Origin of the sequence: Streptomyces sp. NPDC006339 (genome assembly GCF_040612775.1) — a bacterium.
Classification (GTDB): Bacteria; Actinomycetota; Actinomycetes; order Streptomycetales; family Streptomycetaceae; genus Streptomyces.
The window spans coordinates 1-54,220 of the sequence record NZ_JBEXQW010000008.1 but is presented as its reverse complement, the minus strand read 5'-3'; the positions used below and the strand labels follow the sequence as shown (position 1 = coordinate 54,220).

Here is a 54,220-nt window from a genome sequence, read left to right as displayed (position 1 = left end):
CACCGCCGACACCCGGCTGACCCGGCTGGCCGGGCTGCATGCCGTAGGGCTGCGGGGTCTGCGGCCGCGGCGCGCCGAGGAGCGGGCCCTGCAGGGCCGGGACCAGCGGGCCGGCGATCGCGGCGGCGGCCAGGATCAGGGCGGCGATGAGGCCGAGGATCAGGCCGGCGCCGGCGTTGCCGGACTCGAAGACCCACATGAGCAGGGTCCAGGCGGAGGCGACGGTGAACGCCGTGCCCACCTGCCCGAGGTCCAGGCCGGCCACCTTGCGCTGCTGCGGCAGGGCGCGCGAGACGACCACGAGGGCGGCTCCGGCGATGCCCAGGAAGAACGAGCCCCAGCCGAGCGGAGACGCCTCCCACGAGTACGGGGATTCGTACGAGTCGCAGAGGTTGCCCGGAGCGTCACAGCCGGAGATGCCGAGGAACGAGGCGATGAACAGCACCACCGCTGCACCGATCAGCACGCCATCGCCTCGGGTGAGGGAGCGGATATTCACGTAAGAAGTCCTTCGTCGGGTCGTCTCGTCGGGGTGGCGCGAAGCACGGGGGCGGCCCCATCGTACGGAGGGAATCTATCGTTCGCCCGATCGCTCCTCGGTCCTACCCCTCCAGGTAGGCCCCGATGCCGTCCGCGATCCCCTGCGCCGCCTTCTGGCGCCACGCGGGATCGGTCAGGAGCGCGGCGTCCTTCGGATCACGCATATTGCCGCATTCGAGGAAGACCTTGGGCACGGTCGAGAGATTGAGTCCACCGAGATCGTCGCGGACGTCCAATCCGGTACCGCCGCCGAGGTAGTTGGCGGGCGGTGCGCCGGTCGCCCGGGTGAACGCGGCGGCCAGCTTCTCGCCGAGGGTACGGGACGGCGCCACGATCTTCGCGGTGTCGGCGCCGCCGCCGCGCACCCGTGCGGGCAGGATCACATGGAACCCCCGGTTCCCCACCGCCGAGCCGTCCGCGTGAACGGAGACGACGGCGTCGGCCCCGGCGGCATTGCCGATCCGGGCGCGCTCGTCGACGCAGGGCCCGTAGGGGCGTTCGGCGTCGTGGACGAGGACCACCTTCGCGCCCCGCTGCTCCAGGAGCTCGCGCAGGCGGTGCGCGACGTCGAGGGTGAAGGCGGCCTCGGTGTATCCGGCGTCCGTGGCGGTCCCGGTGGTGTCGCACTCCTTGCGGTGCGTGCCGACGTCCACCTTCTTGTTGATTTCCGCCGTATGGCGGAAATTGCCCGGGTTGTGCCCCGGGTCGACCACGACCGTCCGCCCGGCGAGCGGGAGCGAGGGCCGTGCGGCACCGGAGGGTGAGGGGGTGGCGGTCGCGGCGGTGGGCTTCGCGTCGGTGCTGCGGGACGCCTGCGGGGTCTCCGCCACACAGGCGGTCAGTGCCAGCGGCAGGGTGAGCGGCAGGGCGAGGGCGAGGAGCTTCCGGTGGTCGTACGGCACCCCGCGACTGTAGGCGGTCCGGTCGCCGAATGCCCGGAGCGGGGCACGTGTGTGAGGAGTCCGTGAAGGGTAAGTGGGGGGAATCATCGCAACGACCACAGAGGGGGACCTGTGGCGGGGGAAGAGCCGAACGACGCGCGCCCGCAGCCGGCGCCGTGGGAATGGACCGGGCGGACGGAAGGGCCGGAGGGGCCGGAGGGGCCGGAGGGGCCGGAGGGGCCCGGGCGGGGGCCTCGGGAGGGGCACCAGGGGCCCGACGGGGTGCCACCGCCCCCGCCGCCGATGCCGCCGGCCCCACCCTCACATCCACCCGTGTACGACGTGGAGTGGGCGACCGGGCCCCAGCCCGTACCCCCGCCCCGGCCCGCACCCCCACCCGCCCCCGCACCCCCGCCGCAGCCCTGGCCCCACGCCGTGGCCGCCGGACTGCTGAACCTCTCCGGACTGGGCCTCGGCCACGCGCTGCTCAAGCAGTGGGTGGGCGCCGTCGTCTGCTGGGCGGCCACCGCCGCCCTGCTCCTGACCGCCCTGCCCGCCGACCCCGAGGGTGTCCCGACCGGCGTCCTCGTCGCCTACGGCGCCTTCCTGCTCCTCGCCTGCGCGGACGCCGCCCGGCGGGCCCGGAGCGTCCCGCTGCCCTCCTGGGCCTCCGCCCGCCGGGCCCTCGTCCTGCCCGTCGCCCTCGTCCTGCTCGCCGTCCCCGTGGGCGGCACCTTCGCGTACGGCGCGGCCCGCGACGAGGCGAAGGAGCAGCGGCTCCTGGACCTCCTCGCCTCCGCCGACCGGCTCGTGAAGGACTCCCAGGGCCAGAGCTTCACCAGCGCCGAGTCGACCTACCGCACCGCCCTCACCGCCTACCAGCAGCTCGGCACCGAGCACGCCGGCTCCCGGGCCGGAAAGCTCGTCCCGGACCGCCTCCGGGCCTACTACCAGGCCGTCTCCGCCCCGTACGACAAGAAGGACCACTGCCAGGCCGTCCCCGCACTGAAGCACCTGCGCGCCCTGCCCGACACCGTCGACCGGGCCCTCCTCGGCGACCTCGTCGGCAAGGCCGACGAGCCGCTCGCCGAGTCGTGGTTCGAGTGCGGTACGCGCACGGCCGGCGAGGCCGGCCAGGAGACCACGTCGGGCGAGCACCTCAACGCCCTGCTCGGCACCTTCCCGCAGTCGCCCTACGCCCAGAAGGTCGAGCCGGCGCTCCGCGAGTCGCTGCGCACCCGCGACAAGGCCATGGCGGCCGCGCCCTGCGACACCGCCACCGAGCTGCGCCGCTTCGACACCACGGTCGCCCTGCTGCCCGCCGCGACCTTCGCGGCGCTCGGCAGGGACACCGACCGGGCCATCCAGCGCGGCGACTTCGCGTGCGGCCTCGACCACTTCAAGAAGAAGGAGTTCGACCAGGCCGTCTCGGCCATGAACGACTACGTCAAGGCGTATCCGTCGAGCCCGCAGACCGCCCAGGCCCGGAACGTCGCCATCGCCGCCGAGATCGCCGAGGAGGAGCCCGCCGCCGGCGCCAAGGTCCCCTCCTCCGCCGTCCCGGACGGCTCCGGCCAGGTCATGGTCGTCAGCAACGACGGCCCCGGCGAGGTCGAACTCCTCTACACGGGCCCCGTGACGGGCCGGATCACCCTCCCCGCCTGCGCCACCTGCACGACCTACCCGAGCATCCTGCCGGTGGGCGGCAAGAACAAGCCGTGCTCCCGGCCGTCCTCCACGTACCCGAAACGCACACTGATGCTGCCCCCGGGCACCTACCACTTCCTCCAGAAGCGGGACGGCACGGGCACGTCGGCGGACGTACGGAAGGCCGGCAAGGACAAGATCGAGTCCGGCTACAGCTACACCAACTGCCTGTACGTGACCTCGCTGTTCCTCTGACCGTTGACAGGCCCGCGACGGTGGCACCAGAGTCCCGGCAGGTGGACACGAATGATCTTTCACCTGCCGAGCTGAGGGTGTGGCACGCCTTCCCCAAGGGTGCCGCCGTCGACTTCCGCACGACCGAGGACGAGGACGCCGCGGACGGCGCCGACTGGGGCCCCGAGCGGACCGTCCGCGCCGAGGTGCTGCGCGCCCTGCTCCTGGACGGCCCGCTGGAGGACGGCGAGATACCGGCCCTCCGGCTGAGCGGCGCGCGCATCACCGGCGCGCTCGACCTGTCGTACGGAGTCGTCGACCACGCCCTACGGCTGAGCGACTGCTCCTTCGAGGAAGCGCCCGTGCTGTTCGCGGCCCGGCTCCGTACGCTGAAACTCGACCGTTCCGTCCTGCCCGGCCTCGCCGCCGCCACCGTGCAGGTCGAGGGCATGGTGTACCTGAGCGGCTGCCGCTTCCACGGCCTCGTACGGCTCGGCGGAGCCCGGATCGACGGCGCGCTGTTCATGGAGGGCTGCCGGATCACCCCGGACCCGGAGGACACGGAGAAGTGGCCCGCGCTCCGCCTCGGCCACACCACCATCGGCGACAACCTCTGGGCACCCGACATGCGGGTCGACGGCGAAGTGCGGCTCAGCGGCGCCTCGGTCGCCGGATCGATCACCCTCGACCGGGCCCGCCTCACCCACCCCGGCCGCGTCGCCCTCGACGCCCAGACCCTCACCGTCGGCGCCGACTTCCACATGCGGTCCGCGCACGTCCAAGGCTGGATCGGACTGCGCGGCGCCCGCGTCCCCGGGCGGCTCGACCTCTCGTACGCCGAGCTGTCCAACCCCGGAGACATGGCCCTGCGCGCCTCCAGCAGCGTCATCGGCGAACTCTGGCTCCGCAGGAGCCCGCCCATGGAGGGCTCCCTCAACCTGCGCCGGGCCCAGATCGACGTCCTCTTCCTCGAACCGGACGTCCTGCCGGACGAGGTCCTGCTCAACGGCCTCGTCTACACCACCCTCACCCCGCACGAGCCCGCCGAGCGCCGCCTCCCCATGCTGGACCGGGACGGCGAGGGCTATCTCACCCACGGCTACGAGCAGTTGACCGCCGCCTACCTCCGCACCGGCGACGACGAGGCCGCCCGCGTCGTCCAGCTCGCCAAACTCCGCCGTCACCGCCGCACGCTGCCCTGGCCCGGCCGCGTCTGGGGCCACCTCCAGGAGGTCACGGTCGGCTACGGCTTCCGCCCGCTGCTCGCCTGCGTCTGGCTGCTGTCCCTGCTCGCCGTCGGCTCGGTCGTCTACGGACTGCACCACCCGCGCCCGCTGAAGGCCGACGAGGCCCCCGACTTCGACCCGGTGTTCTTCACCCTCGACCTGCTGCTGCCGGTGATCTCCTTCGGACAGGAGGGCGCCTTCGCCCCGGAGGGCTGGTACCAGACCCTGTCCTACGGATTCGTCGTCGCCGGCTGGATCCTCGCCACCACGGTCTTCGCGGGCGTGACCCGGAGCATCAGCCGCGGCGCAGGACCCGGAGGGAGTCCGTGACCGAGATCTCCTCGAAGTCGCCGGACTCCAGCGCCCGCAGATAGACGCGGTACGGGGCCTGCCCGCCGTCCTCCGGGTTAGGGAACACGTCGTGGATGACCAGCAGGCCCCCGGGCGCGACCTTCGGGGCCCAGCCCTCGTAGTCGGCCGTCGCGTGCTCGTCGGTGTGCCCGCCGTCGATGAACACGAAGCCCAGCGGCCCCGACCACACCCGCGCCACCTGCGGCGAGCGGCCGACCACCGCGATCACGTGGTCCTCCAGACCGGCCTTCCGCAGCGTCCGGCGGAAGGTCGGCAGCGTGTCCATGAGACCGACCTCGGGGTCGACGACGGTCGGGTCGTGGTACTCCCACCCGGGCTGCTGCTCCTCGCTGCCCCGGTGGTGGTCCACGGTCACCGCGACCGTCCCCGCCCGGCGTGCCACGTCCGCCAGCAGGATCGTCGAGCGCCCGCAGTACGTGCCGACCTCGAGCAGCGGCAGGCCCAGCTCCGCCGCCTCGACGGCCGCCTCGTACAGCGCGAGCCCCTCCTCGACCGGCATGAAGCCCTTCGCGGCCTCGAAGGCGGCGAGGATCTCGGGGCTGGGCGCGGAGGCGGGCGCGGACATGGTGGGCTCCTACTGGCGAGTACGCGGTTCTGGCCGCCCATCGTGCCCTATGCGTCGCACTCGAACCACACCGTCTTCCCGTCGGCCGTCTCCTCGCACCCCCACCGGTCCGCCACCGCCTCCACCAGCACCAGACCCCGTCCGCCCTCCGCGAGCGGCTCCGGCGCCTTCGCGACCGGCGCCCCCGGCACCCCGTCCGCCACCTCCACCCGCAGCCCGTACGGCTCCCGCAGGATCAGGACGGTGCACCGACGCCCGGGCACATGCCGGACGACGTTCGCGACGAGCTCGGTGAGGGCGAGCGCGGAGGCGTCGTACAGGGGATCGAGCCCCCAACGCGAGAGGAACATGCGGAGGATGCGACGCATGTGACCGGCGGAGTGCTCACCCACGGTGAAGCCCATCCGATAGGTCGTGCCAAGTTCTGCCGGGTAGAGGTCAGTTGCCTGATTCATGCCTCCAGAGTGGAGCGCTCCCGTTACGCTCGGCTACCGAATGGAACCAACGCGTGAAAGTGTGACTTTGGGGGTGACCTCTCGGTGGCCAACATCCGCAGCCTCGACCCCAGTGCCTCGCCGCTGGACTACTACGGTTACGAATTACGCCGGTTGAGGGAGGAGGCGGGGCTCAAGCAGGACGAGCTGGGCTCTCTGCTCTTCTGTACGGGGTCCCTGATCGGCCAGGTGGAGACGGCCAAGAAGGTCCCCACGCGACCGTTCTCGGAGCGGCTGGACGCGGCGCTGATGACGGACGGGCACTTCTCGCGGCTGGTGGGGCTGGTGCTGAAGAGCCAGTTGCCGACGTGGTTCCAGCCGTACGCGGAGATGGAGGCGAAGGCGACCTACATCTCGACGTACCAGTCGCAAGTGGTCTACGGCCTGCTTCAGACGGAGCCGTACGCCCACGCGGTGCTGAGTGTCGAGCACCCCGAGCGACTCGACGAGATGGTGGCGGCGCGGATGGAGCGTCAGCGCATATTGGAGCGCGAGCATCCGCCCGTGCTGTGCGTGGTGCTGGACGAGGCCGTGCTGTACCGGGAGATCGGCGGAGCTCAGGTGATGCGAGACCAACTCGCCCACCTGTTGAGTTTCCGCGACCATCCGTGGATCACGGTCCAGGTGCTGCCGTTCAAGGTGGGCCAACACGCGGCGATGATGGGTTCGTTCAACCTACTCCGCTTCGAGGACGACCCGGACCTCTTCTACGCGGAGAGCTACGACTCGGGCCATATGACCGCTGATCCACAAGTGATCAGGGAGAGGGCCGTCGGCTACGCTCGGCTGCAAGCCGCGGCCCTCTCGCGGGAGGACTCGGCGGCGCTGATCGCACGCGTGATGGAGGAACGGTATGGGCACCAGCCAGGACCTGCGGTGGCGTAAGTCGTCGTACAGCGGCTCCAGCGGCGGCGACTGCGTCGAGTGCGCGCCCCTCGGCGCCGCCGCCTGGCGCAAGTCGTCCTTCAGCGGAAGCAGCGGCGGTGAGTGCGTGGAGGTCGCGGACCTCGACGCCCACGTCGCCGTACGCGACTCCAAGAACCCCGCCGGCCCCCACTTCCTCGCCTCGCCGGCCGCCTTCACCGCGTTCGTGGTGGCCGCCGCCGAGGGGCGACTGCGCTGAGGTGAGCGCGACGCTCTTAGGGATGCTGGTCCTCGCCGTGGTGCTGTCGGCGTGGGCGGGGATCGCGGTGGCCGAGTGGGTGCGGCGGCGCAGGGGTGACGGGCCGCGCCCGTCGCGTACGGCGCCGTCGCCCGCCAAGGGGGCGGCGTGGGTCGCGGCGCTCGCCCTGCTCGCGGGCGGGGTGGTCCACGCGCACGCCCTGCTGCGGTACATGCCGTTTCTCTTCGCCGAGGACACGTGCTGGTTCACGGTGGGGCGGAAGGTCTATCCGGACTCCTCGGACGCGCTGCCCGTGAGTCTGGTGTGCGACGGCGTGGAGGCGGTCCCGTCGTGGATCAATCCGACGCTGCTCGGTTGTGCCGTCACGGTGGTCGTGGCGACGGGTGTCGCCGTGGTCCTCGCGGGGCGGGCGCGGCTCGCGCGGCGGGTGGCGGGGTGAGCGGGCCGACGCCGTTCGATCCGGAGGTGGCGGCGGTCGTCGACGCCGTGGACCGGAAGTGGCGGGAGCCGATCACGTCGGAGAACCTGGCCGCCCGGCGGGAGCAGGACGCGGCGAGCCGGCCGAGGCCGACGGTCGAGGAGCTGAGCGCGGGCGGCGCGTACGCGGTGGAGGAGCTGCGGGTGCCGGGGCCGCCCGGTGGGCCGGAGGTGACGCTGGTGAGCGCGCGGCCGGCCGGGCTGGAAGGGCCGTTGCCGCTGCTCTACTACCTGCACGGCGGCGCGATGACGATGGGCAACGCCCGGTCCGTACTGCCGACGGTGCTGCGGGAGTGGGCCCGGCCGCTGGGGTTCGCGGTGCTGTCCGTGGAGTACCGGCTGGCGCCAGAGGCGCGGTATCCGGAGCCGTTGGAGGACTGTTACGCGGGCCTGGTCTGGGCGGCGGGGCACGCGGCCGGACTGGGCGTGGACCCCGGCCGTATCGTCGTCGCCGGCAAGAGCGCGGGCGGCGGGCTCGCCGCGGCCCTCGCGCTGCTCGCGCGGGACCGCGGGGGACCGGGTGTGCTGGGGCAGTTGCTGCTGTCGCCGATGCTGGACGACAGCCTCACGACCTTCTCGGCGCGGCAGATGTCGGGCGTCGACGTGTCGGACCTCGTCTCGCACGAGACGGCGTGGCGGGCGTACCACGGCGACCTCCGCCGTTCGCCGGACCTGCCGCCGTACGCGGCCCCGGCCCGCGCCACGGATCTGTCCGGGCTGCCGCCGGCGTACGTGGAGGTCGGGTCGGCGGAGATGTTCCGGGACGAGGGCGTGGCGTACGCGAACGGCATCTGGCGGGCGGGCGGCCGGGCCGAACTGCACGTGTGGGCCGGTGCCTGCCACGGCTTCGACGGCCTCGCCCGCCACGCCGCCGTCACCCGGGACGCCCGCGACGCCCGTACCCGCTGGCTCCGTCGCCTCCTCGCGCAGGCGCCGGGCGGCTAGCCGCCGCCTGCGCCCTCGCGCGGTGAAGCACGGGCGTTGTCAACGCCAGGGATCGAGGGCGTGCTTGCCGTGGGTCCGGCCCGCCTCGAGGTGCCGCAGCACCCGCGCCCCCTCGGCCAGGGGGTGCACCTGCGGGGTGCCGGGCGGGTAGACGCCGTGTGCGATGAGCGTCTCGATCTCGACGAGCAACGCCTCGTAGAGGGACGGGGCCGCGGTCGCCAGCGCACCGATGTGCAGCCCCTTGACCTGGACCCGATGGGTGAAGACCAGGTCGTGCGTGGACAGGGAGGCGTCACCGGAGGCGGCGCCGAAGACGACGACGCGTCCGGTGAAGGGCTTGGTGACCGACAGGCTGGTCTCGAAGGTGGCCTGTCCGACGGATTCCAGGACCAGGTCGACACCGCCGGTCAGGCGGGTGATCTCCGCGGCCAGATCCGGGTGCCGGCCGTCCAGGACCTCGTCGGCGCCGAGTTCCTTCACGGTGGGGTGCTTCGCCGGTGACGCCGTGGCGATCACGCGGGCGCCGTAGTGGCGGGCGAGGCGCACGGCCGCCTGCCCCACGCCGCCGGCCGCCGCGTGGACGAGGACCGTCTCACCCGCCTTGACCTCGCCCAGCGGCTTCAGCGCGGCCAGGGCGGTGGCCCAGTTCAGCACCATGCCGAGGGCGGCGGTGTCGCTCCACCCGGCCGGCACCGGAAGCACCCCCGCGGCCGGCATCGTCATGTACTGCGCGAAGGCTCCCGGGCCGACTCCGACGACGTGCGTGCCGAGCGGGAGCGGACTCTCGACGTCCGGGCCGACCCCGACGATCTCGCCGGCGGCCTCGAACCCGGCGACATAGGGGGCCTGCGGCCCTCCGCCGTAGGTCCCACGGGTCTGCATGACATCGGCGAAGTTGACCCCGGCGGCGCCGACGCGGATCAGGTACTCGCCGGGCCCGGGGGTAGGGCGGAGCCGGTCGGCCGTGAGGGCCAGGTCCCGCGGTCCCTCGTGCGACCGCTGGACCAGGGCTCGCATCGTCTGCTCAGGGGTGCTGAGTCGCTCGTTCATCTCCATGCGGCGACCGTAGGAGCCTGACACTTGCGTCAAGGTCAAGGGGCGGCGGTCAGCGATCGGTACGGCGGACCGTGCGCAGGTAGGTGTCGAGGGCCGCCTGCTGCTCGCTGAGCACGGCGATGCGCGCGGCGAGCCGATCGCGGTAACTCTCCACCTCCCGCAGGAACTCCGCGCACACCGCGTCGGGGGCGGTGGCGGTGGCGGTGTCGGGGTGGGGATCGGAACCGTCGGTGAGGCGCGGCAGGAGCTCCCTGATCAGGCGCACGGGCAGCCCGGACTCCAGCAGGGTGCGGATGACGCGCACCCGGTCGATCGTGGACTGGCAGTAGTCACGGAACCCGTTGCTGCAACGGCCGGGGACGATCAGGCCCTCGTCCTCGTAATGCCGCAACGATCTCGCACTCACCCCGCTGACCCGGGAAGCCTCACTGATCTTCATACTCCGGGGCAACGCCCGGAAGCGCGGCGCTCTTCCGGCGCTCCACCTCGGGTTCCGCGGGGAACGGCGGCCTACGATCCTCCCGGAGGGGGCGTGATGGAGGACGTGTTCGACACGACGGGGAGACCGCCGAGCGGCTGGATGCACGCCGTCTTCGACGGCGGTCCCTACGCCGACGACGTGGGACGCTGCGTCCCGGGCCCGCCGGCACCGGCCGTCCTCGCCGTCGCGCTGCCGGAGGGCGGCGAGCACGTCTACCGGCTCGCGGCCGTCGGCTCGTGGTCGGACCCCGACCACCCCGTCGCCGTCTACGGCCCCGATGCGCCGCCCGCGCCTCCCCCGCTGCTGACCGGTCGGGAGAAGACCTGGATCAGGCGGCAGCTCCGGGAGGGGACGGGCCCGGATCCGGTCGTGCTGGTGGCCTTCGACGCGCGCGGCACGATGGTGAAACGACCCTCCGGCTCCGCGATCGTCCGCATGCTCAGCGAACTGGGGCCGCGGAACGCGCACATGGTCCTGCAGCGCTTGGACGACGCGGCCGAAGACGGCGAGGGCGCGGGAGACGCGTACCTCCAGGCCGGCCTGGGCCACGACCACACCTACCACCTGGAGTACCGCGCCGGCGGCGTCACTTCGCGGCGCTGCCGCACGCGCGCGCTCTCCCAGGACCAGGCGCGGGACGCCCTGCTCGGTTGGGCCGAGGGCCGGCCGGACTGGCGGAGCGGCCTCGACGGCCGCTAGGCCGCCTCCTCCGCGCCGGCGTCCGCCAGCACCGCCCGCAGCCGCTCCACCCCCGCCCGCCACGGGCCCGCCTCGCCGCCCTCGGACCACAGCTCCAGGAGCTCCGAGTCCTTGCCGAGCACCCGGTCGAGGGCGGTCACGGCCGCCGGGCGCAGGGACAGCGGCAGGACGGGCAGGGGCTCGTCCGGCCCGTACGCGGTCGTGACCGGCTCCCCGCCCGGGCACTGCGCGGCCACCAGCGCCGCGGCCGCGACGGCCTCGACCGCCACGTCTGCGTCGAGATAGTCCTCCCCGGTCTCCGTCACCGCGCGGAACGCGGCCAGGAGCACGTCCGCCCGCTGCTCCGCCGGGGCTTCGTCGACCGTGTACGAGAAGTCGGCGGCGGTGTCGTTGTCGAAGGGGCCGATGTCCCAGGTGCCCATGGCGTGCTCGCTCTCTCCGCTCCGTACCGCCGACTGCGTACGGCCTTTGCTCCGCATCGTGACAGGCCCCACTGACAACGACGCCCCTCTCGGCGCGTCGCCGCCCGTGGTGAAGCCGGCCCGATGCGCAGAGGTGTCCGCTAGACCCAGTCGGCCATGCGGTAGACGGCGAACATGTCGCTCTTGCGGGGATCCTCGCCCGCGTTCGGCCAGTAGGACGCCTCGACGCCGACCCAGCCGCGGAAGGTGCCGGTGTCGTCGATGACCTGGTACATCGGCTTCACGTGCGAGTTGCCCGTGTAGCAGGTCTCGTTCCGCTCCATCGCCAGGCAGGTGCACCAGTGCCAGAGGGTGTCGCGGCGGTCGGTGTTGGCGAGCTTCTGGAGGTAGTACTGGATGGAGGTGATGTTCGGCGTGGTCCCGCCGCCGTAGTGGGGGCAGCCGGTCTTCTGGCAGGCGGTCGACGAGCTCGGCTGGAGCAGGGTCAGGCACCACGTGGTGGTCTCGCACGTGCGGAACTGCGTGTGGCCGAAGGTGCCGCCGATCGGCTTGGTCACGTCATGGGCCCAGGACGTGCCCTGGAGCGTGATCCTGGCCGGGTGGGCCTGGACGGTGGTCATGGCGCGGCGGGTGGTCAGGGCCGCGTTGGAGCCGTAGGCGTAGCCGGTGGTGGCCTTGGTGTTGTACAGGAACTTCAGGCGGGCGAGGTCGGTGCCGTTCTCGATGGCCCACTGCTCGGTCCAGGCCGTGGCGAAGTTCCAGGAGATCCAGACGATGGGCGTGGCCACGCCGTCGATCGTCACCGTGCGCAGCTCGTAGACGCCGGTGCGCAGATCCGTCGGGGAGCCGGTGAAGCCGCCCGCGGTCTTCACCTCGCAAGCGCGGACGAGGGTGGTGTCGTTCGGGTCGCGCGTCGCGCAGCTCGCGTCGGGCACGGTTCCGGTGCCGACGCGGGCCTTGGGGCTGGCGTGCTCCCACAGGTACATGCGGGCGGCGACCGTGCCGGTGGCGGCGTCGAACTCGTACGTGCCGAGTCGGACCCAGTTGTTGCGGGCGGCGTCCTTCAAGTGGCCGAGGGAGACGACGTAGTTGGCCTTGCCGCCGGGAAGCTCCTGGGCGGTGGCCTGGGCCGGTAGGACGGTCGCGGCGGTGGCGGCGACGGCCACCAGGAAGGCCATGGCGAGCGTGCGTGCGATACGGAACATGGGAGCGATTATCGCGAGCCGGGCGCACGCGTGGGCGTGCAGGGTCCCAGGGCGCCGGTGTGGACGTGCAGGGTCCCAGGGTGCCGATGTGGACGCGTATCTGACCTTCCGTCAGAATGAAACGTGTTCTAGTCTGCCGTGCCATGGGCATCGCCATCACGCACGAACAGCGGGAGCTCGCCCGATCCGTCCGCCGCTGGCTGACCCGCGCCGTACCCGCCGAAGACGTCCGCAAGCACCTCGACGCCCCCGCACTCGCCACCGGGCGGCCCGGCTACTGGGAGGGTGCCGTCGCGCAGGGGCTCACCGGCGTCCATCTGCCGGAGGAGTGCGGGGGCGGGGGCGGGGACCTCGTCGATCTCGCCGTCGTCCTGGAGGAGGCCGCGCGGGCCCTGCTGCCCGGGCCGTACCTGCCGACCGTGCTCGCCGCCGAGCTGCTGCACCGGGCGGGCCGCGCCGGGGACGCCGCCGCGCTCGCGGCCGGGGAGCGGATCGGTGCCGTGGCGCTCGGCGCGGGCGCCATGACCGCCGTCCGTACCGACGGCGGCTACGTGCTCGACGGCACCGCCCCGCCCGTCCTCGGCGCCGCGGCCGCCGACCTCCTCGTCCTCGCCGCTACCGCCGCCGACGGGACCGTCTGGTTCGCCGTCGACGCCGACACCCTCGCCGTACGCCCGCACGAGAGCGCCGACCCGACCCGCCCGACCGCCGAGGTCGCCGCCCACGGCGTCCTGGTGCCCGCGGACCGCGCCCTGACGGCCGCTGCCGACGAGACTGGCGCCGGGGCCGGTCTCGACGCCGGCCTCGGCTCCGGTCTCGGTACCGGTCTCGGCCTCACCGCCGGCGGCGCCGACACCGGCACCGGCACCGGCTCCGGGCTCGGTACCGGTCTCGGCCTCACCGCCGGCGGCGCCGACACCGACACCGACACCGGCTCCGGGCCCGACACCGGCTCCGGGCTCGGCTTCGGGCCCGGCCTCGACACCGCCCTCGTCCGTGACCTCGCCGCCGTCCTCTTCGCCGCCGACGCCTGCGGCACCGCCGCCCGCGCCCTCGACCTCGCCGCCGAACACGCCCGCACCCGCGTGCAGTTCGGCCGCCCCATCGGGCGGTTCCAGGGCGTCAAGCACCTCTGCGCCGACATGCTCGTCCGTCTCGAACAGGCCCGCGCGCTGACCTGGGACGCCGCCCGCGCGGCGCGGGACGCGGAAGCGGGCGTACGGTCCCTGACCGCCGCCCTCGCCGCCGCGACCGCGCTCGACACCGCGTACACCGTCGCCAAGGACTGTATCCAGATCCTCGGCGGCATCGGTTTCACCTGGGAGCACGACGCCCACCTCCATCTGCGCCGCGCCCTCGTCGCCCGCCAGCTCCTCGGCCCCGGCGACACCCACCGCGTCGCCGCCGTCCGCCACGCCGCCAACGGCGCGCGGCGCGCGCTGCGGCTCCAACTCCCGCCCGAGGCCGACGGCTTCCGCGCCGCCGCCCGCGCGGCCCTCGCCCCCGCCGCCGGACTCGACCCGCCCGCAGCCCGCCGCGCCCTCGCCGGCACCGGCTACGCGGCCCCGCACCTCCCGGAGCCGTACGGCCTCGGCGCAGGACCCCTGCAGCAGCTCGCCGTCCAGCGGGAGGCGGAGGCGCTCGGCATCACCCTCAGCCCGCTGTCCATCGCCACCTGGGTCATCCCCTCCCTCATCGCGTACGGGACGCCGGAGCAGAAGGAGCGCCACCTCGGCCCCACCCTGCGCGGCGAACAGCGGTGGTGCCAGCTCTTCTCCGAGCCCGAGGCCGGATCCGACCTCGCCTCCCTCCGCACCCGCGCGCGGCCCCTCCACGGCGGCGGCTGGCGGATCGACGGACAGAAGGTGTGGACGAGCGCCGCCAAGGAGGCCGACTACGGCATCCTCCTCGCCCGCACCGACCCCGACGCGCCCAAGCACCGCGGCCTCACCTACTTCCTCGTCGACATGAGGAACACCCCCGGCATCCACATCCGCCCGCTCAAGGAGATCACCGGGGAGTCGCTCTTCAACGAGGTGTGGTTCGACGACGCCGTCCTCCCCGCCGACGCCGTCGTCGGCGAGCCGAACGACGGCTGGCGGGTCGCCCGCCACACCCTCGGCAACGAGCGCGTCCACATGGCCGACCAGGTCGCCTTCGACACCGGACTCGAAGCGCTGATCGGTCGCGCCGGCGGTGCGGACGGCCCCGTCCGCGTCCGCCTCGGCGCCCTCGTCGCCGAGGCGCACGCCCTCGCCTGCATCGACCTGCGCACCACCCTCCGCCAGGTGTCGGGCCTCGAACCCGGGCCGGGCGCGAGCGTCCGCAAACTCGTCCAGACCGTCCACCAGCAGAAGGTCGCCGAACTCGCCCTCGAACTCCTCGGCCCGGCGGGCGCGGTGGCGGAGGGCGCGGGGGAGCGGGCCGTGCACGGACTGCTGATGTCGCGCTGCCTGACCATCGCGGGCGGCACCACGCAGGTCCAGCTCAATGTCGTCGCCGAGCGCCTGCTCGGCCTGCCGAGAGACTGAGGGGGCCCCGGAGATGGGCAGGACGTACATCGTGGGTGTGGGCATGACCAAGTTCGAGAAGCCGGAGACCCGGGACTGGCAGTACTGGGACATGGCGAAGGAGGCCGGCACCGCCGCCCTGGCCGACGCCGGCATCCCGTACGAGCGCGTCGAGCACGTCCCCGTCGGCTACTGCTTCCAGCCCTCCACGGCCGGCCAGCGCGCCGCGTACGAACTCGGCCTGACCGGCGTGCCCGTCTACAACGTCCACAACAACTGCGCGACGGCGTCGACGGCGCTGATGATGGCGCGGCAGTGGGTGGCGGGCGGGATCGCCGACTGCGTGCTCGCGCTCGGCTTCGAGAAGATGGCGCGCGGCGCGCTGGGCGGCGGCGGTTCGGGAGGCGGCGGCGGTGCCGACTTCTCCGCCTCGCCCGTCGCCCGGCACTACGGGATCATGGCGGCCGGGCACGGCTTCGAGATGTCCCCGCCCACCGCCCAGATCTTCGGCAACGCGGCCCGCGAGCGGTACGGGACGACGGAGGCGCAGCTCGCGGCCGTCGCCGCCAAGAACCACCGGCACTCGTCCCGTAACCCCAACGCTCAGTTCCAGGACGTCTACACGGTCGAGGAGATCCTCGCCGCCCGGACCGTCCACCGGCCGCTGACGAAGCTCCAGTGCTCGCCGACCTCGGACGGCGCGGCCGCGGCGGTCGTCGTGTCGGAGCGCTTCGTCGACGAGCACGGCCTCGGCGACCGGGCCGTGGAGATCGCGGGCCAGGCCATGACGACGGACACGGAGGAGTCCTTCGCCTCCGGCTCCTGCATCGACGTCGTCGGCCGCCCCATGTCGCGGGCGGCGGCACGGCAGGCGTACGAGGCGTCCGGGCTCGGCATCGAGGACGTCGACGTCATCGAGCTGCACGACTGCTTCTCCGTCAACGAGCTGCTGACCTACGAGGCCCTGGGCATGTGCGAGGAGGGCGCCTCGGGCGAACTCGTCGAGTCGGGCGCGACCACCTACGGCGGCCGCTGGGTCGTGAACCCCTCCGGCGGCCTCATCTCCAAGGGCCACCCTCTGGGCGCGACCGGCCTCGCGCAGGCCGCGGAACTGGTCTGGCAGCTCCGCGGCGAGGCGGGCGCCCGCCAGGTCCCGGGGGCGCGGGTGGGCCTCGCGCACAACATCGGGCTGGGCGGGGCGGCGGTGGTGACGCTGCTGCGGAAGTAGCGCGGGCGCGGGCACGGGCGCGGACGGGGGGCGGGGGTGGACGGGTCCGGGGCGGGGTGGTCGGTGGTCGTAGGGCGTGCGGCCGATGCGCGGGGCGCGGGCGCGTACGGGCCTGGGGCGCGGTGGTCGTAGGGCGTGCGGCGGATGTACGGGGCGGGGTCGGTCTGCGACCATGACACGCATGCCGCCTACACGTATCGCGAAGGACTCCGCCGACGACCCCTCCATATCCGCCTCCCCCTCCCCGTCATCCCGGTCCGCGTCCCCGCCGACGCGCCTCTGGCTGGTGGTCCTCGTCGCCTGCGCGGGCCAGTTCCTCGTCGTCCTCGACGTGTCCGTCGTGAACGTGGCGCTGCCGTCGATGCGGACGTCCCTGGGCCTCACGGCGCCGGGCCTCCAGTGGGTGGTGAACGTGTACTCGATCGCGTTCGCCGGCTTCATGCTGCTCGGCGGGCGCGCGGCGGACCTCTTCGGCCGCAAGCGCATGTTCATGGTGGGCCTCTCGCTCTTCACGCTGGCCTCGGTGGCGGGCGGGCTGGCGACGGAGGGCTGGCAGTTGCTCGCCGCCCGCGCCGTGCAGGGCCTGGGCGCGGCCGTCCTCTCGCCGTCCACGCTGACGCTCGTGACCGCCGCCGTCCCGGCCGGGCCCGCCCGTACCCGGGCCGTCGGCACCTGGACGGCGGTCGGCGCGGCCGGCGGGGCGGCGGGCGGCTTCGTCGGCGGTGTCCTCGTCGAGCTGCTCTCCTGGCGCTGGGTCCTGCTCATCAACGTGCCCATCGGCGCGCTCGTCCTGGCCGGCGCCTTCTGGTGGCTCGGCGAGAGCCGCGCCGGCGGCGGGCGGCGGCTCGACCTGCCGGGCGCGGTGCTCGTCACCGCGGGCCTGGCGACCCTCGCGTACGGCATCGTGCAGACCGAGCAGTCGGGCTGGACGTCCACGGCGACCCTGCTGTCCCTGGCGGCGGGCGCCCTGCTGCTCGCCTCCTTCGTACTCGTCGAACGGCGGGCGGCGGAACCGCTGATGCCGCTGCGGATCTTCCGTACGCGCGCGGTGTCGGCCGCGAACGCGACCATGCTGCTGTGCGGATCGACCTCGTTCGGCATGTGGTTCTTCATGACGCTCTACGCCCAGAACGTCCTCGGCTATCCGCCGCTGCAGGCCGGACTCGCCCTCGTGCCGAGCTCCGCCGCCGTCATCGCCGGCTCGAAACTGGCCCCGCGCCTGATGCCCCTGATCGGCGCCCGTACGACCGCCGTCCTCGGCGCCCTCGTAGCGGCGGCCGGCTTCGCCTGGCAGTCGACCATGACCGTCGACGGCAGCTACCTGACGACGATCCTGGGCCCCGGCATCCTCATGATGTTCGGCATCGGCGTGGCCTCCACCCCCCTCGCCATCCTCGCCACCACCCGCGCCCCCGCCTCCGAGGCCGGTCTCGCCTCCGGCCTCATCAACACCTCCCGCACCATGGGCGGCGCCCTCGGCCTCGCCACCCTCTCCACCGTCGCCGCCGCGGTGACCGCGGGCGCCACCACCCCGGAGGCCCTGACCTCGGGCTACGCGGCGGCGTTCCGGCTGGCGGCGTGCGTGCTGGTGGGCACGGTGGTGGTGATGGTGCTGTGGCTGCCCAAGCAGCCGAGGCTGCCCGAACAGGGCAAGCGGGGGTAGCGGGGGTGGCGGGGGTAGCGGGGTAGCCGGGGCCGGGGGGCCGGGAACCTGGGTTCCGAACGCCCTTACGGGCGCCCCTCCCGGCGGTCGGCCCGAGCGGCTTCCGTGCCGTCCGGGGTGAGGCCGGCGGCGGCGGCGAGGGCGGGGTCGACGACCGTCTCGCCGCGCAGGGCCTTGCGGATCGCCGCGGCCAGCTCCTCGACCGGGCCGTCCTTCACCAGGAAGCCCGCCGCGCCCGCCTCCATCGCGCGGCGCAGAGAGCCGGGCCGGGCGAAGGTCGTCAGGATCAGCACCCGGCAGTCGGGAACCTCGTCGCGCAGGTCCGCCGCCGCGTCCAGGCCCGAGCGGCCCGGCAGCTCGATGTCCAGCAGCGCCACCTCGGGCCGCGCCACCAGCGCCGCCTCCACGACCTCGTCGCCCCGCCCCACCCGGGCGACGACCTCGATGTCCGGCTCCATACCGAGCAGCACCGCGAGCGCCCCGCGCGTCGCGCTCTGAGGCGTACCCGGATGCGTGCCCTGAGCCGTGCCCTGATCCTCGGCGAGGAGCACCCGCGTCCGCCGGAGCGGCCGGTGGTCCTGCGGCATCTCGTTCACGAGGGACAGCGTAGGGCGGGAGCGGCGTCCGCTAGTGGTGCCAGGCCCTTCCGCCCGTGTTGTGGATGAAACGCTGCAGGACCTTGAGCGTGGTGAGGTACTCCTCGTCCGAGATGCCCGCGTGGCGCTCGGCCCACAGCTCGTCCTGGAGGGCGGCGGCCTTCTCGAAGAAGGCCCGGCCGTCGGGGGTGAGGGCCAGGTGGCCTCCGGGGGTCTCGGTGGTCCAGCCCCGGACGATCGTGGTGTCGATCTCCTCCTCCATGGTCTCCGTCCCCGTGCGGAGGTAGCCGCGGAGGGTCCGGGAGATCTCGTCGCGGGTCCTCGGCGTCTCGGCGCGGGCGACCTGCGCGAGGACCCACCACTGCGGCTGGGTGGTGCCGATCTCGGCGAGGGCGGCGCGGGTGCGGGAGACGACGGCGTCGTAGGCCGCCCAGCTCCAGTAGCCGATCGGCTGCTTGATCAGGTCCGCGTCGTCGTGCGAGTACTGCATGGCCGGGTCCTCCGTGGGTGGGTGGCTGCGTCGGGCAGATGCGGTGTGGTGCGGTGTGGTGCGGTGTGGTGCGGTGCGACGTGAACGACCGTAGGAACTCAACCGGACTTGAGGTCAAGGTCGCCCCGGCGACCCGGCTGCCGCTCAACGCATCTGACATTCCGTCAGGAGGGTTTCCAAGGCCCGGACCCTCGGCTATACATGGGACCACCGAACTGGAACGCGTTCTAGGTTCGTTCGGTCCCGCACGGCCTCGGCGCGGTCGACGGTGCGGACGGCCGCGCCGAGGTCTTCACCTGCCACAAGGAGCCGCAACGCGATGCCCATTGACGCCGCCAAGGCCGTCGCCGCCGAACCCCGCAGCGCCGAGATCGCCTGGGACCACAAGGACGTCCAGCTCTACCACCTCGGTCTCGGCGCCGGCGTCCCCGCGACCGACCCCGACGAGCTGCGCTACACCCTCGAGTCCCGGCTCCACGTCCTGCCCAGCTTCGCCACCGTCGCGGGCGCGGGCATGGGCGTCGTCGGCGGCCTCTCCGCACCCGGCATCGACATCGACCTCGCCGCCGTCCTGCACGGCGGCCAGTCGATCACCCTGCACCGCCCGCTGCCCGTCGCCGGCCGGGCCGTCTCCACCTCCCGCGTCGCCGCCGTGTACGACAAGGGCAAGGCCGCCGTCCTGGTGCTCCGCTCGGAGGCCGTCGACGCCGACGGGCCGCTGTGGACCAGCGACGCCCAGATCTTCGTCCGCGGCGAGGGCGGCTGGGGCGGCGACCGCGGGCCCTCCGAGCGTCTCGAACCGCCCGCCCGCGAGCCCGACGCCACCGTCGAGCGGCCCGTCCGCGAGGACCAGGCCCTGCTCTACCGGCTCTCCGGCGACTGGAACCCGCTCCACGCCGACCCCGAGTTCGCCAAGCTCGCGGGCTTCGACCGGCCGATCCTGCACGGCCTCTGCTCGTACGGCATGACCCTCAAGGCGGTCGTCGACACCCTCCTCGGCGGCGACGTCACCCGTGTCCGCTCGTACCGCACCCGCTTCGCCGGGATCGTCTTCCCGGGCGAGACCCTGCGGATCCGGATGTGGGCCGCCGAGGGCCGTACGCAGGTGACGGTCACCGCCGTCGAACGGGACGACGCCCCCGTACTCGCCGACACCGTCGTCGCACACTCCTGACACCCCCGAGGGGAGCCGCACCATGCGCGCAGCCGTACTGCACGAGATCGGCCAGGACAAGCTCGAAGTCCTCGACGACGTCGAGGCCGTGGGCTTCGGCCCCGGAAAGGTCAGGATCCGGGTCCGGGCCACCGGCCTGTGCCACTCCGACGTCTCCGCCATGAGCGGCGTCCTCCCGCAGCCGGCGCCCTTCGTCCCCGGACACGAGGGCGCCGGCGAGATCGTCGACATCGGCGACGGCGTCACCGGGCTCACCGAGGGGCAGCGGGTGCTGCTGTGCTGGCTGCCCGCCTGCGGCGGCTGCCCCGCCTGCAAGCGCGGTCAGACCCAGCTCTGCCTGGCCGGCTTCATGAACGCCGGCACCCCCAACTTCAAGCGCCCCGGCGGCGACGTCTTCGGCTTCGCCGGCACCGGCACCTTCACCGAGGAGGTCGTCGTCGACGCCGGCTGCGCCGTCCCCATCCCCGACGACGTGCCCTTCGACATCGCCGCGCTCATCGGCTGCGGCGTGACGACGGGCCTCGGCGCCGCCATCAACACCGCCAAGGTGGAGGCCGGTTCGTCGGTCGCCGTCATCGGCTGCGGCGGCGTCGGCATCTCCGCGATTCAGGGCGCCAAGCTCCAGGGCGCCGCCCAGATCGTCGCCGTCGACCCCGTCGAGTCCCGCCGCGAGGCCGCCCTCCGCTTCGGCGCCACCGAGGCCGTCGCGCCCGACGCGCTCGCCGACGCCAAGCAGCGCGTCACCGGCGGCGAGGGCTTCGACTACGTCTTCGAGGTCGTCGGCAAGTCCGCCACCGCCCGGACCGCCTACGAGACCACCCGGCGCGGCGGCACCCTCTGCGTCGTCGGCGCGGGCGCCCTCGACGACTTCCTCCAGCTCAACATGTTCGAGCTGTTCTTCGACGAGAAGCGGATCCTGCCGTCGATGTACGGCGGCGGGGACGTGCTCCGCTCGTACGAACGGGCCATCGCCCTGTGGCGGGCCGGCCGGATCGACCTGGAGTCCCTGATCACGCACCGCGTCCCGCTCGCCGGGATCAACGAGGCGCTGGAGCAGATGCGGACGGGTGCGGCGCTGCGCACCTGCATCGAGATCTGAGATCGGATCCAATATCCAGGATCCAGAGTTGCGGATATTGGATCCGATCTTTCGGATCCCGCGCCGCGGATTGGATCCGATATCCCGTCGAACTCTGAGAGGACCGACCCATGTCACTCCCTCTTGAGGGGCTGAGCGCGATCGTCACCGGCGCCGGGCGCGGCCTCGGCCGGGCCGAGGCGCTCGAGCTGGCCAGGCTGGGTGCCGCCGTCGTCGTCAACGACTACGGGCAGCCCGGCCGGGACGGCTCCGGCGAGGCGTCCGCCGCGCCCGCCGCCGAGGTCGCGGCGGAGATCCGCGCGGCCGGCGGCCGCGCCGTACCCCACCTCGGCGACGTCGCCGACTTCGAGACCGCGCGCGGGCTGGTCGATCTGGCCGTCGCCGAGTTCGGCCGACTGGACGTCCTGGTCAACAACGCCGGCATCCTCCGCGACCGGATGATCTTCTCCATGAGCGAGGACGAGTGGGACGCGGTGATCCGCGTCCATCTCAAGGGCCACTTCAACACCACCCACTTCGCCGCCGCGCACTGGCGCAACCGGGCCAAGGCCGGTGAGAGCGGTGTCTACGGCCGGATCGTCAACACCTCCTCCGAGGCGTTCCTCGCGGGATCGGCCGGCCAGCCCAACTACGCGGCGGCCAAGGGCGGGATCGTCGGCCTCACCACCTCCACGGCGCTCGCCCTCGCCAAGTACGGCGTCACCGCCAACGCGATCTGCCCGCGCGCCCGCACCCGGATGACCGAGGACGTCTTCGCGGGGTTCGCCGAGCCGGCGGCGGAGGACGAGCTCGACCCGCTGGCGCCGGAGCACGTGGCACCGCTCGTCGGCTACCTCGCCTCGCCGGCGGCGGCCGGGGTCAACGGGCAACTGCTCGTCGTCCACGGCGGCATGGTGGCGATCATGGAGCGCCCCAGGGTGGCCGCCACCTTCGACACCGCCAAGGACGTCTTCACGTACGAGGAACTGGACGGCCTGCTCACCCCGCACTACGCGGCCCGGCCGGCGGGGGAGACCTTCGCGGCGACGGAGGTGCTCGCCCTGAAGAAGGGCTGAAACGGTAGCCGGCGCAGGGCAGCCAGGAGCAGGGGGGTCGAAGGGGAAAACGAACGGCCCCCGGGGCTTCCCGGGGGCCGTTCGCCGCTCACTGGGAGTCGGACTCGCGACGGTGGCGGCCGTGCGGCGAGGACGTGGAGTCCTCCGCCGGTGCGGCCGGGCCCCGGTGCTTGCCGGAGCCGATCGACTCCTGTGCCTCCGTGTTGCTCATGGTGGAACTCACCCCGTAGAAATCGCTCTTTCTCTGCGGCCCGTGAGTCTAGCCAGCACGCTTACGGTCCGTCAGAGGAGCCTGCTGCAACGGCACCGGGCGGCACACCTTGGGCTCCGCGACGGCCGCCTCCACGACCGCCTCCACCGCCGGTACGGGGTGGTCGGCCGGCTCCGCCAGGTCCGCGAGGCCGCACGGCGTCTGGGCCGTCGCGTACGGCAGCCGCAGCACTCCCTCGGCCGTCCATACGCCCGCCCCGGCCACCCAGCCCGCCGGCGCGGCCAGTTGGAGCATCCGGCGCGACGAGGGCCGCCACACCCCCACCCAACTGCCCGCCGCCGCGTCGATCCGCAGCGCCACGCCGCAGTTCTCCGGCATGAGGACCTGCCCCGGCTGCACGGCGAACGGCGTCACCGCCGCGTCGTCGAGCCGCAGGCACTCCGGGAACCGCACCGGCAGCAGGCTTCCGAGCACGCCCCAGCCGAGCCGGTCGTGCCCCGGGGACGGCGCGTCGGAGCGGATCAGCAGCAGACCGCTGTCCGGGTCCGCGAGCAGCAGCCGGTCATGGCTGTCCTCCGTGATCTGGAGCAGCGGCGTGACCTCGCCGCCGCGCTCCAGGTCGATCGCCACGGCCTTCACCGGGCCGTCGCCGAGCCGCCGGTCGAGGGCCAGCATCCGCCCCGTACGGTCCAGCCAGACACCGCCCGAGCAGCGGCCCTGGACCTCCGCCACCTGCTCCGGGCCGAACGCCCCGCCGGCCACCAGCCACAGCGTGGTCCTGTCCTCGCCGACGGCCATCGCGTACGCGCAGATGCCGTCCGGCGACGGCGGCAGCAGCACCAGCTCGCCTCCCGGGGGCGCCTCGACGGCGCCCAGGAGCAGTTCGCCGGTCTGCGGGCCGGTCGGGTAGAGCAGCGAGAACGTGTGCCGGCGCCCGTCCACCCGGCGTCCGATCAGCACCCGTCCGTCCGCCAGCGGCAGCAGCAGCGCGCCGGGGTCCTCGGGCTGGGAGAGGGGGAGCGGTACGGCGTACGGCTCGGGGCCGTCCAGCGTCCACCGCTCCACGTACAGCGCGTCCCCCGATCCGGCGAGCCGCGCCGCGTAGGCGCCGTTCGCCGTGATCGTGAACTCCGTGGGCCAGACCGCGTCGCCACCTTCAGCGGCGGTCTCGATGGCACAGGCTGTCATCGACTCGTCACCTCCGGCCACGAAGCTAGTTTTCGCACTTCCAGCCGAACAACACGAGCCATCCCACTTCACACCAAAGGGTGGCGGTCCGGCGATTCGGCTGAGCGGAGGGGGCGGGTTGTGCTCGTGGGACCAGGGGTGGATAAGGTAAGGCGACCCTAAGTGGAACCTGTGGCTCCGCGAACGGGTCGCGAACTGCCGACGCGCCGGTCCCCGGCCGTGCCGCTCGACCCACCCCCGCGACCGATGTCCTCGGCCCGGCCCAGGGGGCCCGAGTCGCCCGCCCGTGCCGCCGGACCGCGCCCGTCGCCGGTACCCGCCCGCTGTCCCCGTACGCGTACAGGAGTCCGCCATGTCCCTCCGCCGCCGCGGCACCGCTGCCGCCGCCCTCGGTCTCGCCGCCGCGCTCACCCTCGCGGCCTGCGGAGGCGGTGACGGATCGTCGGACGCCGCCAAGAAGGACGAGGGCGCCAAGAAGAAGGACGTCGCCACCGGCGGCAAGGACTTCGGCGACGCCGCCGCCAAGACCGCCGCCATGGGCACGGACGCCAAGCCCGGCCAGTTCCCGCGCACCCTCACCCACGCCCTCGGCAAGACGGAGATCCCGGCCGCGCCCCAGCGGGTCGTCGTCCTCGACGTCGGCGAGCTCGACAACGTCGTCTCCCTCGGCATCAAGCCCGTCGGCTACGCCCCCGCCGAGGGCGACGACGGCATCCCCGGCTACCTCAAGAAGGACGCCGGCACCCCGAAGTCCGTCGGCACCATCAACAACCTCAACCTGGAGGCGATCGCCAACCTCCAGCCCGACCTCATCCTCGGCAGCCAGTTGCGCGCCGCCGACAAGTACGACGAGCTGTCGAAGATCGCCCCCACCGTGTTCTCCATCCGCCCGGGCTTCACCTGGAAGGAGAACTACCTCCTCAACGCCGCCGCCCTCGACAAGACCGCCGACGCGCAGTCGAAGCTCGCCGCGTACGAGACCAAGGCCGAGCAGCTCGGCACGGACATCGGCCCGAACAAGCCGACCGTCTCCATGGTCCGCTACCTGCCGGGCAAGATCCGCCTCTACGCCAAGGCGTCCTTCATCGGCACCATCCTCGAGGACGCCGGACTGCCGCGGCCCGAGAACCAGCAGATCGACGAGCTGGCCGCCGAGATCAGCCCGGAGAAGATCGACCAGGCCGACGCCGACTGGATCTTCACCGGCGTCTACGGCGACCCCAAGGCCACCAAGCGGGACACCGCCCAGGCCAACCCGCTGTGGAAGAACCTCAAGGCCGTCAAGAGCGGCCGGGCCAAGGACGTCCCGGACGAGACCTGGTACCTGGGCCTGGGCGTCACCGCGGCGAACAGCGTCCTGGACGACCTGCGCGCCGACCTCGTGAAGAAGTAGCACCCCACGACGGAGCAGGACGGCGGAGCGCGGCCCATTGAAACCGCTCGCGGGCGGCGCGCGACCTCGTAGGCTGTGGGTTATCCACAGGTCAGGACGGCGGGGCACGGAGGACAGGTAGCCTTTCCCCCGTGCCCCGTCTGTCTGAAGTCATCGCCGAGCTCGACGCCCTCTGGCCGCCCGAGCGCGCCGAGCAGTGGGATGCCGTCGGCACCGTCTGCGGCGACCCCGACGCCGAGGTCCGCCGTGTCCTCTTCGCCGTCGACCCGGTCCAGGAGATCGCCGACGAGGCGATCGCCCTCGGAGCCGACCTGCTCGTCACCCACCACCCGCTCTATCTGCGCGGTACGACGACCGTCGCGGCCTCCCACTTCAAGGGCCGCGTCGTGCACACCCTGATCAAGCACGACATCGCCCTGCACGTGGCGCACACCAACGCCGACACCGCGGACCCCGGCGTCTCCGACGCCCTCGCCGGGGCCCTGGACCTGCGCGTCACCGGGCCGCTCGTCCCCGAGAACAACCTCGGCCGGATCTGCGAGCTGGACCGGCCCGAGACCCTCGCCGACTTCGCGGCCCGCGCCGCGAAGCGGCTGCCCGCCACCGCGCAGGGCGTCCGGGTCGCCGGCGACCCCGACATGGTGCTGCGCCGGGTCGCCGTCAGCGGCGGCTCCGGCGACAGCCTCTTCGACGCCGTCCGAGCGGCCGGCGTCGACGCCTTCCTCACCGCCGACCTGCGCCACCACCCCGTCTCCGAGGCCACCGAGCGCGCCCACCTGACCCGGCCGCTCGGCCTGGTCGACGCCGCCCACTGGGCCACCGAATGGCCCTGGTGCGAGCAGGCCGCCGCGCAGCTCGACACGATCTCCGACCGCCACGGCTGGGACCTCCGCGTCCACGTCTCGAAGACGGTCACCGACCCCTGGTCCTCCCACCACACCTCCCCTGGAGCCCCCAACTGAACGCCGCGCCCGCCGACCAGATCCGACTCCTCGACGTCCAGGCCCTGGACGTGCGTCTCCAGCAGCTCGCGCACAAGCGCCGCTCGCTGCCCGAGCACGCCGAGATCGAATCGCTGACCAAGGACCTCACCCAGCTCCGCGACCTGCTCGTCGCCGCGCAGACCGAGGAGAGCGACTGCGCCCGCGAGCAGACCAAGGCGGAGCAGGACGTGGACCAGGTGCGCCAGCGCGCCACCCGCGACCAGCAGCGCCTCGACTCCGGTGCCGTCTCCTCCCCGAAGGACCTGGAGAGCCTCCAGCGCGAGATCACCTCGCTCGCCAAGCGCCAGGGCGACCTTGAGGAGATCGTCCTCGAGGTCATGGAGCGCCGCGAGTCCGCCCAGGAGCGGGTCAGGGAGCTCACCGATCGGGTCTCCGCCGTCCAGGCGAAGGTCGACGACGCGACCGCCCGCCGCGACTCCGCCGAGGCGGAGCTCGACGCCGAGAGCGCCTCGGTCGCCAAGGAGCGCGAGCTCGTCGCGGGCTCCGTCCCCGCCGACCTGATGAAGCTGTACGAGAAGCTGCGCGAGCAGCAGGGCGGGGTCGGCGCGGCGCGGCTGTACCAGCGCAAGTGCGAGGGCTGCCACATCGAGCTGAACATCACCGAGGTCAACGAGGTTCGCGCGGCCGCCGCCGACGCGGTGCTCCGCTGCGAGAACTGCCGCCGGATCCTGGTCCGTACGTCGGAGTCCGGCCTGTAATGCGCGCGCTCGTGGTCGAGGCGGACGGCGGCTCCCGGGGCAATCCGGGACCCGCCGGTTACGGCGCGGTCGTCCTCGACCCGGCGACGGGGGAGACGCTGGCCGAGCGGGCCGAGTACATCGGCGTGGCCACGAACAACGTCGCCGAGTACAAGGGCCTGGTGGCGGGGCTGCGGGCGGCGTTCGAGCTGTTTCCCGACGCCATGGTCCATGTGCGCATGGACTCCAAGCTGGTCGTCGAGCAGATGTCCGGCCGCTGGAAGATCAAGCACCCCGACATGAAGCCGCTCGCCGCCGAGGCCGCCCGGGTCTTCCCGGCCGGCCGGGTCCGCTACGAGTGGATCCCGCGCGAGCGCAACAAGCACGCGGACCGGCTCGCCAACGAGGCGATGGACGCGGGGCGCCGGGGCGAGCAGTGGAGCCCGAGCGCCTCCACCGCGGCCGTCACCGCCGCCGCCCCGGCCGCCGACCTCGCGGCGGCCCGCGGCGCGGCGGGCGACGCGACGGCCGGCGCGGCCCGGGCCCGGGCGGCGATGGCGGGCGCGGGTGGGGGCGCCCGCTCCGCGGCCGAGTCCGAGCCGGAGCCCGAGGGGCTCTTCGCCCCCGACGCGGCCCTGGCGTCCCGGGCGCGCGCGTCCCTGGCGACCGCGGCGACGGCCGACCGCGAGGCCACGGCCGACCGCGGCGCGGGCGCGGCGGCGACCGGCGACTTCGAGGCGGAGGCGGCCCATCCCACGGCCGCTGCCGTGGCGACCCCCCGCCCGCAGCCGGAGCCGCAGGCACAGCCGGAACCCCAGGCCCAGGCCCCGGCCCAAGCACAGCCCGAGGCGCAGGCACAGCCGGGCCCCCAGGCCCAGGCCCCAGCGCCCGACCAGGCCCAGGCGCAGGTTCCGGCGGGCGCGCCCGTCTCGCAGGGCTGGGGCCGGCCCGACATGGGGGCGCCGGCCACGTTCGTGCTGTTGCGGCACGGGGAGACGGCGCTGACGCCCGAGAAGCGGTTCTCCGGCAGCGGGGGCACCGACCCCGAGCTGTCCGCGGCCGGCCGGCGGCAGGCCGAGGCCGTGGCCGCCGCGCTCGCGGCGCGCGGCACCATCCAGGAGATCGTCAGCTCGCCGCTGACCCGCTGCCGCCAGACCGCCGAGACCGTCGCCGCCCGCCTGGGCCTGGACGTGCGGATCGAACAGGGCCTGCGCGAGACCGACTTCGGGGCCTGGGAGGGCCTGACCTTCGCCGAGGTCCGCGAGCGGTACAAGGACGACCTCGACGCCTGGCTCGCCTCCCCGAAGGCGGCGCCGACCGGCGGCGGCGAGAGCTTCGCGACCGTCTCCCGCCGGGTCGCCGCCACCCGCGACCGCCTGACCGCCGCCCACCCCGGCCGCACGGTCCTCCTGGTCACCCACGTGACCCCCATCAAGACCCTGATCCGCCTCGCCCTCGGCGCCCCACCGGAATCCCTCTTCCGCATGGAGCTCTCGGCGGCGTCCCTCTCGGCCGTCGCCTACTACGCGGACGGCAACGCGTCCGTACGCCTCCTGAACGACACCTCGCACCTGCGCTAGCCCCGGAAAAACGACTGGCCCCCGCCCACGGCCCGTACCACCATCGCGGCATGAACTGGCACTTCACCGAGGATCCCGAGGTCTTCCGCGGCGCTGCCCAGGGCTGGCTGGAGACGGAGGCGGTGCGGAACACGCTGCTGCTCACCCAGCTCGACGCGGCCGGGACACGAGGCTGGTGGGTCGGCCCGCGCGACCCGGCCCCGGACCGGAACCCGGACCGGAACCCGGACCGGGGCCGTGGCCCGGGGCGGGTGGCGGCGGCCTGCCAGGTGCTGGCGGCCGAGCGGCTGTTGGTGCTCGGGGCCATGCCGGCCGGGGCGGCCCGGGAGCTCGCGGGGCGGTTGCCCGGCGAGGAGCGGGTGGACGCGGTGCGCGGCGAGAGCGAAGCCGTCGAGGCGTACGCCGCCGCGCGGGGCGGGCCCTCGCTGGTCACGCGCCGGATGCGGCTCTTCCGGCTCGGCGCGCTCACACCACCGGACCCGGCGCCGCCCGGCCGGGAACGGGTGGCCGGGCCCGGGGACGTACCGCAGGCGGCCGCGTGGATGCGGGAGTTCGCCCGGGACATCGGAGAGGACCCGGACGCCGACTACACGCCCCATGTCGAGGCCCGGGTCAGGGAGGGGCGGCTGCGGTTCTGGGAGGTCGGCGGGGAGCCCGTCGCGATGGCGAGCGTCTCCCGGCTCGTGGCCGGTCAGGCGCGCGTCTCGCCCGTCTACACCCCGCCCGCCCACCGCGCCCGCGGCTACGCCGGCGCCGTGACGGCCGCGGTCAGCCGCGCCGCCCTCGACGCGGGCGCCGCGGAGGTCCTGCTCTTCGCCGACCTCGCGAACCCGACCAGCAACGCGCTCTACCAGCGGCTCGGTTACCGGCCCGCCGGTGACCACGCCACCGTCGCGTTCGGTCAGCGGGTGGCGGCCAGGGCCGACGCCTCGCGGGCCAGCGCCTCCACCCGGTCCCAGTCCCGGGCCTCCAGGGCCGGGGCCGGCAGCATCCAGGTGCCGCCCACGCAGGAGACGTTGGGCAGGGCGAGGTAGGACGGCGCCGAGGCCAGGGAGATGCCGCCGGTCGGGCAGAAGCGGGCGTGGGGGAGCGGGCCGGCGAGGGACTTCAGGTACGGCACGCCGCCCGCCGCCTCCGCCGGGAAGAACTTCATGTCCGTCACCCCGCGTTCGAGCAGCGCCACGACCTCCGAGGTCGTCGACACGCCCGGCAGGAACGGCACGCCCGAGCCGCGCATCGCGTCGAGCAGCCCGTCCGTCCATCCCGGGCTCACCAGGAAGCGCGCGCCCGCGTCGACCGCGCTCGCGACGCCCGCCGCCGAGACGACCGTCCCCGCGCCGACCACCGCCTCCGGGACCTCCGCCGCGACGGCGCGGATCGCGTCGAGGGCGGCCGGGGTGCGCAGCGTCACCTCGATCGCCGGCAGCCCGCCGGCCACCAGGGCGCGGGCCAGCGGCACGGCGTCGGCCGCGTCCTCGATCACGACGACGGGGACGACGGGGGCGGAGGCGGCGCAGGCAAGGTCAAGGACGCTCGTCATGGGCCTCATCCTGCCCAGGGCGAGCGTCACGCGCAACGAGCGTTGCGCATGCTGCAACGGCGATGCCAAGGGGGCCCGCCGCCGTCCCTCAGTGGATCTCGTCCACCAGTACGTCCAGCACCCCCGCCTTCGCGCCCTCCTCCACCACGTAGCCCAGCCCCCGCAGCGCCTCCACCAGCTCCTCCCGGCCCGCCGGCTCCGCGCCCGCCTCCAGGAGGCTGCGGACGATCCGGCCCTTCGTCGCCTTGTTGAAGTGGCTGACCACCTTCCGCGTCGGCGCGTGCAGCACCCGTACCGTCGCCGTCCGCGCAGCGACCTCGCCCTTCGGCTTCCACGCCGCCGCGTACGCCGACGAGCGCAGGTCCAGCACCAGACCCTCGCCCGCCGCCTCCGGCAGCACCGAGGCCATCGCCCCGCGCCAGTGCGCGCCGAGCGCCCCGAGCCCCGGCAGCTTCACGCCCATCGAGCAGCGGTACGACGGAATCCGGTCGCTCACCCGCACCGCGCCCCACAGGCCGGAGAACACCAGCAGCGAGCGGTCCGCCCGCTCCCGGGCCGCCGCGTCGAGCGTGGCCAGACCCAGGGCGTCGTACAGCACCCCCGTGTAGATCTCCCCGGCGGGCCGCGCACCGGCCGTCCGCAGCTCCGCGTTCTTGGCGACCTCGCCGCGCAGCCCCTCGCTCAGGCCGAGCACCTCGCGCGCCTTCTCCTCGTCGGAGACACACAGCTCCACCAGCTCGTCGAGGACCGCGGCCCGCGCCTCCGCGAGCCCCGGCAGCGACAGCGACTCCGGCTTGAGCGGCGCCCCGCCCCCCGAGGAGGCTTTTCCTTCGGAGGGCGGCAACAGGACGAGCACGGCGGTTCTCCTTCGTACGTACGGGGGTGGGGGTGCGGCCCCAGAGAGCCAGCGTACGAGGTGCCGACCCCCGGCCCCCGCCCTACGCTCGGTCCATGCCCCGTCGCCACGTCCACGTGACCGCCGCCGCGGACGCCCCGCTGCGGGCCGCCCTGCGCGCGCTCCGTACCGAGCTGGGGATCCCCGAAGGCTTCCCACCCGCCGTGCTCGCCGAAGCCGAGGAGGCGGCCAGGGCGCCGCGTCCGCCCGGGGACCCGTACGACGACGCCACCGACATCCCCTTCCTCACCATCGACCCGCCCACCTCCCGGGACCTCGACCAGGCCATGCACCTCGCCCGCCGCGACGGCGGCGGCTACCGCGTCCACTACGCCATCGCCGACGTCGCCGCCTTCGTCACCCCCGGCGGGGCCGTCGACGCCGAGGCGCACCGCCGGGTGACGACCCTCTACCTCCCCGACGGCAAGGTCCCGCTGCACCCGGCCGTCCTGTCCGAGGGCGTCGCCAGCCTCCTGCCCGGCAGCACCGTGCCCGCCCTGCTGTGGCGCATCGACCTCGACACCGAGGGCCGCACCGTCGCCACCCACGTCCGCCGCGCCCTCGTCCGCAGCCGGGCCCGGCTCGACTACGCGGGCGCCCAGGCGGCGATCGACGCCGGCACCGCCGAGGAGCCGCTCGCCCTCCTCGCGGACGTGGGCCGGCTCCGCGAGGCGCTGGAGATCGAGCGCGGCGGCATCTCCCTCAACGTCCCCGAGCAGGAGATCGCCGAGGCCGCCGACGGCACGTACACCCTCCACTACCGCGCGCCGCTCCCCGTCGACGGCTGGAACGCCCAGATCTCCCTGCTCACCGGCATGGCCGCGGCCGATCTCATGATCGCCGCCGGCACCGGCATCCTGCGCACCCTGCCGCCCGCGCCGGACGGCGCCGTCGCCCGGCTGCGGCGCTCCGCGAAGGCCCTCGGGATCGACTGGCCGCACCACGTCTCGTACGCGGCCCTCATCCGCTCGCTCGACCCCCGCCACACCCGCCACGCCGCCTTCCTCCAGGACGCGACGACCCTCCTGCGGGGCTCCGACTACACCCCCTTCACCGGCGGGCACATCCCCTCGCCCGCGGTCCACGCCGCCGTCGCCGACGAGTACACCCACTGCACGGCGCCGCTGCGCCGGCTCGTCGACCGGTACGCGGGCGAACTGTGCCTGGCGGCGGTCGCGGGCACGCGGCCGCCCGAGTGGGTGCTCGGCGCGCTGGAGGGCCTGCCCCGGGACATGGCGCGGGGCACGCGGCTCGCGAACACGGCCGAGCGGGAATGCGTCGACATCGTCGAGGAGGCGCTGATGAGCGACCGGATCGGGGAGACCTTCGACTCGGTCGTCATCGACGTGAAGGAGCACGAACCGGACGTCGGCACCGTGCACCTGGAGGACCCGGCGGTGATCGGCCGGGTCCTGGCCGACGGGGCGCCCCTGCCGCTCGGCGAGCGGCTGCTGGTCAGGCTGACCCAGGCGGATCCGGGACGGGCGAAGGTCGGCTTCGCTCCGGCGTGAGGGCGCGCGACCCGGGCCGGGCTTCCGGCCCGGACGGCTCGGGGGCTCGCCGCCCTGGCTCGGCGTCCCGCCCCGACGCGGCCTTCCGCTCCGACTCGGCCTTCCGCTCCGGCCGGCCCTCCCGCCCCGCCGGCTCGTCGGCGCGGCGTCGTTCCAGGGCCCGCCCCAGCTCGCGTACGAGGGCTCCGGCGTCGTCCGCGTGCAGCCGTACGGTCCGTACGGGGCGGGGCGCGCCGAGCAGGCGGGGCGCGTCGACCGGTTCGGTGAGCTCCAGGGTGACGGAGGTCTGCGAGCCGACCGCGAGATTCAGTTCGCCCTCGGCCTTCTCGTGCGTGAACAGCGTCTCGCGCCGGACGGCGGCGATCCGGTCCAGCGGGATCCGCACGTCCACATGGGCCGCCTGCCGCACCCGCAGCGCGTCGGCGGTCAACACGTGCGGGCGGGTCACCGAGGCGGCGTGCAGGCCGAGGACGAAGGCCACGGTGTAGACGTCGAGGACCAGTACGACGGCGTGGACCACCGGCAGGTCGGCGAGCAGGTACGACATGCCGACCGTCTCCACAAGGCAGACGAAGGCGAAGCCGTACATCAGCGCCGCCTGGTCCCGGGCGTGCGGGAACGCGAGCGCGCCCGGCGCGCCGACGCCGTGCGGCCGCCGCGCCACCCAGCGGACCAGAGCGGTCATCAGCCGCAGCTCGTGCCCCACGAGCCGCAGCACGGGCTCGGGCAGCAGCCGGTGCAGCGCCTCGCGGGCGGTCAGACCGCGCCGCCGCAGGCGGATCCAGGCGACGCCGTGGGCGAGCAGCAGGAGCGCCACGGCGGCCTCGGCGGTGGCGAGGACGGGGGCCGGGACGCGTGCGCCGGCGACGAGACAGACGACGAGGACGAGCTCGGCGGGCAGCAGGGCCCAGGCGAGGGCAGTGCTGACCCGCTTCACCGCGCGTCCTCCGTCTCCGCCGTGTCCTTCGCCGTGATCTCGGCCGTGGCCTCTGTCCTGCCCTCCGCCCGCTCCGACACCAGGCGGAGCGCGTGGCGTACGGCGGCGGCCTGGGCGGGCGCGAGGTCGCCGAAGAACACGTCGGCGAGCCCGCCCTCGGGCACCGTCACACCGGCCTCGTCGGGCAGACAGGCGGCGAGCGCCGCGGCTGCCTCCGCGACCCGGGGATCGTCCGGCCCGGCATCGGCGAGGGCGTCGAGCCGGGCGTAGATCTCGGGCGCGTGGCCGGAGGCGTCGCGCATCAGCTCCATCAGCCGGACCCGCTCCGCGTCCGGCACGACGGAGTCGAGCAGGGTGAGCAGCTCCCGGTCCTTCACGGCCATCGGCGACGCGGCCGCCTCGCCGAGGTCGCCGAGCTCCGCGAGGAGTCCGGCCAGCTCGGGCGACACCGGGCCCTCGGCCGCGAGGCGTCCCTCCCGCGCCTGCGTCAGCAGCTCGGCGAGCCGTGCCCGCCGCTCCCGGATCACCCGCTCCTGCCGGGCCAGATCGGCGTCCAGCTCCGCCAGCACCTCCACCAGCTCCCTCCCCTCGTCCCCGGCGAGCACCTCCCGCACCTCGTCGAGCCCGAGCCCCAGCTCGACGAGCCGGCGGATCCGGGCCAGCAGCACGGCGTCCCGGATCCCGTACTCCCGGTACCCGTTGCCGCGCCGCGGCGGCTCGGCGAGCAGCCCGATCCGGTGGTAGTGCCGCACCGCCCGCGGGGTGACCCCGACGAGCGCGGCGATCTCGCCGATCCGCATGCCCGAACCCGTACCCGTACCCGTCCTCATACCGCCAGTAGAAACCTTGACGCTGCGACAAGGTCAAGGGAGTCCGAGGGCGCGTGCCCCGCCCGGAACGCCAGGTAGCATGGTCGACACGGCAGACGAGCCGGGCGGACGGCCGCGTGGGGATCCTCGGATCCTCCCGAGGAACGTCCGGGCTCCACAGGGCAAGGTGGTGGCTAACGGCCACCCGGGGTGACCCGCGGGACAGTGCCACAGAAAACAGACCGCCGGGGACCTCGGTCCTCGGTAAGGGTGAAACGGTGGTGTAAGAGACCACCAGCGCCTGAGGTGACTCAGGCGGCTAGGTAAACCCCACCCGGAGCAAGGTCAAAAGGGGACACCCCGGTGTCCCTGCGCGGACGATCGAGGGCTGCCCGCCCGAGTCCGCGGGTAGACCGCACGAGGCCGGCGGCAACGCCGGTCCTAGATGGATGGCCGTCACCCCGACGACCGCGAGGTCCCGGGGTACAGAACCCGGCGTACAGCCCGACTCGTCTGCCCCTTCCCCCCTCGGCCGCCAGGTCAACCGGCGGCCCTCGCCTCCCCGGCCTCCGCCTCGGCGCGCCCGCCGTCCTCCGGTGGCAGCGAGCGGTCCGCGACCCTGCGGAGGTGGCCGGCGAAGACCTCGGCCGCGTCCGGGGTCAGGGTCCGCAGGGCGACCATCGCCGTGATGATGACGTCGCAGAGCTCCGCCTCGACGTCCTGCCAGTTGTGGCTGGTGCCCTTGCGCGGGTTCTGCCCGGTCGCTCCGATCACCGCCTGCGCCGCCTCGCCGACCTCCTCCGAGAGTTTGAGGACGCGGAGCAGAATCTCCTGGCCGGGCGCCAGGTCCTGATGGTCCGTGAGCCAGCCGTGCAGGCGGCCGATCGTGGCCCAGGCGGCGAGTTCCGGCGCGGTGGCGTCCAGTGTGGTGGTGTCCGGTGTGGTGGTGTCCGGCGCGGTGGTGTCTGGTGTGATGGGGGCTGTCATGGAGGGCAAGCCTGCCAGGTCGCGGACGGTCGGTAGGGTGCGCGGGTGATATGCGGACGTGGGCGGTTCAAGGCCGCCGTGGAACAGTTCGAGGCCGCCGTGCGCCGACAGGACGCCGACGCCGCCGAGAAGGCTTTCGAGGCCCTGCAGCGGACCTTCGGCGCGGCGGGCGACGCCGAGCTGCGTGAGGCGGGGCCCCGGCTCGCCGCCCTGCTGCCCGACGTGCCGCCGGGGCCGCGGGCCGTGGTCGCCGTGCTCGTCGGGGCGTGTGTGGAGCGGGGCGCCGACCCGACGGCGTGTGCCCCGAACGTGTTCCGCTGCGCCCGTGAGGCATTCGAGGCCGCCGAGGAGTTCGCCCGCCGCTGGGCGGCGGAGGGCCGGGGCGGGCTGCCGGGCCACGACGGCGAGGGGCTGACGGAGGCGGACGTCGAGCGGTTCGGGTACGGGCCGGTCGCCGCCTGGGAGTCGCTCCAGGAGTTCGAGAGGGCCGGCGTCGCCATGCTCGACTCGCCCGCCGTCCGGCGCGGCACACCCGGGCGACCGGAGCTCCTTGCCGCCGTCCGCGGGGCCGCCGAGGCGGCGGAGGACCGGTTCCGGTTCAAGTGCCTGGAGTACGCGCTGGCCGTGCTCGACGACGAGCCGATCGTCGCGATCGACCGGGCCACCGGTGCCGGATTCGCGCTGCGCGCCTCCGGCATCGGCGACAACTTCCAGCTCGACACCCTCCTCGCCGACGCCCTCATCGGCGCCGGCCACCTGCCCGGCGAGCCGCCGTCCGCCGACGCCGTCGCATGCTGCCGGGACCGGGCGGGCATGGTGCCCACCACCGGCGCCTTCAACCTGGTCGGCGCCGACGGCGAGTGGATCTGGCACGAGGGCAACCCGTCCGACATCCCCGTGGTCGACGGCGTCCGGCTGGTCGTCCTCGATCCGCCCCCGTACGTCCGCAACTGGGACGCCGGGCGATTCTTCCCCGGAATGACCGGTGACCTGGTCCTCGAACGCGTCCTCAAGCCCGAGGAGTCGGCCGCGCTGCTCGCCCAGGTGGCCGAGTCGGTGCGCTGACGCGCCGTCCGGGTCCTCGGTGGGCGGGGTGGGGCGGTGTACGGCTAGGGCATGACGTTTCCCGTGAACCGGCTCAGCGACCCCACCGTGCGCGCCTTCGTGAGCGCCCTCAACGCCAACGACCCGTCCGCCCTCTACGACCTCCTCACGCCCGACGCCACCATGGCCGACGACGGCTCGGACCGGGACGTACGGGAATGGCTCGACCGGGAGGTCTTCTCCTCGAACGGGCACATGGAGGTCGAGGACGAGACGGACGGCGGGCTCGGCCTCGTCGCCACGTACCGGAACGACACGTGGGGCGCGATGCGGACCGCGTGGCGCTTCACCGTCGAGGGCGGGAAGATCTCCCGCTTCGAGACGGGGCAGGCGTCGGCCGACTAGCCCGGGCCCTCCCCTGGGGCGCCGGGCCTCCTGGCCCCGGCCCGCGGCCGTCCCCGCCGCTCACCCCCGCCCGATGTACGGCATCGCCGTCGCCATCACCGTCGCGAACTGCACGTTCGCCTCCAGGGGCAGGCCCGCCATGTGGACCACGGTCGCCGCCACGTCCGACGCGTCCATCACCGGTTCGACCGCCAGTTCGCCGTTGGCCTGGAGGATGCCGGTCTGCATGCGGGCCGTCATGTCCGTGGCCGCGTTGCCGATGTCGATCTGGCCGCAGGCGATGCGGTACGGGCGGCCGTCGAGGGACAGGGACTTCGTCAGGCCCGTCATGGCGTGCTTGGTCGCCGTGTAGGCGATCGAGTGCGGGCGCGGCACATGCGCCGAGATCGAGCCGTTGTTGATGATCCGGCCGCCCTGGGGAGACTGCTCCTTCATCACCCGGAAGGCTGCCTGCGCGCACAGGAAGGCGCCCGTGAGGTTGACGTCCACCACCGTGCGCCAGGTCTCGGGGTCCAGGTCCTCCACGGGCACGCCGCCGCCCGCGAACGTGCCCGCGTTGTTGAAGAGCAGGTCCACCCGGCCCCATCGGGCCCGTACCGCCGAGAAGAGTCCCGTGACCTGCTCCGGCGAGGTCACGTCCGTCGGGACGCACAGCGCCGCGTCCCGGTCGGGGAAGGCCGCGGCCGTCTCCTCCAGGGCCTCCCGGCGGCGGCCCGCGAGCGCCACCTTCCAGCCCGCCTCCGCGAGCGCCCGCGCCACGCTCCGGCCGATGCCCGACCCGGCTCCCGTGACCACCGCGACGCGCGACTCGGGACCCGTGGGCTCGGGACTCGTGGGGTCGCTGCTCATGGGCTCGGTCCTCATGTCCGTACTCATGGCCGCGCAGCGTACGGCAGACGCGTGCCCCATGAACTCATCCGTCCGACACGTGGATGTTCTGTACCCGACAACGCCAGGTCGTCCCGCCCCCCTGCAATACCCGACGGACAACATCCGTCAGGGGAGGGGCACATGACCGTCACGCACACCCACAGCCGCACCGGCACCGGGACCGGGACCGGCACCGGCACCGGGACCGGCACCGGCACCCGCACCGACGCCTACGCGGCGGAACTCCGCGCCGCCGCCCGGCACTTCGGCCGCCGCCGCTTCCTCACCGCCACCGGCGCCGCCGCCGCGCTCGCCTTCGCCGTGAACCTGCCCGCCGCCGGCACCGCCGCCGCGGCCGAGCTCGACGGCCGCCGCGTCACCGAGGACCCGTTCACCCTCGGGGTGGCGTCCGGCGACCCGCAGCCGCACTCCGTCCTCCTGTGGACCCGCCTCGCCCCCCGCCCGTACGAGCCCGGCGGCGGCCTGCCCGCCGGCGCCCGGGTCACCGTCGAGTGGGAGCTGGCCCACGACGAGCACTTCCGCCGGGGCGTCCGGCGCGGCACCGCCACCGCCCACGCCGAGTTCGACCGCACCGTCCACGTCGAGGTCGACGGCCTCGCCCCCGGCCGCGACCACTTCTACCGCTTCCGCGTCGGCGCCTGGACCAGCCCCGTCGGCCGCACCCGCACCGCCCCCGCCCCCGGCGCCCGGCCCGCCGCCCTCAAGCTCGCCGCCGTCTCCTGCCAGGCGTACCACGACGGCTACTTCACGGCCTACCGCCACCTCGCCGACGAGGACCTCGACGTCGTCTTCCACCTCGGCGACTACCTCTACGAGTACGCCGTGAACGCCACCGGCGGCGCCCGCGCCTACACCGACCGCACCCTGCCGGACGTCTTCGCCCGGGAGACCGTGACGCTGGAGGACTACCGGCTGCGCTACGCCCTCTACAAGAGCGATGCCGACCTCAGGGCCGCGCACGCCGCCCACCCCTTCGCCGTCACCTGGGACGACCACGAGACCGAGAACAACTACGCGGGCGACACCCCGGAGAACAGCGTCCCGCCGGAGGAGTTCCTGATCCGCCGCGCCGCCGCCTACCGCGCCTACTGGGAGAACCAGCCGCTGCGCCGCCCCCAGCGCCCCACCGGCCCCGACATGCGGCTCTACCGGCGGCTGCGCTTCGGCCGGCTCGCCCAGTTCGACATCCTCGACACCCGCCAGTACCGCTCCGACCAGGCGTACGGCGACGGCTGGCAGACCCCCGGACCCGCCTCCGAGGACCCCGCGCGCACCATGACCGGCGCCACCCAGGAGCGCTGGCTCCTCGACGGCTGGCGGGACTCCCGCGCCACCTGGAACGTCGTGCCCCAGCAGGTCGTCTTCTCCGAGCGCCGCAGCCTGCCCACCGACGCGTACAAGCTCTCCATGGACTCCTGGGACGGCTACCCCGCCTCCCGGCGGCGGATCCTCGCCGGGGCCGAGGCCGCCGGGATCGAGAACCTGATGGTGCTCACCGGCGACGTCCACGTCGCCTACGGCCTCGACATCAAGGCCGACTTCCGCGACCCCGCCTCCCGGACCGTCGGCACCGAGATCGTCGCCACCTCCATCAGCAGCGGCAAGAACGGCTCCGACCGGCCGGCCAACTACGACAACCTCACCCGGGCCAACCCGCACCTGCGCTTCTACAACGGCCGGCGCGGCTACGTCACGGTCGCCCTCACCGAGGACAGCGCCCGCGCCGACTTCCGTACGGTCGCCGCCGTGACGACCCCGGGAGCCCCGGTCGTCACGGCCGCCTCGTTCGTCACGGAGGCCGGACGGCCCGGTCTGACGCCCGCCTGACACGCGTAACCTTCCGGAGGGATCCGATTGAAGCGGTAACGAAGCAAACGACGAAAACGCAGCAGCGGAACGAAACGGAGCAGTCCATGGCGATGCCGGAGAGCGGCCGGGCCACCACCACCGACGAGCACATAGCACCCGCCCCGGCCGCCTCCGCGCGGACGGCCGGGCTGCTCGTCACCCTCGTCCTCGGCGGTCTCACCGCCCTCCCGCCGCTCTCCATGGACATGTACCTGCCGGCCCTGCCGGAGGTCACCGAGGCGCTGCGCGCGCCCGCCGCGACCGTCCAGCTCACCCTGACCGCGTGCCTCGCCGGCATGGCGCTCGGTCAGCTCGTCGTCGGCCCCATGAGCGACAAGTGGGGCCGGCGGCGGCCGCTGCTCATCGGCATGATCGTGTACGTCCTCGCCACCGCCGTCTGCGCCTTCGCCCCCTCCGCCGCACTCCTCATCGGCTTCCGGCTCCTCCAGGGCCTCGCGGGCGCCGCCGGCATCGTGATCGCCCGTGCCGTCGTCCGCGACCTGTACGACGGCGTGGAGATGGCCCGGTTCTTCTCCACCCTCATGCTCATCTCCGGCGCCGCGCCGATCATCGCCCCCCTTATCGGCGGCCAGATCCTGCGGATCACCGACTGGCGGGGCGTCTTCCACGTCCTCACCGGTGTCGGGGTCGTCCTCACCCTCGTCGTCTGGCGCTTCCTCCACGAGACCCTGCCGCCCGAGCGGCGCCACGCCGGCGGCGTCGGCGCGGCCCTGCGCACCATGCGCGGCCTGCTCGCGGACCGCGTCTTCACCGGCTACATGCTGGCCGGCGGGCTCGCCTTCGCCGCCCTCTTCGCCTACATCAGCGCCTCGCCCTTCGTCGTCCAGGAGATCTACGGCGCCTCCCCGCAGACCTTCAGCCTGCTCTTCGGGCTCAACTCGATCGGCCTCGTCGCCGTCGGCCAGATCAACGGCAAACTGCTCGTCGGCCGGGTCAGCCTCGACAAGGCGCTCGGCTGGGGCCTCGGCATCATCCTGCTCGCCGCCGTCGCCCTGCTCCTGATGACCAGCGGTGTCTTCGGCGAACCCGGACTCCCGGCGGTGGCCGCCGGGCTGTTCGTCCTCATGTCCGCCATGGGCCTCGCGATGCCCAACACCAACGCCCAGGCCCTGATGCGCACCCCGCACGCCGCCGGCTCCGCCTCCGCCCTGCTCGGCACCTCCTCCTTCCTCATCGGCGCCATCGCCTCGCCCCTCGTCGGCATCGCGGGCGAGAGCACCGCCGTCCCCATGGCCGTCGTCCAGCTCGTCTGCGCGACCGCCGCCCTCGCCTGCTTCCTGCTGATGTGCCGCCCCTGGCGCGCGGCCGAGGCGGCCTGACCGCAACGAGGGGACCCGCGCTCGGGCGCGCCGGGCAGCCCCCGCTCGAACACTAGAATGTCGAGGTGAACGCCTCCCTCCCCTCCGCCGAGACCCTGCGCACCGCGCTCGGCGCGGTCCTCGACGGGCTGCCGCCCCGGCAGGCCGCGCAGGCCGTCGAGCGGCTGATCGCCAACTACCGGGGGGTCACCCCGACCGACGCGCCCGTGCTGCGCGACCGGTCCGACGTCGCCGCCTACGCCGCGTACCGGATGCCCGCCACCTTCGAGGCCGTACGGGGCGCGCTGTACGCCCTCGCGGACGCCGCGCCCGACTGGGCGCCCGCCACGCACACGGACGTCGGCGGCGGGACCGGCGCGGCGAGCTGGGCGGTCGCCGAGACGTGGGAGGGCGCCGCCCGCACCACCGTCCTGGACTGGGCCGAGCCGGCCCTCGCCATCGGCGCCGAGCTCGCCCGGGGCGTCTTCGAGGCCGACTGGCGCCGCGAGCGCATCGGCGGGGCGCTGCGCCTGCCCGACAGCGACCTGGTGACCGTCTCGTACGTGCTCAACGAGCTCACCGAGGCGGACCGCACCGCTCTGGTCACCGAGGCCGCCCGGGCCGCGCGGGCCGTCGTGATCGTCGAGCCCGGCACCCCGGACGGCTACGAGCGGATCATCGCCGCCCGCGGCCTGCTGATCGAGCACGGCTTCACCGTCGCCGCGCCCTGCCCGCACAGCGGCGCCTGCCCGATCGTGCCGGGCACCGACTGGTGCCACTTCGCGGCCCGGGTCAGCCGCTCGTCCCTGCACCGGAAGGTGAAGGGCGGCTCGCTGCCGTACGAGGACGAGAAGTACGCGTACGTGGCCGCCACCCGCTTCCCGGTGACCCCGGCCGTCTCGCGGGTGACCCGCAAGCCGCAGATCCGCAAGGGCCAGGTGCTCCTGGACCTCTGCGGCCCCGACGGCCTCGGGCGCGAGACCGTCACCAAGCGGCACGGCACGCTCTACAAGGCGGCCAGGGACGCCGAGTGGGGCGACCCCTGGCCTCCGGACGAGCACTAGCCGCGCAGCTCCTGCGTGCAGCACTTCACGCTGCCGCCGCCCTTGAGCAGCTCGCTCAGGTCCATCCCGATCGGCTCGAAGCCCCGCTCCCGCAGCGGGCCGAACAGGCCCACCGCCGTCTGCGGGAGCAGCACGTGCCGCCCGTCGCTGACCGCGTTCAGACCGAGCACGGCGGCGTCCTCGGCCGGGACGAGCAGGGCGTCCGGGAACAGCCGCTCCAGGACGGCGCGGCTGCCCGGGGAGAAGGCGTCCGGGAAGTACATGACCTCGTCGCGCGCGTCGTCCAGGACGCACAGCGCCGTGTCCAGGTGGTAGTAGCGCGGGTCCACCAGCTCCAGACCGATCACGGGCCGCCCGAAGAACTCCTGGGCCTCGTCGTGCGAGAGCGGACTGGAGCGGAAGCCCCGGCCCGCGAGGATCCAGGACGCCGTCACGGCGAAGTCGCCCTCGCCCTCGTTGACGTGCTCCGGCTCGCGCACGTCGCTGTCCGCGTAACCGTTCCGGCGGAACCAGGCCAGGTGCGCCGCGGCCTCGGCGGTGCGCTCCGGATAGGCGAACCGGGCGCCGAACACCCGGCCGTCCACCACGGTCGCGCCGTTCGCGGCGAAGACCATGTCCGGCAGGCCCGGGATCGGGTCGAGCAGCTCGACGGTGTGGCCGAGCGCGCGGTAGCGGTCGCGCAGGTCCTCCCACTGGGCGAGGGCGAGCGGCAGGTCGACCGGTTTGGTGGGGTCCATCCAGGGGTTGATGGAGTACGTCACCTCGAAGTGCGTGGGTGGGCACATCAGATAACGGCGGGGCGAAGCCTCGCGCGGAGTGGTGCGCAAAGAGGGCTCCTCTGCGGTCGATGAGCGTTGAGCTCATGGTCCGCTTTCCGGGGGCGGTGCGCAGTGGACCGATCGGGTGATTCGGATGAAGAGCGGGCCACCGCGAGGAGGCGGGTGGTGACAGGGATGCGGAAGTGCAGAGAGACACGGGCAGCGAGACGCAGCGTCTCGCCGTTTGGTAGGTTGGGGGCCATGTCCGACACCAAGGCGCCCGACTCCTCCCGCCGCAGCGAACGCTCCCGCCGCGCCATCTACGCCGCCGCCCTCGACCTCGTCTCCGAGCAGGGCTTCGCGAAGACCACCGTCGAGGGCATCGCCGCCCGCGCGGGCGTCGGCAAGCAGACCATCTACCGCTGGTGGCCCGCCAACTCCAAGGCCGCCGTCCTCCTGGAGGCATTCCTCGACCTCGCCGGGCAGGCGGCCGAGGCGGTGGGCGGCGACCTCGACAGTGAGATCCCCGACACCGGAGACCTCGCCGCCGACCTCAAGGCCGTGCTGCGCGCCACCGTCGACGAGCTCAACAACCCCCGCTTCGACCGGCCCAGCCGCGCCCTCGCCGCCGAGGGCGTCGTCGATCCGGTGGTCGGCGCCGAGTTCACCGCCAAGCTCCTGGAACCCCAGCTCCAGGTCTACGCCCGCCGCATCGAGGCCGCTCAGGCCGCCGGGGACGTCGACCCCGGCGCCGACCCGCGCATCGCCCTCGAAATGCTCGTCGGCCCCCTCCACCACCGCTGGATGCACCGCACCCTGCCGCTCACCCACGCCTACGCCGACGCCCTCGTCGACCACGTCCTGCGGGGCCTCGCGCCCCGCTCCTGAGGACCGGCCGCCGACCCCTCCCCGGCGCGCTTGTCGACCCCGGTTCCCGACTCCGGTCACCCGAGGCGCAGGATGGTGGGACCATGGAGAGCCCGTGAGACCGAACGGGCGAGCATGAGGTGTGAGGGGATAGATGGGCGACGGCATCGGCCGCTACCGCGGCACGGAGAGCAAACTCGCACAATGGCTGCGCAGGCGCCCCAAGCGGAGCGCGGCCGATATCGAGAACGACCGCGAGAAGGCGCTCCTGGCCGTCGCCGCCGCGGGGATGCCCCTCGCCCCCGCCGCGTATCCGGTCGGCTACCGCTGTTCCTGTGAGCGGATCGGCTGTCCCACCCCGGCCCGCCACCCCGTCTCCTTCGCGTGGCAGACCCAGTCGACCACCGACCGCGCCCAGATCGAGCGCTGGGCCCGCAACCAGCCCGAGGCCAACTTCATCACCGCCACCGGCATGGTCCACGACGTCCTCGACGTCCCCCTCGCCGCCGGCCGCGCCGCCCTGGAGCGGCTGCTCGCCGAGGGCGTCGAGGTCGGGCCGGTGGCCGTCTCCGGCGCGGCGGAGGAACGGCCCGCCGAGGGCCGCATGCTCTTCTTCACCGCCACCCGGGGCACCCCCGAGGACGAGGACGAGTGGTGGCCCTGCGAGCTGGACTGCCACCCCGAGACGATGGACGAGCACCCGGGGCTGCGCTGGCACTGCCGCGGCAGCTACGTCCTCGTCCCCCCGTCCCGGCTCCCCGGCGACGAGGGCGACCAGCCGGTCCTCGCCTGGCTCCGGGGGCCGGAACACCCTCTCCCCGAGCCCCTCAGCCTCCTGGAGTCCCTCACCGACGCCTGCGCCCGCCACGCGGCCGCACAGGCGGAGCAGGGCGAGCCCGCGGACCACGGGGTCGCCTGGCCGCTGAGCCGGTGAGCCGCTGAGCTGCTAGGGCGCCGAGGCGCGGGGCCGCTGGGGCGCCGAGCTGCTGGGCCGTCCGTACCCGCCGGCGCCCGGGGCCCCGGCGGAGGGGGGCCTACGAGCCCTCCGCCGCCGTCACTCCCTGGAGGCGGCCCACGACGACGACGCCGTCGGCCGTCGTGCCCGCCGGCTTCACCAGCACCGACTGGCTGGAGACCCAGCGCTTGGTGACCGTGTTCTTGATCTCGCCGGTCAGCAGGGCCTGCACGTCCGGGCCGACCTTCGGGCGGTAGCCCGGGGCGGCCGTCTGGCGTTCGAAGTAGCGGGTGGCGAAGAAGACCAGCGCTCCGCCGTCCTCCGTGGCCAGCCCGAGCGGGGCGAAGTCGCCCCGGTTCTCGGGCTGGTCGACGTACTGGGTGACGAGCCCGGGCCGGTTCGCGACCTGCTTCCGTTCGGCCCGCCACTCGGTGGTGTGCGGGCCCGCCGCGAACGGGCCGGGGCGGCCGTCCTTGAGGAAGGCCGCGTACCGCTCGCCGAGGTCCCCCGGCGCGACCGCCAGGTCGGCGGTGTCGGCGGCGACCGGCACCGCGTACCCCGCCTCGGTCTTGAAGGCCGGGACCTCGTCCGGGGTCAGGATCGACAGATAGGCGACCTCCCACAGATGGGAGGCGCTGCCCTTCAGGAAGACCAGGAGCCAGCGGTTGTCGCCCGCGCCCTGGTCGGTGTCCCGGTTGGAGTCGGTGTCCGCGACGAACCAGCGCGGCCAGCCGGCCTTCCGCGGGATCACGAACTTCGCGTCCGTGAGCTCCAGCGGCCGGTGCTCCTTGTTGCCGCCGGGGCTCGTCACCTGACGGGACTTGAGGCCCGCCTGGTTGATCTCACCGAGCGCGCCGGTGACCCGCTCCGCGGAGAGCGCCGGGTCGTGGGCCTTGTCCGCCTTGTTGAAGGCGACCGTGAAGTCCTTCAGGGCCTGCTCGGCCTCGGCCTGCGTCGCCGCCGGGATCAGCTCCCGCTCGCCGTGCACCGTCACGCACCCGCTCGCGGCCAGCGCCAGCACGGACGCGGTCGCCGCGGCGAGCAGCGTCCTGGCCGCCCGCCCCCGCCCCGCCCGCATCTGCCCGGCTCGCGTCGGCCCGGGCCGCCTCAGCCTTCTCATCGGTCTCGGTCGCCTTCTGCTTCTCCACCCGCTGGGACGGACCCGACCCTACCGGGGCCGGGAACGGCGCGAGCGCCGGGATCGGAGAGAGCGCCCGCACCGTGACCTGAAGGACCGTCGGATCCGAGGCCAGGCGCCCGCGCGGCGGGCGCTGACCCGCTCGTACGCGGCGGCGCTCGCCTCCGCCGCGTACGGCGAGGGCCCCGCGCCCACCTGGCCGATTCCCGGCGGAGCCGCCGAAGGGGACGCCTGGATGCTTGAATTCCGCCATGAACACGACGGTCACTGACATCGACGTCCTGCGGGTCTTCTGCGCGGGCGACGGCCGCCACGGCAATGCCCTCGGTGTCGTACGGGACGGGCGCGGGTACCCCGACGAGGCCGCCCGGCAGGCGCTGGCCAAGGAACTCGGCTTCAGCGAGACCGTGTTCGTGGACGACCCCGAGCGCGGGACCGTCGACATCTACACGCCCGGCCTGCGCCTCCCCTTCGCCGGCCACCCGCTCGTCGGCGCGGCCTGGCTGCTCGACCTGGAGGTCGTCCACCCGCCGGCCGGCGAGGTCTGGGTGCGCGGCGACGGCGAGTTCACCTGGATCGAGGCCCGCGCTGAATGGGTCCCGCCGCGCACCCTGCGCCGATACGGTTCCGCCGCCGAGGTGGAGGCCCTGGACGTGCCCGAACCGGGGGAGTGGATCTACGCCTGGGCGTGGGAGGAGGAGGCCGCCGGCCGGGTACGGGCGCGGGCCTTCCCGGGGCGCGGCGACGGCATCGACGAGGACGAGGCGACCGGCGCGGCGGCGCTGCTGCTCGCCGCCGAACTCGGCCGGGCGCTCAACATCACCCAGGGCCGGGGCTCACAGCTCCTCACCGCCCCGGGCCCCGACGGCATCGTCGAACTCGGCGGCCGGGTCCGCCTGGAGCGGACCCTCACCGTCTGATCCGCAGGCGGCCTCCGGCCGGCAGGCGGCCGGTGCCCGGCGATCGTCAGGCGGCGCTGAGCGGGAACTCGCCCGCCAGCTCCCGGAACACCGCCCCGTTGAAGTCGAAGGCCCGCTTGCACTCGTCGATGATCCGCTGCTTCTCCAGGTCGTCGGCGTTCACGCCGTCGAGCAGCTCCCGGTAGGCCCGCTTGAAGGCGGCCGGGTTGGGGATCGCGTCGAAGACGTAGAACCGCACGCCGTCGCCCTTGCGCGCGAAGCCCCAGGTCCGCTCGGCCTTGTCGCGGATGATCTGACCGCCCGACAGGTCGCCCAGGTAGCGCGTGTAGTGGTGCGCCACATAGCCGGCCGGCCAGTCGCGGGCGCACTCGGCGACCCGCGCCGCGTACGCCTCCGTCGCCGGCAGCGCGGAGAGACCGGCGCGCCAGTCCGGGCCGCGCAGATGGGCGAGGTCCTGCTCCAGGGCGGCCGTGCGGAACAGCTCCGGCTGTATGAAGGGCCCGGCGACGGGATCGTCCCGCAGGGACTCGGCGCCGTCCTCCAGGGCGCGGTACACGAACCAGAGCTGCTCCGTGTAACGCGCGTAGGCGTCGACGGCGAGGCGTCCGCCGAGGAGGTCGCTCATGAACGTGGACGACTCCGCTTCCGTGTGCTGCTCGTGCGAGGCGGTGCGGATGAGCGTCGAGAAGGGCGTGTCCAAGGTGTCCAAGGCGTGCCTCCGGGACCGTAGGGGGTCGGGAACCTGCGATCGAGGACGATCCTGCCGACTTAGGCTTGCCTAAGTCAACTGGTTCCCGACGACCTGTCGGTAAAAACGCTACCCACGGAACGGCCCGGGGCAACGTGTCCCGGTCACGGCAGGGTGAGGATCTCGGCCCCGGTCTCGGTCACCACGAGCGTGTGCTCGAACTGCGCGGTCCGCTTCCGGTCCTTGGTCACCACGGTCCAGCCGTCCTCCCACATGTCGTACTCGTGCGTGCCGAGCGTCAGCATCGGCTCGATCGTGAAGGTCATGCCCGCCTGCATGACCGTCGTGTGGTGGGGGGAGTCGTAGTGCGGAATGATCAGGCCGGAGTGGAAGGACGAGTTGATGCCGTGCCCCGTGAAGTCCCGCACGACGCCGTAACCGAAGCGCTTGGCGTACGACTCGATGACCCGGCCGATGACGTTGACCTGGCGGCCCGGCCTGACCGCCTTGATCGCGCGGTTCAGGGACTCCCGGGTGCGCTCGACGAGCAGCCGGGACTCCTCGTCGACGTCGCCGCAGAGGTAGGTGGCGTTGTTGTCGCCGTGGACGCCGTGGATGTACGCGGTGACGTCCAGGTTCACGATGTCGCCGTCCTTCAGGACGGTCGAGTCGGGGATGCCGTGGCAGATGACCTCGTTGACCGAGGAGCACAGCGACTTCGGGAAGCCGCGGTAGCCGAGCGTGGAGGGGTAGGCCCCGTGGTCGCACATGTACTCGTGGGCGACCCGGTCCAGCTCGTCCGTGGTGACGCCCGGCGCGATGTGCTTGGCGGCCTCCTCCATGGCCCGCGCGGCGATGCGGCCGGCGATCCGCATCCGCTCAATGGTGTCGGAGTCCTGCACCTCGGGCCCGGAATACGGGGTAGGAGCGGGCTTGCCGACGTACTCGGGGCGGCGGATGGACCCCGGAACGGAACGGTGGGGGGAGAGCTCCCCCGGTACGAGAAGCGACTGGCCAGACATGTCAGCGAGTCTAACGACCGCGTCTGGGGCAGCATGGTGACGGAGGAAGGAGCCGAGGATGGCCCTGTTCAAGAAGCGTACGGCCGGCAAGCCGGGCGAGTGGTTCTACTGCCTGGAGCACAAGAAGGTGGAGGAGGGCCCCGAGTGCCCGGCCAAGAACCGCTTCGGCCCCTACGGGAGCCGCGAGGAGGCCGCCCGCGCCCTGGAGACCGCGAAGGAGCGGAACCTCGAGTGGGAGACGGACCCGCGCTGGCACGACACGTCGGGCGGCGGGACCGGGACCGGGACCGCGACGGGCAAGGACGAGGTCCCGGACTAGGCCAGGACCGGTCGCGGACCGCTTCCGGGCCGCTTCAGGAACGGTTTCCGACTAGGCCGAGGCCGGCCGGGGCTCTTCCCGGGGCTCCGGTTGTGCCTCCGCCTGCCCCTCGCGCCGGGCGTCCTGCTGTGCCTTGCGCCGCAGGGCGTCCTCGTCCGTCGTCGCGTCGTACGTGAGCAGCCTGGGCAGCGCGAGGCACAGCAGGCCCACCGACGCCACGCAGGCCACACCGCCCGACCAGACCGCGGCCCGCGTCCCCGTCCAGCCGGCCACGCCGCCCGCACGGAGCTGGCCGAGCTGGGGGCCGACGCTGTACGAGAGCACCTCGATGCCCGCGAGGCGGCCGCGCAGTTCCTCGGGGATCGTCTGGTTCCAGATCGTCGACCGGCCGAGCCCGCTCAGCATGTCGCCGGCGCCCGCGAAGGCCAGGCACAGGAGCACCAGCCACACGTTCGCGAACCAGCCGGCCGCCGCGATGGCGAGCCCCCAGCCGGCCGCCCCGGCCACCACCAGCAGCCCGTGCCGGCGCACCCGCGAGGTCCAGCCGCTCGTCATCCCGAGCACCAGCGAGCCCACCGACCCCGCCGCGTACATCAGGCCCAGCGACCACTCCGCGTCCAGGTCGTCCGCGAGGAACGGGAAGATCGTGTTCGGGAAGGCGAAGAACATCGCGGCCAGATCGATCGCGTATGTGCCCAGCAGCACCGGCCGCGACCAGGCGTACCGCGCGCCCTCCGCGATGCCGCGCAGCGACGGCTTGTCGGCGTCGCGCGCGGGCGGCGCGGGCGAGAGCCCCCGGCACAGCAGGACGGACAGGGCGTAGCCGCCCAGCGTCACCCCGTACGCGGCCGCGTGCCCCGCGTACGCCACGACCAGGCCCGCCAGGGCCGGGCCCGCGATGGAGCCGAGCTGCCAGCGCAGCGAGTTCAGGGCGGCCGCGGCCGTCTGCTGTTCGTGCGGCACGATCCGGGCGAGGAGCGAGTCGAGCGCCGGCCGCTGCAGCCCCGACAGGGCCGAGACGCCGGCGGCGACCACGTACAGCGGCCAGAGCATCGGGCGCGGCAGCAGCGCGTTCACGAGCAGGACCAGGGCGAGGAGTCCGAGTCCCGCCTCGGTCGCCACGATCACCTTCCGCCGGTCCACCGCGTCGGCGAGCGCCCCGCCGTACAGCCCGAACACGACCAGCGGCACCAGCTCCACGGCCCCCATCACGCCCACGGCGAAGGGGGAGCCGGTCAGCTCCTTGATCTGGAGCGGCAGCGCGACCAGGGCCATGAACGAGGCGAAGACGGTGACGAGCCCCTGCACCCACAGCAGCCGGTAGTCCGACGACGAGCGCCAGGGCGCGAGGTCGGGCAGCAGACGGGCGAGGGCGAGGCGCTTCACGGGGCCCCATGCTCGACGTGCCCCGGTGCCCCGGGCAACCGAATTACCGGGCGTGCGCCACCGGGGCAAGCCGTCACCACCGGGGGCGAGCCGTCACCACCGAGGGGGCGGGGGAGCCGTCAGGTGGTCCGCGAGCCGGGACAGCCGGGCGCGGAGGGTCGGACGGCCCCGTGGGGCCGGGGGCAGGCGGTTCTCGCCGGTGGCCGCGCTCACCAGGTGCTGGACGGTGTCCAGGTCGACCTCCGCGTCCGCCGGCACCGTCAGGGTCTCGTGCGCCAGGCCGAGCAGCTCCGTGTCGCCGGCGTCCAGGGACAGCACCGTCGCCCCCGCCCTGCGGGCGTCGTGGACCCGTTCGAGGAGCCCCGCGTCGGGCCGCGACGGCGCGACCATCAGCAGCGTCTCCCCCCGGCCCGCCGACTCGATCCGGCCGAGCCCGACCGCCAGGTGCGCCGGGTCGCCCGGCCGTGCCCGGTGCCGCACCAGGGTCGGGGCGAGCTCGGGCCGGCCCGACCAGGCCGACTCGTCCACGAGGTGCGCGGCCAGGTGCCACGGCTCGTACTCCTCCGTGCCGACGAGCAGCAGCCCGCCCCCGCGCGAGACGACGGAGGAACGCAGCGAGCCGGCGAACCGGCGGGCGGCGGCCGGCCACTCGGTACCGGCGAGGACCTCACGCAGCAGTGCGACACGAACGGCGTCCATGGAGCCGCATGGTGCCCCCGGCGGGCCCTCGCGCGCGGGCGTTCGACGCGGACTCACCCGTACGGGGGTCGCGGAGGCGCTCACCCGTACGGGGGCGCGGAGGCGACCGGCCAGTAATGTCGGGGCCATGACTTCCTCCACCACCGCTTCCCAGGCCGCCCCCCAGGCCGCCCCCAAGGACCCGTGGGACCTCCCCGACGTCTCCGGACTCGTCGTCGGCGTCCTCGGCGGCACCGGGGACCAGGGCCGCGGCCTCGCCTACCGGCTCGCCAAGGCCGGCCAGAAGGTGATCATCGGCTCGCGCGCGGCGGACCGCGCCCGGGCCGCGGCCGCCGAGCTCGGCCTCGGCGTCGAGGGCGCCGACAACGCCGAATGCGCCCGCCGCAGCGACGTCGTCATCGTCGCCGTGCCGTGGGACGGCCACGCCAAGACCCTGGAGTCGCTGCGCGAGGAGCTCGCCGGCAAGATCGTCGTGGACTGCGTGAACCCGCTCGGCTTCGACAAGAAGGGCGCCTACGCGCTCAAGCCGGAGGAGGGCTCCGCCGCCGAGCAGGCCGCCGCGCTGCTCCCCGACTCGAGGGTCACCGCCGCCTTCCACCACCTGTCGGCGGTCCTCCTCCAGGACGCCTCGATCGACGAGATCGACACCGACGTGATGGTGCTCGGCGAGGTCCGCGCCGACGTCGAGATCGTGCAGGCGCTCGCCGGGCGCATCCCCGGCATGCGCGGCGTCTTCGCCGGCCGGCTGCGCAACGCCCACCAGGTGGAGTCGCTGGTCGCCAACCTGATCTCGGTGAACCGCCGCTACAAGGCCCACGCGGGCCTGCGCGTCACCGACGTCTGAGCCGCCCGGTCCGGACCGCCCGGCCGGGGCCGCCGAGCCGGTACCGGGCGCGAAAGGGGCATGGGGGACACTGGACGGGCACCACCAGCCGTACCGGTACCGGACAGGAGCCGACCCCCATGCCCCGCCTTGCCCTCTACGCCCTCGCCGTCTGCGCCCTCGCCGTCGTGGCGGCCGTCGTCTCCTTCGCCCAGGGAAGCTGGCTCGGCGTGATCTGGGTGCTCTTCGCCGGCCTGTCCTCGAACATGGCCTGGTACTACGTGAAGCGCGGCCGCACCACCTCCACCTCCACCTCCACCTCCACCACCGGCTGACGGTCGACGGCTAGACCGCGCAGATCTCCGGCTGGTCCTGCCAGAACCGGTAGAGGTTCGAGCCGCAGTAGCGCGACAGCTCCGGCACGCCCAGTGCCCGCATCAGCGCGTCGATGGCGTCGAAGAAGGCGCCGTTGACGGCGGGGACGAAGAGCAGCGCGATGACGACGAAGAAGCCGTACGGCGCGTACGGCTCGATCTGCCGCTTGATCCGGTACGACAGCCAGGGCTCGATCACGCCGTAGCCGTCCAGGCCGGGCACCGGCAGGAAGTTCAGCAGGGCCGCCGTCACCTGGAGGAACGCCAGGAAGGCGAGCGCGTAACGGAAGACGACCGGCACGCCGTCGAGGGCGCCGAGCCAGAACGGCGCGGTGCAGACGACGGCGAACAGGACGTTGGTGAGCGGTCCGGCCGCCGAGATCAGGCTGTGCTTCCAGCGTCCCCGGATCCGGCCGTGGTCGATGAAGACGGCGCCGCCCGGCAGACCGATGCCGCCCATGATCACGAAGAGCACGGGCAGGATGATGCTCAGCACGGCGTGGGTGTAGGCGAGCGGGTTGAGGGTCAGATAGCCGCGGGCGCCGACCGTGATGTCCCCGCCGTGCAGGGCGGTGCGGGCGTGCGCGTACTCGTGGAGACAGAGCGAGACGATCCAGGCCGAGGTCACGAAGAGGAAGACGGCGAGGCCGGGGGAGGCCGCGAAGTCCGTCCACACGGCCCAGCCGGTGACGGCCATGACCGCGAGGATCGCCAGGAAGACGGGACTGATCCGCCGTTCGTCGTGGCGCGAGGTGGTCGTGGACATGCGGGGCTCCCGGGGGCGGCGGTCTGGGTCTGCGTACGGTCGGGCGGTGGCGTGCTGTGTTGCGGGAAACGTACCGGGCGGCCGTACGGGTTCCTGAGGCGGGTTCCTGAGGTTCCTGAGGCGGGCCCACGGCTGCGGGCCCGCGGGTGCCGGTTCGCGGCACCGGGCGGCGGGTGCGGGGCAGGGGGTGTGGCCGGGCGCCGGGCGGCGGGTGCGGGGCAGGGGGTGTGGCCGGGCGCCGGGCCGGGGCGGCCTCGCGGAGAATGGGGCCCGTGCGCTATTCGGTCCTCGGCCCCACGCGGGCCCACACGTCAGAAGGCACCGCCGTGGCCGTGGGCGGCCCGCGGGTGCGGGCGTTGCTCGCCGTGCTCGCGTTGCGGGCCGGTCGCGCGGTGCCCGTGGGGCTGCTCGTCGACGAGGTGTGGGGTGCCGAGCCGCCGGCCGACCCGGTCGCCGCGCTCCAGGCGCTGGTGGGCCGGCTGCGCCGGGCGGTCGGCCACGAGCGGGTGCTGTCCACCGACGGCGGCTACCGGCTGGCCGCCGCGCCCGACGACGTCGACGCGCACCGCTTCGTACGGCTCGCCGCCGAGGGGACGCGGGAGCTGGACGCGGGCCGCCCGGGGCGGGCCGCCGAGCTCCTCGGCGAGGCCCTCGCCCTGTGGAAGGGCCCCGTCCTCGCCGACCTGCCCGACCGCGCGGCCGAGGCCGCCCGCTGGGAGGCCCGCAGGCTCGACGCCCGCCGGGCCGCGCTGACCGCGGCCCTCGCCCTGGGCGAGGCCGCCGCCGTGCTGCCCGAGCTCGACGCCCTGTGCGTGGACCACCCGCTGGACGAACCCCTCCACGCCCTGCGCCTGCGGGCCCTGCGCGACGCGGGCCGCTCGGCGGAGGCACTGGCCGCGTACGACGCGGTCCGCCGCGCGCTCGCCGACCGCCTCGGCGCGGATCCGTCCCCCGAACTCCGGGCGCTGCACGCCGAGTTGCTGGAGGCGGCGGCGCACCCGGCCGAGAAGCCCGGGGCCGGGCCTGCGGTGGGCAATCTGCGCGCCCGGCTCACCAGCTTCGTCGGCCGCGAGGACGACATCTCCGCCCTCCGGGAGGACCTGCGCACCACCCGCCTGGTCACCCTCCTCGGCCCCGGCGGCGCCGGCAAGACCCGCCTGTCGCAGGAGGCCGCCGAGGCGGTCGGCGGCGGGTGGCCCGACGGCGTCTGGCTCGCCGAACTCGCCCCCGTCAAGGACCCCGAGACCGTCACCGAGGCCGTGCTCGCCGCGGTCGGCGCCCGCGAGACCGTACTGCGCGGCGCCGGCGCCGAGGAACTCCGCATCGGCGAGGACCCGACGGGCCGCCTCGTCGACCACTGCGCGGACCGCCGGATGCTCCTGCTCCTCGACAACTGTGAGCATGTGGTGGGTGCGGCGGCGGGGTTGGTGGAGGTGCTGCTTGCGCGGTGTCCGGGGTTGACGGTGCTTGCGACGAGTCGTGAGCCGTTGGGGGTGCCGGGGGAGGTGCTGCGGCCGGTGGGGCCGTTGCCGGTGGAGACGGGGGTGCGGCTGTTCGGGGAGCGGGGCGCGGCGGTGCGGCCGGGGTTCCGGGCGGCGGACGATCCGGAGGCGGCGGCGGAGATCGTGCGCCGGCTGGACGGTCTGCCGCTGGCGATCGAGCTGGCCGCGGCGCGGCTGCGGATGCTGACGCCGCGGCAGATCGCGGAGCGTCTGGACGACCGTTTCCGGCTGCTGACCTCGGGCGCGCGCACGGTCCTTCCGCGTCAGCAGACCTTGCGCGCGGTGGTGGACTGGTCCTGGGAGCTGCTGGACGAGGCCGAGCGGGCGGTCCTGCGGCGTCTGGCGGTCTTCACGGGCGGCTGCGGCCTGGAGGCGGCGGAGGCGGTCTGCGGTGAGCCGGGGCAGGGGTCCGAGGTGCTGGATCTGCTGGGCGCGCTGGTCGACAAGTCGCTGGTCGTGGCCGCTCCCACGGAGGCCGGTATGCGCTACCGGCTCCTCGAGACGGTCGCGGAGTACGC

General features: G+C 73.9%; 54 protein-coding genes, 1 other RNA gene and 2 pseudogenes (1 of these 57 cut by a window edge). 32 read left to right on the top strand and 25 right to left on the bottom strand.

Annotated features, from left to right (window positions below):
- On the bottom strand, positions 1 to 499 hold the 5' portion of the coding sequence (locus ABZ135_RS08595) for a DUF5336 domain-containing protein (RefSeq protein ID WP_356693198.1). It extends 356 nt beyond the left edge of the window; the window shows 499 of its 855 coding nt (coding positions 1–499); it begins with the start codon at positions 497 to 499; the stop codon falls past the left edge of the window.
- Between the two features lie 103 nt (positions 500 to 602).
- A complete protein-coding gene (locus ABZ135_RS08590) occupies positions 603 to 1,388 on the bottom strand; it encodes an N-acetylmuramoyl-L-alanine amidase (RefSeq protein WP_356693479.1) in 786 nt (261 codons plus the stop codon).
- 366 nt (positions 1,389 to 1,754) lie between these two features.
- Here ABZ135_RS08590 and ABZ135_RS08585 point away from each other — a divergent pair, with 366 nt between their 5' ends.
- Positions 1,755 to 3,323 (top strand): hypothetical protein, encoded by a 1,569-nt coding sequence (locus tag ABZ135_RS08585; RefSeq protein WP_356693196.1) that lies wholly within the window; start codon positions 1,755 to 1,757, stop codon positions 3,321 to 3,323.
- Between the two features lie 41 nt (positions 3,324 to 3,364).
- Complete coding sequence (locus ABZ135_RS08580; RefSeq protein ID WP_356693194.1) at positions 3,365 to 4,858, top strand: membrane-associated oxidoreductase; 1,494 nt, start codon at positions 3,365 to 3,367, stop codon at positions 4,856 to 4,858.
- Here the strand turns inward: ABZ135_RS08580 and ABZ135_RS08575 are convergent.
- Together ABZ135_RS08575 and ABZ135_RS08570 are read right to left on the bottom strand one after the other, a co-directional pair.
- Positions 4,824 to 5,465, bottom strand: a complete 642-nt coding sequence (locus ABZ135_RS08575) for a class I SAM-dependent methyltransferase (protein WP_356693192.1) — start codon at positions 5,463 to 5,465, stop codon at positions 4,824 to 4,826. The two genes, ABZ135_RS08580 and ABZ135_RS08575, sit on opposite strands and share 35 nt — an antisense overlap.
- Positions 5,466 to 5,512: 47 nt before the next feature.
- Positions 5,513 to 5,920, bottom strand: a complete 408-nt coding sequence (locus ABZ135_RS08570; protein ID WP_356693190.1) for an ATP-binding protein — start codon at positions 5,918 to 5,920, stop codon at positions 5,513 to 5,515.
- Between the two features lie 84 nt (positions 5,921 to 6,004).
- Here ABZ135_RS08570 and ABZ135_RS08565 point away from each other — a divergent pair, with 84 nt between their 5' ends.
- The 4 genes from ABZ135_RS08565 to ABZ135_RS08550 are packed head-to-tail and all read left to right on the top strand — an operon-like array spanning position 6,005 to position 8,504.
- On the top strand, positions 6,005 to 6,844 hold the full coding sequence (locus tag ABZ135_RS08565; protein ID WP_356693188.1) for a helix-turn-helix transcriptional regulator: 840 nt from the start codon (positions 6,005 to 6,007) through the stop codon (positions 6,842 to 6,844).
- Positions 6,813 to 7,082 (top strand): DUF397 domain-containing protein, encoded by a 270-nt coding sequence (locus ABZ135_RS08560; RefSeq protein ID WP_356693186.1) that lies wholly within the window; start codon positions 6,813 to 6,815, stop codon positions 7,080 to 7,082. The genes ABZ135_RS08565 and ABZ135_RS08560 overlap by 32 nt, the downstream gene beginning before the upstream one ends.
- A gap of 22 nt (positions 7,083 to 7,104) precedes the next feature.
- Complete coding sequence (locus tag ABZ135_RS08555) at positions 7,105 to 7,521, top strand: hypothetical protein (protein WP_356693184.1); 417 nt, start codon at positions 7,105 to 7,107, stop codon at positions 7,519 to 7,521.
- A complete protein-coding gene (locus ABZ135_RS08550) occupies positions 7,518 to 8,504 on the top strand; it encodes an alpha/beta hydrolase (protein ID WP_356693182.1) in 987 nt (328 codons plus the stop codon). Before ABZ135_RS08555 ends, ABZ135_RS08550 begins: the two co-directional genes overlap by 4 nt.
- A gap of 39 nt (positions 8,505 to 8,543) precedes the next feature.
- On the opposite strand, the gene ABZ135_RS08545 is transcribed toward ABZ135_RS08550, so the two are convergent.
- Entirely contained in the window at positions 8,544 to 9,560 is a 1,017-nt protein-coding gene (locus ABZ135_RS08545; RefSeq protein WP_356693180.1) for an NADPH:quinone oxidoreductase family protein, read from the bottom strand.
- A 49-nt stretch (positions 9,561 to 9,609) separates the two neighbouring features.
- Complete coding sequence (locus ABZ135_RS08540; protein ID WP_356693178.1) at positions 9,610 to 9,999, bottom strand: MerR family transcriptional regulator; 390 nt, start codon at positions 9,997 to 9,999, stop codon at positions 9,610 to 9,612.
- Between the two features lie 96 nt (positions 10,000 to 10,095).
- Between ABZ135_RS08540 and ABZ135_RS08535 the strand changes: the two genes are divergently transcribed.
- Positions 10,096 to 10,740 (top strand): hypothetical protein, encoded by a 645-nt coding sequence (locus ABZ135_RS08535; RefSeq protein WP_356693176.1) that lies wholly within the window; start codon positions 10,096 to 10,098, stop codon positions 10,738 to 10,740.
- Here the strand turns inward: ABZ135_RS08535 and ABZ135_RS08530 are convergent.
- Both ABZ135_RS08530 and ABZ135_RS08525 read right to left on the bottom strand, forming a co-directional pair.
- On the bottom strand, positions 10,737 to 11,162 hold the full coding sequence (locus ABZ135_RS08530; RefSeq protein ID WP_356693477.1) for a DUF4259 domain-containing protein: 426 nt from the start codon (positions 11,160 to 11,162) through the stop codon (positions 10,737 to 10,739). The two genes, ABZ135_RS08535 and ABZ135_RS08530, sit on opposite strands and share 4 nt — an antisense overlap.
- A gap of 140 nt (positions 11,163 to 11,302) precedes the next feature.
- On the bottom strand, positions 11,303 to 12,367 hold the full coding sequence (locus ABZ135_RS08525) for a hypothetical protein (protein WP_356693174.1): 1,065 nt from the start codon (positions 12,365 to 12,367) through the stop codon (positions 11,303 to 11,305).
- Between the two features lie 143 nt (positions 12,368 to 12,510).
- Between ABZ135_RS08525 and ABZ135_RS08520 the strand changes: the two genes are divergently transcribed.
- The 3 genes from ABZ135_RS08520 to ABZ135_RS08510 all read left to right on the top strand — a co-directional run bounded on the left by ABZ135_RS08520 (position 12,511) and on the right by ABZ135_RS08510 (position 17,768).
- Entirely contained in the window at positions 12,511 to 14,898 is a 2,388-nt protein-coding gene (locus ABZ135_RS08520) for an acyl-CoA dehydrogenase (RefSeq protein WP_356693172.1), read from the top strand.
- A 13-nt stretch (positions 14,899 to 14,911) separates the two neighbouring features.
- On the top strand, positions 14,912 to 16,105 hold the full coding sequence (locus ABZ135_RS08515; protein WP_356693170.1) for a lipid-transfer protein: 1,194 nt from the start codon (positions 14,912 to 14,914) through the stop codon (positions 16,103 to 16,105).
- Positions 16,106 to 16,286: 181 nt separating this feature from the next.
- A complete protein-coding gene (locus ABZ135_RS08510; protein WP_356693168.1) occupies positions 16,287 to 17,768 on the top strand; it encodes an MFS transporter in 1,482 nt (493 codons plus the stop codon).
- A 125-nt stretch (positions 17,769 to 17,893) separates the two neighbouring features.
- Here ABZ135_RS08510 and ABZ135_RS08505 read toward each other — a convergent pair.
- Positions 17,894 to 18,355 (bottom strand): annotated as a pseudogene (locus tag ABZ135_RS08505) (response regulator); the annotation flags it as partial.
- A 40-nt stretch (positions 18,356 to 18,395) separates the two neighbouring features.
- On the bottom strand, positions 18,396 to 18,854 hold the full coding sequence (locus ABZ135_RS08500) for a MarR family winged helix-turn-helix transcriptional regulator (protein ID WP_356693166.1): 459 nt from the start codon (positions 18,852 to 18,854) through the stop codon (positions 18,396 to 18,398).
- A gap of 319 nt (positions 18,855 to 19,173) precedes the next feature.
- Here ABZ135_RS08500 and ABZ135_RS08495 point away from each other — a divergent pair, with 319 nt between their 5' ends.
- From ABZ135_RS08495 to ABZ135_RS08485, 3 genes are all read left to right on the top strand, one after another.
- Positions 19,174 to 20,028 (top strand): MaoC/PaaZ C-terminal domain-containing protein, encoded by an 855-nt coding sequence (locus tag ABZ135_RS08495; protein ID WP_356693164.1) that lies wholly within the window; start codon positions 19,174 to 19,176, stop codon positions 20,026 to 20,028.
- Positions 20,029 to 20,050: 22 nt separating this feature from the next.
- Positions 20,051 to 21,127: a Zn-dependent alcohol dehydrogenase gene (locus ABZ135_RS08490; protein WP_356693162.1), complete on the top strand. Its 1,077-nt coding sequence runs from the start codon at positions 20,051 to 20,053 to the stop codon at positions 21,125 to 21,127.
- 110 nt (positions 21,128 to 21,237) lie between these two features.
- Positions 21,238 to 22,182: a 3-oxoacyl-ACP reductase gene (locus tag ABZ135_RS08485; RefSeq protein ID WP_356693160.1), complete on the top strand. Its 945-nt coding sequence runs from the start codon at positions 21,238 to 21,240 to the stop codon at positions 22,180 to 22,182.
- An 88-nt stretch (positions 22,183 to 22,270) separates the two neighbouring features.
- Here ABZ135_RS08485 and ABZ135_RS08480 read toward each other — a convergent pair whose 3' ends face one another.
- Positions 22,271 to 22,393: a hypothetical protein gene (locus ABZ135_RS08480; RefSeq protein WP_356693158.1), complete on the bottom strand. Its 123-nt coding sequence runs from the start codon at positions 22,391 to 22,393 to the stop codon at positions 22,271 to 22,273.
- A 48-nt stretch (positions 22,394 to 22,441) separates the two neighbouring features.
- Positions 22,442 to 23,581, bottom strand: a complete 1,140-nt coding sequence (locus ABZ135_RS08475) for a hypothetical protein (protein WP_356693156.1) — start codon at positions 23,579 to 23,581, stop codon at positions 22,442 to 22,444.
- A 352-nt stretch (positions 23,582 to 23,933) separates the two neighbouring features.
- Here ABZ135_RS08475 and ABZ135_RS08470 point away from each other — a divergent pair, with 352 nt between their 5' ends.
- The 5 genes and pseudogenes from ABZ135_RS08470 to ABZ135_RS08450 form a co-directional block, all read left to right on the top strand.
- Positions 23,934 to 24,974, top strand: a complete 1,041-nt coding sequence (locus tag ABZ135_RS08470) for an iron-siderophore ABC transporter substrate-binding protein (protein WP_356693154.1) — start codon at positions 23,934 to 23,936, stop codon at positions 24,972 to 24,974.
- Positions 24,975 to 25,105: 131 nt separating this feature from the next.
- Positions 25,106 to 25,936, top strand: a complete 831-nt coding sequence (locus tag ABZ135_RS08465; protein WP_356693152.1) for a Nif3-like dinuclear metal center hexameric protein — start codon at positions 25,106 to 25,108, stop codon at positions 25,934 to 25,936.
- Complete coding sequence (locus ABZ135_RS08460; protein ID WP_356693475.1) at positions 25,933 to 26,676, top strand: C4-type zinc ribbon domain-containing protein; 744 nt, start codon at positions 25,933 to 25,935, stop codon at positions 26,674 to 26,676. The genes ABZ135_RS08465 and ABZ135_RS08460 overlap by 4 nt, the downstream gene beginning before the upstream one ends.
- Positions 26,676 to 28,235 (top strand): bifunctional RNase H/acid phosphatase, encoded by a 1,560-nt coding sequence (locus tag ABZ135_RS08455; protein ID WP_356693150.1) that lies wholly within the window; start codon positions 26,676 to 26,678, stop codon positions 28,233 to 28,235. The genes ABZ135_RS08460 and ABZ135_RS08455 overlap by 1 nt, the downstream gene beginning before the upstream one ends.
- A gap of 50 nt (positions 28,236 to 28,285) precedes the next feature.
- Positions 28,286 to 29,095, top strand: a pseudogene (locus ABZ135_RS08450) (GNAT family N-acetyltransferase); the annotation flags it as partial.
- Between the two features lie 41 nt (positions 29,096 to 29,136).
- Here the strand turns inward: ABZ135_RS08450 and eda are convergent.
- Positions 29,137 to 29,775: a bifunctional 4-hydroxy-2-oxoglutarate aldolase/2-dehydro-3-deoxy-phosphogluconate aldolase gene (eda, locus tag ABZ135_RS08445; protein WP_356693148.1), complete on the bottom strand. Its 639-nt coding sequence runs from the start codon at positions 29,773 to 29,775 to the stop codon at positions 29,137 to 29,139.
- 88 nt (positions 29,776 to 29,863) lie between these two features.
- Positions 29,864 to 30,631 carry a peroxide stress protein YaaA gene (gene yaaA, locus ABZ135_RS08440; protein WP_356693146.1) on the bottom strand — a complete coding sequence of 256 codons (768 nt, stop codon included), beginning with the start codon at positions 30,629 to 30,631 and terminating at the stop codon, positions 29,864 to 29,866.
- Between the two features lie 95 nt (positions 30,632 to 30,726).
- Between yaaA and ABZ135_RS08435 the strand changes: the two genes are divergently transcribed.
- Positions 30,727 to 32,181, top strand: coding sequence for an RNB domain-containing ribonuclease (locus ABZ135_RS08435; RefSeq protein WP_356693144.1), 1,455 nt, complete (start codon positions 30,727 to 30,729; stop codon positions 32,179 to 32,181).
- Here ABZ135_RS08435 and ABZ135_RS08430 read toward each other — a convergent pair.
- The gene (locus ABZ135_RS08430; protein WP_356693142.1) at positions 32,126 to 33,118 is read right to left on the bottom strand and encodes a hypothetical protein; all 993 of its coding nucleotides are present in this window, start codon (positions 33,116 to 33,118) and stop codon (positions 32,126 to 32,128) included. The genes ABZ135_RS08435 and ABZ135_RS08430 overlap by 56 nt on opposite strands.
- Positions 33,115 to 33,918, bottom strand: a complete 804-nt coding sequence (locus ABZ135_RS08425; RefSeq protein ID WP_356693474.1) for a MerR family transcriptional regulator — start codon at positions 33,916 to 33,918, stop codon at positions 33,115 to 33,117. The genes ABZ135_RS08430 and ABZ135_RS08425 overlap by 4 nt, the downstream gene beginning before the upstream one ends.
- A gap of 126 nt (positions 33,919 to 34,044) precedes the next feature.
- On the opposite strand from ABZ135_RS08425, the gene rnpB reads away from it, so the two are divergent.
- Positions 34,045 to 34,443, top strand: an RNA gene (rnpB, locus tag ABZ135_RS08420) — RNase P RNA component class A.
- A gap of 24 nt (positions 34,444 to 34,467) precedes the next feature.
- Here rnpB and ABZ135_RS08415 read toward each other — a convergent pair.
- Positions 34,468 to 34,914: a MazG-like family protein gene (locus tag ABZ135_RS08415; protein ID WP_356693140.1), complete on the bottom strand. Its 447-nt coding sequence runs from the start codon at positions 34,912 to 34,914 to the stop codon at positions 34,468 to 34,470.
- A gap of 78 nt (positions 34,915 to 34,992) precedes the next feature.
- On the opposite strand from ABZ135_RS08415, the gene ABZ135_RS08410 reads away from it, so the two are divergent.
- Both ABZ135_RS08410 and ABZ135_RS08405 read left to right on the top strand, forming a co-directional pair.
- Positions 34,993 to 35,979 (top strand): hypothetical protein, encoded by a 987-nt coding sequence (locus ABZ135_RS08410; RefSeq protein ID WP_356693138.1) that lies wholly within the window; start codon positions 34,993 to 34,995, stop codon positions 35,977 to 35,979.
- A 51-nt stretch (positions 35,980 to 36,030) separates the two neighbouring features.
- Entirely contained in the window at positions 36,031 to 36,363 is a 333-nt protein-coding gene (locus ABZ135_RS08405) for a nuclear transport factor 2 family protein (RefSeq protein ID WP_356693136.1), read from the top strand.
- Between the two features lie 60 nt (positions 36,364 to 36,423).
- Here the strand turns inward: ABZ135_RS08405 and ABZ135_RS08400 are convergent, their stop codons facing one another.
- The gene (locus ABZ135_RS08400) at positions 36,424 to 37,212 is read right to left on the bottom strand and encodes an SDR family oxidoreductase (RefSeq protein WP_356693134.1); all 789 of its coding nucleotides are present in this window, start codon (positions 37,210 to 37,212) and stop codon (positions 36,424 to 36,426) included.
- 162 nt (positions 37,213 to 37,374) lie between these two features.
- Between ABZ135_RS08400 and ABZ135_RS08395 the strand changes: the two genes are divergently transcribed.
- The 3 genes from ABZ135_RS08395 (at position 37,375) to ABZ135_RS08385 (ending at position 41,485) form a co-directional block, all read left to right on the top strand.
- The gene (locus tag ABZ135_RS08395) at positions 37,375 to 39,081 is read left to right on the top strand and encodes an alkaline phosphatase D family protein (protein WP_356693132.1); all 1,707 of its coding nucleotides are present in this window, start codon (positions 37,375 to 37,377) and stop codon (positions 39,079 to 39,081) included.
- A gap of 92 nt (positions 39,082 to 39,173) precedes the next feature.
- Positions 39,174 to 40,442 carry a multidrug effflux MFS transporter gene (locus ABZ135_RS08390; RefSeq protein ID WP_356693473.1) on the top strand — a complete coding sequence of 423 codons (1,269 nt, stop codon included), beginning with the start codon at positions 39,174 to 39,176 and terminating at the stop codon, positions 40,440 to 40,442.
- 65 nt (positions 40,443 to 40,507) lie between these two features.
- The gene (locus ABZ135_RS08385) at positions 40,508 to 41,485 is read left to right on the top strand and encodes a small ribosomal subunit Rsm22 family protein (protein WP_356693130.1); all 978 of its coding nucleotides are present in this window, start codon (positions 40,508 to 40,510) and stop codon (positions 41,483 to 41,485) included.
- Here ABZ135_RS08385 and ddaH read toward each other — a convergent pair.
- A complete protein-coding gene (ddaH, locus tag ABZ135_RS08380; RefSeq protein WP_356693128.1) occupies positions 41,482 to 42,312 on the bottom strand; it encodes a dimethylargininase in 831 nt (276 codons plus the stop codon). The genes ABZ135_RS08385 and ddaH overlap by 4 nt on opposite strands.
- A 192-nt stretch (positions 42,313 to 42,504) precedes the next feature.
- Between ddaH and ABZ135_RS08375 the strand changes: the two genes are divergently transcribed.
- Both ABZ135_RS08375 and ABZ135_RS08370 read left to right on the top strand, forming a co-directional pair.
- Complete coding sequence (locus ABZ135_RS08375) at positions 42,505 to 43,131, top strand: TetR/AcrR family transcriptional regulator (RefSeq protein ID WP_356693126.1); 627 nt, start codon at positions 42,505 to 42,507, stop codon at positions 43,129 to 43,131.
- Between the two features lie 133 nt (positions 43,132 to 43,264).
- Positions 43,265 to 44,044, top strand: coding sequence for a bifunctional DNA primase/polymerase (locus ABZ135_RS08370; RefSeq protein ID WP_356693124.1), 780 nt, complete (start codon positions 43,265 to 43,267; stop codon positions 44,042 to 44,044).
- 100 nt (positions 44,045 to 44,144) lie between these two features.
- Here the strand turns inward: ABZ135_RS08370 and ABZ135_RS08365 are convergent, their stop codons facing one another.
- The gene (locus ABZ135_RS08365; protein ID WP_356693471.1) at positions 44,145 to 45,143 is read right to left on the bottom strand and encodes a hypothetical protein; all 999 of its coding nucleotides are present in this window, start codon (positions 45,141 to 45,143) and stop codon (positions 44,145 to 44,147) included.
- 311 nt (positions 45,144 to 45,454) lie between these two features.
- Between ABZ135_RS08365 and ABZ135_RS08360 the strand changes: the two genes are divergently transcribed.
- The gene (locus ABZ135_RS08360; RefSeq protein ID WP_356693122.1) at positions 45,455 to 46,123 is read left to right on the top strand and encodes a PhzF family phenazine biosynthesis protein; all 669 of its coding nucleotides are present in this window, start codon (positions 45,455 to 45,457) and stop codon (positions 46,121 to 46,123) included.
- A 46-nt stretch (positions 46,124 to 46,169) separates the two neighbouring features.
- On the opposite strand, the gene ABZ135_RS08355 is transcribed toward ABZ135_RS08360, so the two are convergent.
- Together ABZ135_RS08355 and map are read right to left on the bottom strand one after the other, a co-directional pair.
- Positions 46,170 to 46,823, bottom strand: a complete 654-nt coding sequence (locus ABZ135_RS08355; protein WP_356693469.1) for a biliverdin-producing heme oxygenase — start codon at positions 46,821 to 46,823, stop codon at positions 46,170 to 46,172.
- Between the two features lie 152 nt (positions 46,824 to 46,975).
- The gene (gene map, locus ABZ135_RS08350) at positions 46,976 to 47,833 is read right to left on the bottom strand and encodes a type I methionyl aminopeptidase (RefSeq protein ID WP_356693120.1); all 858 of its coding nucleotides are present in this window, start codon (positions 47,831 to 47,833) and stop codon (positions 46,976 to 46,978) included.
- Positions 47,834 to 47,891: 58 nt separating this feature from the next.
- Here map and ABZ135_RS08345 point away from each other — a divergent pair, with 58 nt between their 5' ends.
- Positions 47,892 to 48,152 carry a hypothetical protein gene (locus ABZ135_RS08345; RefSeq protein ID WP_356693118.1) on the top strand — a complete coding sequence of 87 codons (261 nt, stop codon included), beginning with the start codon at positions 47,892 to 47,894 and terminating at the stop codon, positions 48,150 to 48,152.
- Between the two features lie 51 nt (positions 48,153 to 48,203).
- Here the strand turns inward: ABZ135_RS08345 and ABZ135_RS08340 are convergent, their stop codons facing one another.
- Together ABZ135_RS08340 and ABZ135_RS08335 are read right to left on the bottom strand one after the other, a co-directional pair.
- Entirely contained in the window at positions 48,204 to 49,538 is a 1,335-nt protein-coding gene (locus ABZ135_RS08340; RefSeq protein WP_356693116.1) for an MFS transporter, read from the bottom strand.
- A gap of 93 nt (positions 49,539 to 49,631) precedes the next feature.
- Positions 49,632 to 50,237: a hypothetical protein gene (locus ABZ135_RS08335; protein ID WP_356693114.1), complete on the bottom strand. Its 606-nt coding sequence runs from the start codon at positions 50,235 to 50,237 to the stop codon at positions 49,632 to 49,634.
- A gap of 127 nt (positions 50,238 to 50,364) precedes the next feature.
- Between ABZ135_RS08335 and npdG the strand changes: the two genes are divergently transcribed.
- Together npdG and ABZ135_RS08325 are read left to right on the top strand one after the other, a co-directional pair.
- Positions 50,365 to 51,081 (top strand): NADPH-dependent F420 reductase, encoded by a 717-nt coding sequence (gene npdG, locus ABZ135_RS08330; protein ID WP_356693112.1) that lies wholly within the window; start codon positions 50,365 to 50,367, stop codon positions 51,079 to 51,081.
- 119 nt (positions 51,082 to 51,200) lie between these two features.
- On the top strand, positions 51,201 to 51,395 hold the full coding sequence (locus ABZ135_RS08325) for a hypothetical protein (protein ID WP_356693110.1): 195 nt from the start codon (positions 51,201 to 51,203) through the stop codon (positions 51,393 to 51,395).
- Positions 51,396 to 51,405: 10 nt separating this feature from the next.
- Here ABZ135_RS08325 and ABZ135_RS08320 read toward each other — a convergent pair whose 3' ends face one another.
- Entirely contained in the window at positions 51,406 to 52,200 is a 795-nt protein-coding gene (locus tag ABZ135_RS08320; RefSeq protein ID WP_356693108.1) for a site-2 protease family protein, read from the bottom strand.
- Between the two features lie 263 nt (positions 52,201 to 52,463).
- On the opposite strand from ABZ135_RS08320, the gene ABZ135_RS08315 reads away from it, so the two are divergent.
- A partial coding sequence (locus ABZ135_RS08315) for a BTAD domain-containing putative transcriptional regulator (protein ID WP_356693106.1) occupies positions 52,464 to 54,220 on the top strand: 1,757 nt, incomplete at its 3' end.

Bases quoted from the DNA above. Each gene is read 5' to 3' on its own strand.
- ABZ135_RS08575 (WP_356693192.1), bottom strand. From the start codon at position 5,465: ATGTCCGCGCCCGCCTCCGCGCCCAGCCCCGAGATCCTCGCCGCCTTC.
- ABZ135_RS08570 (WP_356693190.1), bottom strand. From the start codon at position 5,920: ATGAATCAGGCAACTGACCTCTACCCGGCAGAACTTGGCACGACCTAT.
- ABZ135_RS08560 (WP_356693186.1), top strand. From the start codon at position 6,813: ATGGGCACCAGCCAGGACCTGCGGTGGCGTAAGTCGTCGTACAGCGGC.
- ABZ135_RS08555 (WP_356693184.1), top strand. From the start codon at position 7,105: ATGCTGGTCCTCGCCGTGGTGCTGTCGGCGTGGGCGGGGATCGCGGTG.
- ABZ135_RS08545 (WP_356693180.1), bottom strand. From the start codon at position 9,560: ATGGAGATGAACGAGCGACTCAGCACCCCTGAGCAGACGATGCGAGCC.
- ABZ135_RS08540 (WP_356693178.1), bottom strand. From the start codon at position 9,999: ATGAAGATCAGTGAGGCTTCCCGGGTCAGCGGGGTGAGTGCGAGATCG.
- ABZ135_RS08535 (WP_356693176.1), top strand. From the start codon at position 10,096: ATGGAGGACGTGTTCGACACGACGGGGAGACCGCCGAGCGGCTGGATG.
- ABZ135_RS08530 (WP_356693477.1), bottom strand. From the start codon at position 11,162: ATGGGCACCTGGGACATCGGCCCCTTCGACAACGACACCGCCGCCGAC.
- ABZ135_RS08525 (WP_356693174.1), bottom strand. From the start codon at position 12,367: ATGTTCCGTATCGCACGCACGCTCGCCATGGCCTTCCTGGTGGCCGTC.
- ABZ135_RS08520 (WP_356693172.1), top strand. From the start codon at position 12,511: ATGGGCATCGCCATCACGCACGAACAGCGGGAGCTCGCCCGATCCGTC.
- ABZ135_RS08515 (WP_356693170.1), top strand. From the start codon at position 14,912: ATGGGCAGGACGTACATCGTGGGTGTGGGCATGACCAAGTTCGAGAAG.
- ABZ135_RS08510 (WP_356693168.1), top strand. From the start codon at position 16,287: ATGCCGCCTACACGTATCGCGAAGGACTCCGCCGACGACCCCTCCATA.
- ABZ135_RS08500 (WP_356693166.1), bottom strand. From the start codon at position 18,854: ATGCAGTACTCGCACGACGACGCGGACCTGATCAAGCAGCCGATCGGC.
- ABZ135_RS08495 (WP_356693164.1), top strand. From the start codon at position 19,174: ATGCCCATTGACGCCGCCAAGGCCGTCGCCGCCGAACCCCGCAGCGCC.
- ABZ135_RS08490 (WP_356693162.1), top strand. From the start codon at position 20,051: ATGCGCGCAGCCGTACTGCACGAGATCGGCCAGGACAAGCTCGAAGTC.
- ABZ135_RS08485 (WP_356693160.1), top strand. From the start codon at position 21,238: ATGTCACTCCCTCTTGAGGGGCTGAGCGCGATCGTCACCGGCGCCGGG.
- ABZ135_RS08480 (WP_356693158.1), bottom strand. From the start codon at position 22,393: ATGAGCAACACGGAGGCACAGGAGTCGATCGGCTCCGGCAAGCACCGG.
- ABZ135_RS08475 (WP_356693156.1), bottom strand. From the start codon at position 23,581: ATGACAGCCTGTGCCATCGAGACCGCCGCTGAAGGTGGCGACGCGGTC.
- ABZ135_RS08470 (WP_356693154.1), top strand. From the start codon at position 23,934: ATGTCCCTCCGCCGCCGCGGCACCGCTGCCGCCGCCCTCGGTCTCGCC.
- ABZ135_RS08455 (WP_356693150.1), top strand. From the start codon at position 26,676: ATGCGCGCGCTCGTGGTCGAGGCGGACGGCGGCTCCCGGGGCAATCCG.
- eda (WP_356693148.1), bottom strand. From the start codon at position 29,775: ATGACGAGCGTCCTTGACCTTGCCTGCGCCGCCTCCGCCCCCGTCGTC.
- ABZ135_RS08435 (WP_356693144.1), top strand. From the start codon at position 30,727: ATGCCCCGTCGCCACGTCCACGTGACCGCCGCCGCGGACGCCCCGCTG.
- ABZ135_RS08425 (WP_356693474.1), bottom strand. From the start codon at position 33,918: ATGCGGATCGGCGAGATCGCCGCGCTCGTCGGGGTCACCCCGCGGGCG.
- ABZ135_RS08415 (WP_356693140.1), bottom strand. From the start codon at position 34,914: ATGACAGCCCCCATCACACCAGACACCACCGCGCCGGACACCACCACA.
- ABZ135_RS08405 (WP_356693136.1), top strand. From the start codon at position 36,031: ATGACGTTTCCCGTGAACCGGCTCAGCGACCCCACCGTGCGCGCCTTC.
- ABZ135_RS08400 (WP_356693134.1), bottom strand. From the start codon at position 37,212: ATGAGCAGCGACCCCACGAGTCCCGAGCCCACGGGTCCCGAGTCGCGC.
- ABZ135_RS08395 (WP_356693132.1), top strand. From the start codon at position 37,375: ATGACCGTCACGCACACCCACAGCCGCACCGGCACCGGGACCGGGACC.
- ABZ135_RS08390 (WP_356693473.1), top strand. From the start codon at position 39,174: ATGCCGGAGAGCGGCCGGGCCACCACCACCGACGAGCACATAGCACCC.
- ABZ135_RS08375 (WP_356693126.1), top strand. From the start codon at position 42,505: ATGTCCGACACCAAGGCGCCCGACTCCTCCCGCCGCAGCGAACGCTCC.
- ABZ135_RS08370 (WP_356693124.1), top strand. From the start codon at position 43,265: ATGGGCGACGGCATCGGCCGCTACCGCGGCACGGAGAGCAAACTCGCA.
- ABZ135_RS08365 (WP_356693471.1), bottom strand. From the start codon at position 45,143: ATGCGGGCGGGGCGGGGGCGGGCGGCCAGGACGCTGCTCGCCGCGGCG.
- ABZ135_RS08360 (WP_356693122.1), top strand. From the start codon at position 45,455: ATGAACACGACGGTCACTGACATCGACGTCCTGCGGGTCTTCTGCGCG.
- map (WP_356693120.1), bottom strand. From the start codon at position 47,833: ATGTCTGGCCAGTCGCTTCTCGTACCGGGGGAGCTCTCCCCCCACCGT.
- ABZ135_RS08345 (WP_356693118.1), top strand. From the start codon at position 47,892: ATGGCCCTGTTCAAGAAGCGTACGGCCGGCAAGCCGGGCGAGTGGTTC.
- ABZ135_RS08335 (WP_356693114.1), bottom strand. From the start codon at position 50,237: ATGGACGCCGTTCGTGTCGCACTGCTGCGTGAGGTCCTCGCCGGTACC.
- npdG (WP_356693112.1), top strand. From the start codon at position 50,365: ATGACTTCCTCCACCACCGCTTCCCAGGCCGCCCCCCAGGCCGCCCCC.
- ABZ135_RS08325 (WP_356693110.1), top strand. From the start codon at position 51,201: ATGCCCCGCCTTGCCCTCTACGCCCTCGCCGTCTGCGCCCTCGCCGTC.
- ABZ135_RS08320 (WP_356693108.1), bottom strand. From the start codon at position 52,200: ATGTCCACGACCACCTCGCGCCACGACGAACGGCGGATCAGTCCCGTC.